At 55.4% G+C, this 55226-nt stretch carries 62 protein-coding genes, 1 tRNA gene and 1 pseudogene (2 of these 64 running past the window's edge); 32 read left to right on the forward strand and 32 right to left on the reverse strand.

Annotated features, from left to right (window positions below):
* Positions 1 to 333, reverse strand: partial view of a pyridoxal phosphate-dependent aminotransferase gene (locus AAC622_RS03200; RefSeq protein ID WP_340260280.1) — the start only. It extends 870 nt beyond the left edge of the window; the window shows 333 of its 1203 coding nt (coding positions 1-333); it begins with the start codon at positions 331 to 333; its stop codon lies off the left edge, out of view.
* A 228-nt stretch (positions 334 to 561) separates the two neighbouring features.
* Here AAC622_RS03200 and AAC622_RS03205 point away from each other — a divergent pair, with 228 nt between their 5' ends.
* Genes AAC622_RS03205 through AAC622_RS03215 form a run of 3 tightly spaced genes read left to right on the forward strand, consistent with a single transcriptional unit; the run spans position 562 to position 2160 of the window.
* On the forward strand, positions 562 to 990 hold the full coding sequence (locus AAC622_RS03205; protein ID WP_340255631.1) for a helix-turn-helix domain-containing protein: 429 nt from the start codon (positions 562 to 564) through the stop codon (positions 988 to 990).
* Positions 991 to 1026: 36 nt separating this feature from the next.
* Entirely contained in the window at positions 1027 to 1320 is a 294-nt protein-coding gene (locus AAC622_RS03210; RefSeq protein ID WP_340260281.1) for an FAD assembly factor SdhE, read from the forward strand.
* Positions 1321 to 1374: 54 nt separating this feature from the next.
* Positions 1375 to 2160: a 2-keto-4-pentenoate hydratase gene (locus AAC622_RS03215; protein ID WP_340260282.1), complete on the forward strand. Its 786-nt coding sequence runs from the start codon at positions 1375 to 1377 to the stop codon at positions 2158 to 2160.
* An 86-nt stretch (positions 2161 to 2246) separates the two neighbouring features.
* Here the strand turns inward: AAC622_RS03215 and AAC622_RS03220 are convergent, their stop codons facing one another.
* The 6 genes from AAC622_RS03220 to ccmA form a co-directional block, all read right to left on the reverse strand.
* Positions 2247 to 3413, reverse strand: coding sequence for an alpha-hydroxy acid oxidase (locus AAC622_RS03220; RefSeq protein WP_340260284.1), 1167 nt, complete (start codon positions 3411 to 3413; stop codon positions 2247 to 2249).
* A gap of 94 nt (positions 3414 to 3507) precedes the next feature.
* A complete protein-coding gene (locus AAC622_RS03225) occupies positions 3508 to 4083 on the reverse strand; it encodes a DsbE family thiol:disulfide interchange protein (protein ID WP_340260285.1) in 576 nt (191 codons plus the stop codon).
* Positions 4083 to 4274: a heme exporter protein CcmD gene (gene ccmD / locus AAC622_RS03230; protein ID WP_340260286.1), complete on the reverse strand. Its 192-nt coding sequence runs from the start codon at positions 4272 to 4274 to the stop codon at positions 4083 to 4085. The genes AAC622_RS03225 and ccmD overlap by 1 nt, the downstream gene beginning before the upstream one ends.
* A complete protein-coding gene (locus AAC622_RS03235) occupies positions 4271 to 4999 on the reverse strand; it encodes a heme ABC transporter permease (protein WP_340260287.1) in 729 nt (242 codons plus the stop codon). The genes ccmD and AAC622_RS03235 overlap by 4 nt, the downstream gene beginning before the upstream one ends.
* Positions 5000 to 5056: 57 nt before the next feature.
* Positions 5057 to 5713, reverse strand: coding sequence for a heme exporter protein CcmB (gene ccmB, locus AAC622_RS03240; protein ID WP_340260288.1), 657 nt, complete (start codon positions 5711 to 5713; stop codon positions 5057 to 5059).
* Positions 5710 to 6333, reverse strand: coding sequence for a heme ABC exporter ATP-binding protein CcmA (gene ccmA, locus AAC622_RS03245; protein WP_340260290.1), 624 nt, complete (start codon positions 6331 to 6333; stop codon positions 5710 to 5712). Before ccmA ends, ccmB begins: the two co-directional genes overlap by 4 nt.
* Before the next feature lie 179 nt (positions 6334 to 6512).
* Here ccmA and acnA point away from each other — a divergent pair, with 179 nt between their 5' ends.
* Positions 6513 to 9200: an aconitate hydratase AcnA gene (gene acnA, locus AAC622_RS03250; protein WP_340260291.1), complete on the forward strand. Its 2688-nt coding sequence runs from the start codon at positions 6513 to 6515 to the stop codon at positions 9198 to 9200.
* Between the two features lie 48 nt (positions 9201 to 9248).
* On the opposite strand, the gene AAC622_RS03255 is transcribed toward acnA, so the two are convergent.
* Positions 9249 to 10103: a glycosyltransferase family 25 protein gene (locus AAC622_RS03255; RefSeq protein WP_340260293.1), complete on the reverse strand. Its 855-nt coding sequence runs from the start codon at positions 10101 to 10103 to the stop codon at positions 9249 to 9251.
* On the opposite strand from AAC622_RS03255, the gene AAC622_RS03260 reads away from it, so the two are divergent.
* The 6 genes from AAC622_RS03260 to AAC622_RS03285 all read left to right on the forward strand — a co-directional run bounded on the left by AAC622_RS03260 (position 10102) and on the right by AAC622_RS03285 (position 14315).
* Complete coding sequence (locus AAC622_RS03260; RefSeq protein WP_340260294.1) at positions 10102 to 10962, forward strand: glycosyltransferase family 25 protein; 861 nt, start codon at positions 10102 to 10104, stop codon at positions 10960 to 10962. The genes AAC622_RS03255 and AAC622_RS03260 overlap by 2 nt on opposite strands.
* Positions 10963 to 10966: 4 nt before the next feature.
* Positions 10967 to 11116, forward strand: coding sequence for a hypothetical protein (locus AAC622_RS03265; protein ID WP_340260296.1), 150 nt, complete (start codon positions 10967 to 10969; stop codon positions 11114 to 11116).
* The gene (locus AAC622_RS03270; RefSeq protein ID WP_340260298.1) at positions 11113 to 12165 is read left to right on the forward strand and encodes a glycosyltransferase; all 1053 of its coding nucleotides are present in this window, start codon (positions 11113 to 11115) and stop codon (positions 12163 to 12165) included. The genes AAC622_RS03265 and AAC622_RS03270 overlap by 4 nt, the downstream gene beginning before the upstream one ends.
* Positions 12162 to 12944, forward strand: a complete 783-nt coding sequence (locus AAC622_RS03275; protein WP_340260299.1) for a glycosyltransferase family 25 protein — start codon at positions 12162 to 12164, stop codon at positions 12942 to 12944. The genes AAC622_RS03270 and AAC622_RS03275 overlap by 4 nt, the downstream gene beginning before the upstream one ends.
* Positions 12941 to 13399, forward strand: a complete 459-nt coding sequence (locus tag AAC622_RS03280) for a methyltransferase family protein (RefSeq protein WP_340260300.1) — start codon at positions 12941 to 12943, stop codon at positions 13397 to 13399. Before AAC622_RS03275 ends, AAC622_RS03280 begins: the two co-directional genes overlap by 4 nt.
* 82 nt (positions 13400 to 13481) lie before the next feature.
* Entirely contained in the window at positions 13482 to 14315 is an 834-nt protein-coding gene (locus tag AAC622_RS03285) for a DUF1223 domain-containing protein (protein WP_340260301.1), read from the forward strand.
* 8 nt (positions 14316 to 14323) lie between these two features.
* On the opposite strand, the gene AAC622_RS03290 is transcribed toward AAC622_RS03285, so the two are convergent.
* Both AAC622_RS03290 and AAC622_RS03295 read right to left on the reverse strand, forming a co-directional pair.
* Entirely contained in the window at positions 14324 to 15265 is a 942-nt protein-coding gene (locus AAC622_RS03290) for a lysophospholipid acyltransferase family protein (RefSeq protein WP_340260303.1), read from the reverse strand.
* An 18-nt stretch (positions 15266 to 15283) separates the two neighbouring features.
* Positions 15284 to 15721, reverse strand: a complete 438-nt coding sequence (locus tag AAC622_RS03295; RefSeq protein ID WP_340260304.1) for a TIGR01244 family sulfur transferase — start codon at positions 15719 to 15721, stop codon at positions 15284 to 15286.
* A 155-nt stretch (positions 15722 to 15876) separates the two neighbouring features.
* Between AAC622_RS03295 and AAC622_RS03300 the strand changes: the two genes are divergently transcribed.
* Positions 15877 to 16224: a TraR/DksA family transcriptional regulator gene (locus AAC622_RS03300; RefSeq protein WP_317655123.1), complete on the forward strand. Its 348-nt coding sequence runs from the start codon at positions 15877 to 15879 to the stop codon at positions 16222 to 16224.
* A 10-nt stretch (positions 16225 to 16234) separates the two neighbouring features.
* Here AAC622_RS03300 and AAC622_RS03305 read toward each other — a convergent pair whose 3' ends face one another.
* Complete coding sequence (locus tag AAC622_RS03305) at positions 16235 to 16450, reverse strand: hypothetical protein (RefSeq protein ID WP_317655122.1); 216 nt, start codon at positions 16448 to 16450, stop codon at positions 16235 to 16237.
* Between the two features lie 160 nt (positions 16451 to 16610).
* On the opposite strand from AAC622_RS03305, the gene AAC622_RS03310 reads away from it, so the two are divergent.
* Together AAC622_RS03310 and AAC622_RS03315 are read left to right on the forward strand one after the other, a co-directional pair.
* Positions 16611 to 16898, forward strand: coding sequence for a DUF2312 domain-containing protein (locus AAC622_RS03310; protein ID WP_340260305.1), 288 nt, complete (start codon positions 16611 to 16613; stop codon positions 16896 to 16898).
* A gap of 137 nt (positions 16899 to 17035) precedes the next feature.
* Positions 17036 to 17111 (forward strand) — tRNA-Thr (locus AAC622_RS03315).
* Positions 17112 to 17523: 412 nt separating this feature from the next.
* Here AAC622_RS03315 and betA read toward each other — a convergent pair.
* From betA to betI, 4 genes are read right to left on the reverse strand one after another with little or no spacing between them, the layout of a single operon-like run.
* A complete protein-coding gene (gene betA / locus AAC622_RS03320; RefSeq protein WP_340261404.1) occupies positions 17524 to 19197 on the reverse strand; it encodes a choline dehydrogenase in 1674 nt (557 codons plus the stop codon).
* An 11-nt stretch (positions 19198 to 19208) separates the two neighbouring features.
* Complete coding sequence (gene betB, locus AAC622_RS03325) at positions 19209 to 20663, reverse strand: betaine-aldehyde dehydrogenase (protein ID WP_340260306.1); 1455 nt, start codon at positions 20661 to 20663, stop codon at positions 19209 to 19211.
* Between the two features lie 26 nt (positions 20664 to 20689).
* Positions 20690 to 22198 (reverse strand): choline-sulfatase, encoded by a 1509-nt coding sequence (gene betC / locus AAC622_RS03330; RefSeq protein ID WP_340260307.1) that lies wholly within the window; start codon positions 22196 to 22198, stop codon positions 20690 to 20692.
* Positions 22195 to 22776 carry a choline-binding transcriptional repressor BetI gene (gene betI / locus AAC622_RS03335; protein ID WP_340260308.1) on the reverse strand — a complete coding sequence of 194 codons (582 nt, stop codon included), beginning with the start codon at positions 22774 to 22776 and terminating at the stop codon, positions 22195 to 22197. The genes betC and betI overlap by 4 nt, the downstream gene beginning before the upstream one ends.
* Before the next feature lie 65 nt (positions 22777 to 22841).
* On the opposite strand from betI, the pseudogene AAC622_RS03340 reads away from it, so the two are divergent.
* From AAC622_RS03340 to AAC622_RS03355, 4 genes and pseudogenes are all read left to right on the forward strand, one after another.
* A pseudogene (locus tag AAC622_RS03340) lies at positions 22842 to 23573 on the forward strand (thiamine pyrophosphate-dependent enzyme); the annotation flags it as partial.
* Positions 23574 to 23592: 19 nt separating this feature from the next.
* On the forward strand, positions 23593 to 24399 hold the full coding sequence (gene iolB / locus AAC622_RS03345) for a 5-deoxy-glucuronate isomerase (RefSeq protein ID WP_340260309.1): 807 nt from the start codon (positions 23593 to 23595) through the stop codon (positions 24397 to 24399).
* 498 nt (positions 24400 to 24897) lie between these two features.
* Complete coding sequence (locus AAC622_RS03350) at positions 24898 to 25272, forward strand: hypothetical protein (protein ID WP_340260311.1); 375 nt, start codon at positions 24898 to 24900, stop codon at positions 25270 to 25272.
* Entirely contained in the window at positions 25259 to 25465 is a 207-nt protein-coding gene (locus tag AAC622_RS03355; protein WP_340260312.1) for a hypothetical protein, read from the forward strand. Before AAC622_RS03350 ends, AAC622_RS03355 begins: the two co-directional genes overlap by 14 nt.
* Positions 25466 to 25515: 50 nt before the next feature.
* Here the strand turns inward: AAC622_RS03355 and AAC622_RS03360 are convergent, their stop codons facing one another.
* On the reverse strand, positions 25516 to 25842 hold the full coding sequence (locus AAC622_RS03360; RefSeq protein WP_340255765.1) for a GYD domain-containing protein: 327 nt from the start codon (positions 25840 to 25842) through the stop codon (positions 25516 to 25518).
* Positions 25843 to 26160: 318 nt separating this feature from the next.
* Here AAC622_RS03360 and AAC622_RS03365 point away from each other — a divergent pair, with 318 nt between their 5' ends.
* Positions 26161 to 27072: a dihydrodipicolinate synthase family protein gene (locus AAC622_RS03365; protein WP_340260313.1), complete on the forward strand. Its 912-nt coding sequence runs from the start codon at positions 26161 to 26163 to the stop codon at positions 27070 to 27072.
* A 78-nt stretch (positions 27073 to 27150) separates the two neighbouring features.
* Here the strand turns inward: AAC622_RS03365 and AAC622_RS03370 are convergent, their stop codons facing one another.
* The 9 genes from AAC622_RS03370 to AAC622_RS03410 all read right to left on the reverse strand — a co-directional run bounded on the left by AAC622_RS03370 (position 27151) and on the right by AAC622_RS03410 (position 34691).
* Positions 27151 to 27798: an RraA family protein gene (locus AAC622_RS03370; protein ID WP_340260314.1), complete on the reverse strand. Its 648-nt coding sequence runs from the start codon at positions 27796 to 27798 to the stop codon at positions 27151 to 27153.
* A gap of 231 nt (positions 27799 to 28029) precedes the next feature.
* On the reverse strand, positions 28030 to 29025 hold the full coding sequence (iolG, locus tag AAC622_RS03375) for an inositol 2-dehydrogenase (protein ID WP_340260315.1): 996 nt from the start codon (positions 29023 to 29025) through the stop codon (positions 28030 to 28032).
* A 150-nt stretch (positions 29026 to 29175) separates the two neighbouring features.
* Positions 29176 to 30312 (reverse strand): N-acetylglucosamine-6-phosphate deacetylase, encoded by a 1137-nt coding sequence (gene nagA / locus AAC622_RS03380; RefSeq protein WP_340260316.1) that lies wholly within the window; start codon positions 30310 to 30312, stop codon positions 29176 to 29178.
* On the reverse strand, positions 30309 to 31220 hold the full coding sequence (locus tag AAC622_RS03385; protein WP_340260317.1) for a BadF/BadG/BcrA/BcrD ATPase family protein: 912 nt from the start codon (positions 31218 to 31220) through the stop codon (positions 30309 to 30311). The genes nagA and AAC622_RS03385 overlap by 4 nt, the downstream gene beginning before the upstream one ends.
* 36 nt (positions 31221 to 31256) lie before the next feature.
* Positions 31257 to 31817, reverse strand: a complete 561-nt coding sequence (locus AAC622_RS03390) for a LysE/ArgO family amino acid transporter (RefSeq protein ID WP_340260318.1) — start codon at positions 31815 to 31817, stop codon at positions 31257 to 31259.
* Positions 31818 to 31865: 48 nt separating this feature from the next.
* Complete coding sequence (locus tag AAC622_RS03395; RefSeq protein ID WP_340260319.1) at positions 31866 to 32786, reverse strand: MBL fold metallo-hydrolase; 921 nt, start codon at positions 32784 to 32786, stop codon at positions 31866 to 31868.
* Positions 32787 to 32850: 64 nt separating this feature from the next.
* A complete protein-coding gene (locus AAC622_RS03400) occupies positions 32851 to 33900 on the reverse strand; it encodes a YeeE/YedE family protein (protein WP_340260320.1) in 1050 nt (349 codons plus the stop codon).
* 45 nt (positions 33901 to 33945) lie between these two features.
* Complete coding sequence (locus AAC622_RS03405; RefSeq protein ID WP_340256499.1) at positions 33946 to 34254, reverse strand: ArsR/SmtB family transcription factor; 309 nt, start codon at positions 34252 to 34254, stop codon at positions 33946 to 33948.
* 101 nt (positions 34255 to 34355) lie between these two features.
* Entirely contained in the window at positions 34356 to 34691 is a 336-nt protein-coding gene (locus tag AAC622_RS03410) for a thioredoxin family protein (protein WP_340260321.1), read from the reverse strand.
* Between the two features lie 79 nt (positions 34692 to 34770).
* Between AAC622_RS03410 and AAC622_RS03415 the strand changes: the two genes are divergently transcribed.
* From AAC622_RS03415 to hemA, 13 genes are all read left to right on the forward strand, one after another.
* A complete protein-coding gene (locus AAC622_RS03415) occupies positions 34771 to 35511 on the forward strand; it encodes a cytochrome c biogenesis CcdA family protein (protein ID WP_340260322.1) in 741 nt (246 codons plus the stop codon).
* A gap of 24 nt (positions 35512 to 35535) precedes the next feature.
* Positions 35536 to 36105, forward strand: a complete 570-nt coding sequence (locus tag AAC622_RS03420; RefSeq protein ID WP_340255801.1) for a SoxW family protein — start codon at positions 35536 to 35538, stop codon at positions 36103 to 36105.
* A gap of 152 nt (positions 36106 to 36257) precedes the next feature.
* Positions 36258 to 36740: a sulfur oxidation c-type cytochrome SoxX gene (gene soxX / locus AAC622_RS03425; protein ID WP_340260323.1), complete on the forward strand. Its 483-nt coding sequence runs from the start codon at positions 36258 to 36260 to the stop codon at positions 36738 to 36740.
* A 26-nt stretch (positions 36741 to 36766) separates the two neighbouring features.
* Positions 36767 to 37189, forward strand: a complete 423-nt coding sequence (gene soxY, locus AAC622_RS03430; RefSeq protein WP_340256502.1) for a thiosulfate oxidation carrier protein SoxY — start codon at positions 36767 to 36769, stop codon at positions 37187 to 37189.
* 15 nt (positions 37190 to 37204) lie between these two features.
* The gene (gene soxZ, locus AAC622_RS03435; RefSeq protein ID WP_340260324.1) at positions 37205 to 37534 is read left to right on the forward strand and encodes a thiosulfate oxidation carrier complex protein SoxZ; all 330 of its coding nucleotides are present in this window, start codon (positions 37205 to 37207) and stop codon (positions 37532 to 37534) included.
* Positions 37535 to 37564: 30 nt separating this feature from the next.
* Positions 37565 to 38422 (forward strand): sulfur oxidation c-type cytochrome SoxA, encoded by an 858-nt coding sequence (gene soxA / locus AAC622_RS03440; RefSeq protein ID WP_445322593.1) that lies wholly within the window; start codon positions 37565 to 37567, stop codon positions 38420 to 38422.
* Positions 38423 to 38506: 84 nt separating this feature from the next.
* Complete coding sequence (gene soxB / locus AAC622_RS03445; protein ID WP_340260325.1) at positions 38507 to 40201, forward strand: thiosulfohydrolase SoxB; 1695 nt, start codon at positions 38507 to 38509, stop codon at positions 40199 to 40201.
* A 33-nt stretch (positions 40202 to 40234) separates the two neighbouring features.
* Positions 40235 to 41503 carry a sulfite dehydrogenase gene (soxC, locus tag AAC622_RS03450; protein WP_340260326.1) on the forward strand — a complete coding sequence of 423 codons (1269 nt, stop codon included), beginning with the start codon at positions 40235 to 40237 and terminating at the stop codon, positions 41501 to 41503.
* Between the two features lies 1 nt (position 41504).
* Positions 41505 to 42557, forward strand: a complete 1053-nt coding sequence (locus tag AAC622_RS03455) for a c-type cytochrome (RefSeq protein WP_340260327.1) — start codon at positions 41505 to 41507, stop codon at positions 42555 to 42557.
* A 3-nt stretch (positions 42558 to 42560) separates the two neighbouring features.
* Entirely contained in the window at positions 42561 to 43253 is a 693-nt protein-coding gene (locus AAC622_RS03460; protein ID WP_340260328.1) for a c-type cytochrome, read from the forward strand.
* 42 nt (positions 43254 to 43295) lie between these two features.
* The gene (locus AAC622_RS03465) at positions 43296 to 44567 is read left to right on the forward strand and encodes an NAD(P)/FAD-dependent oxidoreductase (protein ID WP_340260329.1); all 1272 of its coding nucleotides are present in this window, start codon (positions 43296 to 43298) and stop codon (positions 44565 to 44567) included.
* A gap of 68 nt (positions 44568 to 44635) precedes the next feature.
* Entirely contained in the window at positions 44636 to 45094 is a 459-nt protein-coding gene (locus tag AAC622_RS03470; protein WP_340255828.1) for a DUF302 domain-containing protein, read from the forward strand.
* A complete protein-coding gene (hemA, locus tag AAC622_RS03475; RefSeq protein ID WP_340260330.1) occupies positions 45091 to 46323 on the forward strand; it encodes a 5-aminolevulinate synthase in 1233 nt (410 codons plus the stop codon). Before AAC622_RS03470 ends, hemA begins: the two co-directional genes overlap by 4 nt.
* 54 nt (positions 46324 to 46377) lie before the next feature.
* Here the strand turns inward: hemA and AAC622_RS03480 are convergent, their stop codons facing one another.
* The 7 genes from AAC622_RS03480 to AAC622_RS03510 all read right to left on the reverse strand — a co-directional run bounded on the left by AAC622_RS03480 (position 46378) and on the right by AAC622_RS03510 (position 54613).
* A complete protein-coding gene (locus tag AAC622_RS03480) occupies positions 46378 to 47427 on the reverse strand; it encodes a quaternary amine ABC transporter ATP-binding protein (protein WP_340260331.1) in 1050 nt (349 codons plus the stop codon).
* A 25-nt stretch (positions 47428 to 47452) separates the two neighbouring features.
* On the reverse strand, positions 47453 to 48460 hold the full coding sequence (locus AAC622_RS03485; protein WP_340260332.1) for an ABC transporter permease: 1008 nt from the start codon (positions 48458 to 48460) through the stop codon (positions 47453 to 47455).
* A gap of 69 nt (positions 48461 to 48529) precedes the next feature.
* Positions 48530 to 49495 (reverse strand): glycine betaine ABC transporter substrate-binding protein, encoded by a 966-nt coding sequence (locus AAC622_RS03490; RefSeq protein ID WP_340260334.1) that lies wholly within the window; start codon positions 49493 to 49495, stop codon positions 48530 to 48532.
* Between the two features lie 283 nt (positions 49496 to 49778).
* On the reverse strand, positions 49779 to 50441 hold the full coding sequence (locus AAC622_RS03495) for a DUF3726 domain-containing protein (RefSeq protein ID WP_340260336.1): 663 nt from the start codon (positions 50439 to 50441) through the stop codon (positions 49779 to 49781).
* Entirely contained in the window at positions 50431 to 52131 is a 1701-nt protein-coding gene (locus AAC622_RS03500; protein WP_340260337.1) for a hypothetical protein, read from the reverse strand. The genes AAC622_RS03495 and AAC622_RS03500 overlap by 11 nt, the downstream gene beginning before the upstream one ends.
* On the reverse strand, positions 52128 to 53168 hold the full coding sequence (locus AAC622_RS03505) for a membrane dipeptidase (protein ID WP_340260339.1): 1041 nt from the start codon (positions 53166 to 53168) through the stop codon (positions 52128 to 52130). Before AAC622_RS03505 ends, AAC622_RS03500 begins: the two co-directional genes overlap by 4 nt.
* On the reverse strand, positions 53165 to 54613 hold the full coding sequence (locus AAC622_RS03510; protein ID WP_340260340.1) for an aldehyde dehydrogenase family protein: 1449 nt from the start codon (positions 54611 to 54613) through the stop codon (positions 53165 to 53167). Before AAC622_RS03510 ends, AAC622_RS03505 begins: the two co-directional genes overlap by 4 nt.
* Positions 54614 to 54708: 95 nt before the next feature.
* Here AAC622_RS03510 and AAC622_RS03515 point away from each other — a divergent pair, with 95 nt between their 5' ends.
* Positions 54709 to 55226, forward strand: the 5' portion of a protein-coding gene (locus tag AAC622_RS03515; RefSeq protein ID WP_340255853.1) for a LysR family transcriptional regulator. 370 nt of this gene lie beyond the right edge of the window; the window shows 518 of its 888 coding nt (coding positions 1-518); it begins with the start codon at positions 54709 to 54711; the stop codon falls past the right edge of the window.

The raw sequence follows: 55226 nt of genomic DNA on the forward strand, positions 1-55226 counted from the left end.
GGTGGCCATGAGCGCATTGTAAAGAATTTGCTTGCCGCCCGTGCCAACCGATACTTGGGAGGGTTTATAAGCCAGGCCATTTTCCCGCTCAAATTTTTTGCAAATCGCTTGCTTGAGTTCCGCAATGCCATCAACCGCGGTGTATTTCGTCCGACCCGCATCAAGCGCAGCTTTGGCCGCGTCTTTGATATTTTGTGGGGTATCAAAATCAGGCTCACCCGCACCAAGCCCGATCACATCCTTGCCTTGCGCCTTGAGGTCAGCGGCGAGGTTGGAGACGGCGATTGTGGGGGAGGGTTTGACCCGTGAAAGCGTGTCGGACAAAAAGGCCATTGGATTTCTCCAGTTTTGCGGCGCACGCATCAAAGGCGGGGGCCTGCGGTTTACTTCACTGCGGCACAGCTTTAGGGTTTGGCGCAAGGCTGTTCAAGCGCGGAATTGTTGGGCGAAGTGCCGCATATATGCATTTCCTGCGCTTTTGTTCCTTTTAGGTTGAACAGTGGGAGCTGCGCGCTGTGCAGCATGAAAACAAGTTGGCCGATTTGAAAAGGAGCCTCCGCGATGAGCGATGATGTAATCACCCATGAACAGCAGACAGATGCAAGCTGGTATGACGAAGATACAGCCACATTTGGAGATCGTATGGCGGGCGCGCGTGAGGCTGCTAATATAGGCCAAGCTGAACTTGCACGGCGCATGGGTGTCAAAGCCAAGACCATCCGCTCATGGGAAAATGATCAGGCCGAACCGCGCGCCAACAAGTTACAAATGTTGGCTGGAGTTTTAGGCGTGTCGATTATGTGGTTGTTGACAGGTCGCGGTGATGGAATTGATGGCCCATTTGTGGCATCTGCGATAAGCGAAGACACAAGTGCAATCCTGAAAGACCTAAGGCGCATTCGCGCGGAGCAAGCTCAGCTATCCGATGCTTTGGGCCGGCTCGAAAAAAGATTGCGCCAAACTCTGGTAGAAGAGGCGGGCGGGCAGTAGAGAATAGCAAAATCGCCGCAAGCTGAGAGGCTGTCTATGTCACAATCTGCTCACCAAGAGACACGCGAAATCCGTCTCAAGCGTCTTAGGATGCGGGCATGGCATCGTGGTATCAAAGAAATGGATTTGATTTTGGGCGGATGGGCAGACGCGCATTTGGCCTCCGCTGATGATGCCACGCTCGATCAGTTTGAGGCGGTGCTTGAGGAGGCGGATCAAGACCTCTATCAGTGGATATCTGGTCAAAAATCGGCGCCTGATGAAATAGCAGGTTTCCTTCAAATCATTGGCAAGCAATTTGGCCAAAAGTTTCACAATGACAACCAGTAACTGGCGTTGTTATATTGGTTGAAGTGGTATTCAGCGTTCATGGGTTTGAAGTAAATGGAAACTGACGCAATTAGACGCGCATCTCAATTGCTGGTTTCAACTTGGCAGTCGGGCTCTACGATTTCTGCTCTTCCCCCTCATTATAGGCCATCAACGCGGATGGATGGGTACGCGATCCAAGAGATACTGGAACATGAGTCTCAGGCTGCACTATTCGGATGGAAGATTGCAGCGACGAGCTCAGCAGGACAAAACCACATTGGTGTAAATGGCCCGATGGCGGGCCGTCTTATTGAGTCAATGGTATCCTATGATGGTGATGTTCTTCCGCTTGTTGGCAACAACATGCAAGTTGCAGAACCAGAATTCGCTTTCAAACTGGGACACAGCTTACCTCCAAGGACATCGGCGTACAGTTTGGAAGAAGTTATGAGTTCGGTGTCAGAGCTTTTTTTGGCTCTGGAAATGCCTGCGTCTCGCTTTACAGATTTCGCACGAGCTGGGGAAGAACAGTTGATTGCCGATAATGCGTGTGGTCATCAATTTATCTTGGGCCCCAAAGCGCCCGATCTGTGGCGAGGCTTAGATCTTTCTGAACACCATGTTACTGGCAGAGTTGGAGATCATATAATCAGAGATGGTGTTGGTAAGAATGTTCTTGGAGATCCTCGGCTAGCCCTAACTTGGATCGCAAATGAGCTTTCAAAAATAGGAGTAGGTTTGCAGTCTGGTCAAATTATAACCACTGGCACCTGCATGCTTCCGCTTGAGATATCTCATGGAGATACTGTTTTTGCTGATTTCGGAGTTCTGGGCCAAATCAGCTGTTCTTTTGAATAATGTAACCCCAGCCATATGGGTTAATTTCAAACGGACACTCACCGTGTTCTGGATTATAAGTTTGTGTTTTTCGTATCCGAGGTTGGTCAACTTAGGTTTAAACAAGCTCTTCCCTTTAGTTGATGTAACTCCGTAACACCTAGAAGAGCCATACTGGTATCGAGTTCCTGCCTAAGAATTTCGATAGCTTTTAATATGCCTGTCTGGCCATCTGTTGCTAATCCCCACAAGCATGAGCGGCCGATCATGCAAGCGCTTGCTCCCAAAGACAGAGCAATTGCAATATCGGTGCCTCGAGTCACGCCACTGTCGAGTATAATTTCTGCGTGTCCTGCCACTGCCTCTGCGATTTTGGGTAGGGCTGAGATGCTTGATGGAACTTGATCAAGTTGCCTTCCTCCATGGTTCGACACAACGATTGCATGTGCTCCGGCTTGGATGGCTAATTTAGCATCTTCTGGATCTAGGATCCCTTTAATGACAACGGGTCCGCTCCATTCTTCGATGACTTCGCGAATGGTATCCCAGTCTGCAGAAGCATCACACAACTCCGCAATAAGTTGCGCATTAGTTTTATACTTACTAATTTTGAGATGGCCTTCAAAATTTCCAAATGAAATTTTTTGTTTTCGTATCAATGCATCTTTTAAAAAATTCCAGGTCCAATTTGGGCGCGCCAACACTTCAATAAGCGTTGAAGGATTTAGTTTCAAAGGAATGGTAAACCCATTTCGGATATCTTGGTCACGTTTTCCTTGAATTGGGACATCCAATGTAATGCAGAGTACGCGATATCCATTTTCCTTGGCCCGAGTGAGCATGGAAGACATCAGGCCTTTGTCTTTCAGAAAGTACAATTGAAACCATTTTTCCGAAGATGGAACTGCATCAGAAATGGTTTCCATAGACGCAACAGAATTTGTCGATAGACAAAAAGGTATGCCTGTTTGATGTGCCGCTTTAGCCGTAAGTATTTCACCCTTTGGATAGTACAGGCCTGAGAGACCGGTCGGGGCTAGGATAAGTGGCATACTGCTCGACACGCCCAATATACGCTGGCTTAAGTCTCTTTTGGACACATCAACGCCGACACGAGGAAGTAGCGTATATTTTTCAAAATCTTGTTGATTGGCGCGCCTGGTGTGGCCTGCGCCCGCGCCGTCATCAATAAAGTCAAAAACAGATCTAGGAAGGCGTTTACGTGCTCGCTCTCTAAGGTCAGATATAGATGCAATGCGTTGAAGTTTGGTCATTTAAAAATAAAAATCCTGACGAAATGACTGTGTAGGCTTCCAATCATACATAGAAGAACACTGATTTACACGCACAGTATGTTGGCCAGATTGCCTATTGAGACAACATTAACGTGTGACCTGCGTCATCAAGAGCTGGAAGAATCTGGTTTCTCAATACGCGATCAGTGATCGGTCCACGGAAATGCAAAACCACCAAACCTTCGGAATTGATAAAGAAGGTTTCGGGCATCGCAACCACGCCCCAATCGCGCCCATTTCGCGCTTCTTCATCGCGACCGATGCGGTCATAGGGATTGCCCAATTCAGATAAAAAAGCACGCGCTTGGCCCAATTGATCGCGATAGTTCACGCCAAATAGCGGGTTTCCCGCTTCGGCCAATGCGGTAAGGGTCGGATGCTCGGCGCGGCAGGGTGGGCACCAACTGGCAAAGAAATTCAGAATGATAAGCCCGTTGCCCTCAAGATCGGCACGGGTCAGAAGCGGCGTGTCGTCAAGCACCGCTAGATCAAGATGCGGGGCCACGCGGCCTTCACGCGTGGAGGGAAGGGCGGCCGTGTCAACGCCGATACTGCGCGCGTCCTCCGTGCGGCTCAGTTGCACCGCCGCAAGCCCGAAAAACCCAAGCGTCACGGCCAAAGGCACAATCATCATCGGACGAAATTTCATCACAGGTTTTCCGTAGATTTTTGACGCTTGGTCGTGCGGCGCGCTTCGAATTCTTCAAGCCTGATCCGCGTTTTGCGCCCCTGCCAAACAGAACCTGCCACCAAGATCAACAAAAGCGCCAATGTCCCTGCATAGGCAGATAAGATCTCGACCGCATATGGCCCCAGATCGGGAAAGATGAAAGGTGTCATGCCATCCGCTCCTGCGCGATCAGGGCGCTGAGGCGGCGGGCGCGAATTTCAGTGCGTGTGCGCAACAGCACAAGGCAGATAAACAAAAGGCCGAAGCCGATAATGCAAATCCAAAGCGGATAGGCAAAGACATCGGCGACATTTTCCTCGGCATCCATCGACAGCGATGCGCCTTGATGCAGGCCTTGGTTCCAGAACAAAATCGCATAGCGCGAAATCACCGCAAAGACCGTGCCAACAAGGCAAAGAACGGCGGTCAGGTCTGCGGCCGTATCGGGGTTTTCGACCGCCGCCCACAGCGCCATATAGCCCAGATAGAACAGAAACAGGATCAAAAATGCGGTCAATCTTGGGTCCCATTCCCACCATGTGCCCCACATGGGTTGCCCCCAGACCGCGCCTGTGAACAGGCCGATCAGCGTAAATACCATCCCAACGGGTGCAGCGGCCTTGGCCGCGAGGGCGCTGACATGGTGGCGGCGAATGACCCAAACCAGCGAGGCGGCCAACATCATAAACCACGTGCCCGAACCCATGATCGCGGCGGGCACGTGAATATAGATGATTTTCACAGTCGAGCCTTGGCGAAAATCATTCGGGGTGAAGAAAAACCCCCAGATCAGCCCACCCACCACCATCGCAACGGCAAGGGCCGTCACCCATGGCAGAACCGCGCCCGACAGCGACATAAATTTTCGCGGATTTGCGTATTCCCAGATGCTCATAAGCGCAGAGATTAGTCGCAGCGCCGCAGGGCCACAAGGGGCTGAAATAGCGGCAGCCTAGCGCAGATTGACGCGGAGGGCAGAGGCCGAAGCAAATGGTAAAATCGCCAAACTGCCCAGACTGATGGCCGCCAATAGGGCCAAAGGGGTGCCAACCGCCTCGCCAGAGGCCCCATTTGAGACGACCATCGACCCAAAGAGCAAACTGGGCACATAGAGCGGCAGAACCAATAGCGACAGCAACAATCCGCCCCGCCGCATCCCCACCGTCAAAGCCGCGCCAAATGTGCCAATGGCCGAAAGGGCGGGCGTTCCCACCAAAAGCGAGACGACAAGCCACAGAAACCCGTCTTCGGGCAAATTCAACAACAGACCCAAAAGCGGCGCCACCAAGGCCAAGGGCAGCCCCGTGGTGATCCAATGCGCCGCAGATTTGGTGATTGCGACCATCTCAAGGGGCAGGGGGGAGGTTGCCAGAAGTTCAAGACTGCCATCTTCCCAATCAAGGGCAAAGATCCGATCCAGTGATAAGAGGCAGGCCAAAAGCGCGCCAAGCCACAAAACGCCCCCCGACACCTCGCGCAGCAAGCCCGTTTCTGGCCCGATCCCGAACGGCACCAGAACGGAAACGATCAAGAAAAAAGCAAGCGCAAGGCCAAAGCCGCCCCCCGCTTTCATGGCCAACCGCAAGTCGCGTATCAAAAGACCGATCATGCCGCCCCCCAATCCGAAAACGGGTCAGTCTCGGTCAGCTTTTTGCACATGAACGGTTTGATGTCGAAAATTCGCGCCTCGGCCAGCCCGAGATCAATATGAGTGGCAATCAATGCGGCCCCGCCACGGGCCAAATGCGCCTGCACGGCGGCAGCAAAGCGCGCGACATTTTCTTGGTCCAGCGACACTGTCGGCTCATCAAGGCACCAAATGGGGCGCCCCGTCACCAAGAGCCGCGCAAGGCTGAGGCGGCGTTTTTGACCCGCACTCATTTCGCCTGCAGGGCGGTCACGCAGATCATGCAGATCAAACGCATCAAGCGCAGGCGTGATATCACGTTGTCCAAAAACACCTGCCCAAAAATTCAGGTTTTGCGCCACGGTTAGACTGGTTTTGATCCCGTCTGCGTGACCGCTATAGGCGATGCTATCGCTGGCGCAACTGATCTGCCCCGACAGGGCGGGGGCCAGCCCCGCGATGATCCGCAACAGCGTGGTTTTACCTGCCCCATTCGGCCCGCGCAACACCACGGCTTCGCCCGCAGAGAGGGTGAGGTCAACATTTTGCAACACTTGCATAGCGCCGCGCGCGCAGGCCAGAGAGGTGATTTCCAACATCATAGCTTCACAGCTAAACGGAATTTAAGAATTTGGAAAGCGTGCAAACAGGAATGCTTGCGCCTGCCTGTGAAAAAATGTATGCAACGGCATACAAACGCGGCCAGCCCCCATTGCCACTTCAAAAAGCAAGGGCTAAGGCCGTGACCGTTCAACCCGTTTTTTCGATGAGGGAGGCAAATATGCCCATCACCGTAGGCCACGATAGCGCCGCGACCCGCAAGACCCTGACGGCAGGGGGAAAAACCTATGCCTATTATTCCATCGCCGCCGCTGAGGCCGCGGGGCTTGGCGATTTCTCAAAATTGCCTGCCGCGTTGAAAGTGGTGCTGGAGAATATGCTGCGATTCGAAGATGGTAAGACGGTCAGTGTCGATGACATCAAGGCCTTTGCTGAATGGGCCAAGTTGGGTGGTCAAAACCCGCGCGAGATCGCCTATCGCCCCGCCCGCGTTTTGATGCAGGATTTCACAGGCGTGCCTGCGGTGGTGGATCTGGCCGCGATGCGGGACGGGATCAAGGCGCTTGGCGGCAACCCTGACAAGATCAACCCGCTGAACCCCGTGGATTTGGTCATTGACCACTCCGTGATGATTGACGAATTTGGCAATCCGCGCGCCTTCCAGGTGAATGTGGATCGCGAATATGAGCGCAACATGGAGCGTTACACCTTCCTCAAATGGGGCCAGAACGCATTCAACAATTTCCGCGTTGTGCCTCCTGGCACGGGGATTTGTCACCAAGTGAACCTTGAATATCTGGCCAAAACGGTTTGGTCGGATGTGGATCAGAACGGCGATTTGGTCGCCTATCCTGATACGCTTGTTGGCACAGACAGCCACACCACCATGGTCAATGGCGCGGCTGTATTGGGATGGGGCGTTGGCGGTATCGAGGCAGAGGCCGCAATGCTTGGTCAACCGATCTCGATGCTGATCCCCGAAGTGATTGGCTTTAAATTGACGGGCGCAATGGTGGAAGGCACGACAGGCACTGACCTTGTGCTGAAAGTTGTGGAAATGCTGCGCAAGAAAGGCGTGGTTGGCAAATTCGTTGAATTCTACGGCGAAGGTTTGGATCGCCTGCCTTTGGCGGATCGCGCGACCATCGCCAACATGGCGCCTGAATATGGCGCGACATGTGGCTTCTTCCCAATTGATGATGAAACCCTGCGTTATCTGCGCAACACGGGCCGCGAGGAAGAGGTTATCGCCTTGGTCGAAACCTATGCCAAGGAAAACGGGTTCTGGCGCGATGCGAATTACGCGCCCGTTTATACCGACACGTTGGAATTGGACATGGGCACGATCGTGCCTGCCATTTCTGGCCCAAAACGCCCACAAGATTATGTGGTGCTGTCGAGCGCAAAATCCGCCTTCCGCAAGGAAATGGAAGAGACGTTCAAGCGTCCTTTGGGCAAGCAGGTCGCCGTCAAAGGCGAAGATTACAGTATGGAATCAGGCAAGGTTGTAATTGCCTCGATCACCTCCTGCACCAACACATCGAACCCTTATGTGATGATTGGCGCAGGTCTTGTGGCGCGCAAGGCCGCTGAATTGGGCCTGACCCGTAAACCATGGGTCAAGACATCGCTTGCGCCAGGCAGCCAGGTTGTATCTGCCTATCTTGAGGCCGCAGGCCTGCAAGAAGATCTTGATAAGGTCGGCTTTAACCTTGTGGGGTATGGCTGCACCACCTGTATCGGTAACTCTGGCCCGCTGCAGAAAGAGATTTCTGAGGCAATTGCCGAGGGCGATTTGGTCGCCACCGCGGTGCTGTCAGGGAACCGTAATTTCGAGGGTCGTATCAGCCCCGATGTGCGCGCAAACTATCTCGCCTCGCCGCCGCTGGTCGTGGCTTATGCGATTGCGGGCACGATGGATATTGATCTGGCCAATGACCCGATTGCCCAGACCCCAGATGGTCGTGATGTTTATCTCAAGGATATTTGGCCAACCACGCAAGAAGTGGCAGAAACAGTTGAGCGCACTGTGACGCGCGAAGCGTTCCAAGCCAAATACGCCGATGTGTTCAAAGGCGATGAGAAATGGCAGGGGGTCAAAACCACTGATCAGCAGACCTATGATTGGCCTGCGACCTCGACCTATGTTCAGAACCCGCCTTATTTCCAAGGCATCACGATGGACACCAAAAAGATCGAGAATATCGAAGGGGCCAAGGTTCTGGCGCTTTTGGGCGATATGATCACCACAGACCACATTAGCCCTGCAGGGTCGTTCAAGGACACCACACCTGCGGGTCAATATCTGATCGAGCGTCAGGTGCCTGTGCGCGAGTTCAACTCTTATGGCGCGCGCCGTGGCAACCACGAGATCATGATGCGCGGCACATTCGCCAATATCCGCATCAAGAATGAGATGTTGGATGGCGTTGAAGGCGGCTATACCAAAGGCCAAGATGGCGCGCAGACCTCGATCTTTGACGCGGCAATGGCCTATCAAGAGCAAGGCACGCCCTTGGTGATCTTTGGGGGCGAGCAATATGGCGCGGGCTCAAGCCGTGACTGGGCTGCAAAAGGCACCGCCCTTTTGGGTGTCAAGGCCGTGATCGCGGAAAGCTTTGAGCGTATCCACCGCTCCAACCTCGTTGGTATGGGGGTGATCCCGTTCGAATTCACAGGCGGCGACACCCGCAAGACCTTGGGTCTGACGGGCGATGAAACCGTGGCAATCAAGGGCTTGGATACAATCACAGCCTTGGCCGAAGTGCCCTGTGATATCACCTATGCCGATGGCAGCGTGAAAACGATCACGCTGAAATGTCGGATCGATACGGCGGTTGAGATCGAATATATCGAGAATGGCGGCGTCTTGCATTACGTTCTGCGCAACCTCGCCCGCGCAGCGTAAGCCTCGCCACAGTGAAACCAAAAGCCCCGCGCATCGCGCGGGGCTTTTTTATTTGGGTGGGTTTTCGGCGAAACCTACCTCTACAATCCGCGCTTGCCCCGTGGCCCATTGCCAGATTTGGCGGGGGGCTTGGTTGATTTCGGCGCTGCCGCGTTTGAGTTTGCGCCATGTTTTGGCCCATCCTTTGGGGCGCACTGCTTTGCCAAGGCCTGAGATATCAGAATTATAGGCATAGGCACGCTGTGTCGCCATCGCGGGCACAATGATGCTAGCGGCCAAAGTGCGGCGAATGGGGCTGACCGTGTCATTGAACAGGAAATGGTCAATCGGCACCCGCATCTTGCCGCGCCAAGACAGGGCCAATTCCGCCCCCCGCCGCGACAGGATATAGGCCCCACCCCCCACATGACGCGAACGCATCGGGTGGATTGCGCGGCCTAAGGGGGTTTGACCAATTTGCGCGCCAAGTAAAAGTTTGGATATGCCTTCGTTGAATTTCTCAAGTTTGACCGCCTCGGTGCCGCGCGGGACCCAATCGGAGGTCATCACCGCAGAGGCCAGATCAGCGGCGAGATAGATGTCATCCTCTAAAAAGAGGGCGAACTGCGCGTCTGTTTGCAGAAAGGCGGCCCAAGCCTCGGTATGGCTGACTGTGCAGGCGCGGTCACCCAAACCAAGCCGCCCCAAGGGGCCATATTCCGCAATCACAGCATCTATGCGGGCGGCATCCGCGCTTTGTGCATCACAGGCGGAATGACGAATGAAGGTCACGCCGCGCGCGCGCAGGTGATCCCCGATCCGCTCGAGCCGATCGGGGCGGCGGTCGAGATTAATGACATAGATTGGGATATTTTGCGCCATGCGCGCCTCTGGGGTGGTTTCTGCTTGCGGCGCATTTGTCATGAAAGCGGCTGTTGGGGCAAGCAATGATGCGCGGCGCTTGTGTTCAAACCCGTGGCTGGGCTATGCCATTCTCAAGGATAAAGGAGCGGCGCGCGTGCAAGACTGGCCTGTTTACGTCATCAATATGGACAGCAATGAAACGCGGCTCGCCCGTGTTGGCGCAGAGTTGGACGGTGCGGGTGTCGCATGGACTCGCCTGCCTGCGGTGAATGGTCGGGCGCTGTCCGAAGGCGACTTGGCCCGCGTCTATGATGTGCGCGCCAATCGCCGCTACGCGCGGCATGATTTGGTGCCTCCCGAAATTGGCTGTTACCTCAGCCACATCAAGGCCGCTGAATGGCTGTTGGAAAGCGGGGCTGAGGCCGCGGTGGTTCTAGAGGATGACCTGCGCATCACGGGTGACTTTGCCGCGACCCTATCCGCGTTGCAGGATGATTTGCAAAAGCGCCCCGCGGCATGGGATATGGTAAAGCTCTTTTCGTTCAAGCCTGTGCGCCTTGATCAGGCGCAGACGATTGGGCAGGGCTTTACGCTGGGTCGCCCTGATCGCGTTCCCTCTACCACTTTGGGCTATGTTCTGACGCGGGCGGGGGCCGAAAAAATATTGGCCAAAGTGCCGCCGATTTTCCGCCCTGTCGATGAAGATCATAAGCATTTTTGGGAGTTTGATTTGCGCGTGGCGATGATTGCGCCGCAAACGATTGCCATCGGCGCGCAAGAGACGAGCGATGGCACAGTCGGCGATAGCCGCAAAAAAATGGCGCACAAGGACCCGATTTGGGTCAGGCTGTGGCGCTTTGGGCGGTATCGCGTGAATTACCGCCTGCACTTGGCGCGCGCACGGGCCAAGGGATTATAGGCGCGTGGTCAAACGGATCTTCCATATCATGATGGGGCGCGATGGTGGCACAGAGCGGTTCTTCCTTCGCCTAACCCAAGGGTTTCATGAGGCAGTAATCGCGCAATATGTAACCCTTTTTCAAAATCTGGCCGAAGAAAAGGCGCAGCGATGACCGGACGCCGAGTGATCCATATGCATTTTGGCACCGATGGTGGGGCGGAGCGGTTCTTTGTCAATCTGTGTCAGGCTTTGGCTGAAGCGGGGGTTGAGCAGCGTTTTGTGATCCGCCCCAATCGGGCTTGGGCCGAGGATCTTCGCCCGCTTGGCGCGATTTATGAAACCAATTTTCGGCTTCTCAGCCCTCAATCCCTTTGGCTGCGGTGGCACTTGCGCCAGATGCGCGCGGCGTGGCGGCCAGATGCGACATTCGCATGGATGTCGCGCGCCTCGAAACTCTTGCCCCAATCGGGTGGCGGGGTGCGGATCACGCGCTTGGGGGATTATCCGCGCCATTTGAAAAACTTCGCACGCAATGATGTGATCGTTGCCAATACGCCCGGTATTGCGCAGGCTTGCCGCGGTTTGGGCTGGCAGCGTCCCCTTGGGGTGATTTCCAATTTCGTGCGCGAGGTGACACCGCGTGGTATTGCGCGCACCACCTATGACACGCCTGACGATGCCTTTTTGATTGTCGGGTCGGGGCGGTTTATCCACCGCAAGGGGTTTGACACGCTGATCCGTGCCTTCGCACAGGTGGAGGGCGCGTATTTATGGCTCGCGGGTGAGGGCGAAAAACGCCCTGCGCTTGAGGCGCTTGCCCGTGATCTTGGGGTGATAGATCGCGTTCGCTTTTTGGGTTGGGTCGAGGAGCCGATGCATCTTGTGGCCAGCGCAGATGCCTATGTCATGCCTTCGCGCCATGAACCGCTTGGGAATGTCATTCTCGAGGCATGGCGCAGTGCCACCCCTGTTGTCGCCACGCGCAGCGAGGGGCCGTCATGGTTTTGTGAGGATGGCAAGGATGCGCTGCTTGTTGATATTGACGATGTTGATGCAATGGCACAGGCGCTCTTGCGATTGCGGGCCAAGCCAGACTTGGCCGCGCAATTGGTGACAGCGGGCCAAGCGCAATTATCCGAGAAATTCACCAAATCCCGCGTTGTGGCGCAATATTTGGCGCTGATTGACGGGGATTTGTCTGCAATGGATTTTGGCCGATGAGGGTGTTGATCATCAATATGGCAACGGCCAAGGATCGTATGGCCTTTATGGCCGCGCAGATGGATCATTTCGGTCTGGACTGGGCGCGGATTGAGGCGATTACCCCCGACACGTTAACCCCGCCTGCCGATGATCCTGTATGGCATCGGTGGCAGCGACCCTTGCGGGTGACAGAAATGGCGCTTTGCGCTTCGCATATGGCCGCGTGGCGCGCTGTGATTGCGGCGGATGTCCCGCATTTGATTTTAGAGGATGACGCGACCTTGGCTGCGGATTTGCCCGCCTTTCTCGCGGATGTTGCTGGGTTGACCGATGTCGATCACATCTCGCTTGAGACGCGCGGTCGCAAAAAGGTTTTGGGCCGCGTCTTGCATTCTGCGGCCCCGATGCTGCGCCTGTGGCAGGATCGAACGGGTTCTGCGGCCTATATCGCCTATCCTAAGGGGGCAAAGCTAATGCTTGATCACGCGCTGCGTGTGGGTGGGCCATCGGATGCGATTATTTCCTCCACATATGGGATGCGCAGCTATCAGGCTGTGCCTGCTTTGGCGGTGCAATTGGATATTTGCGCGCAATATGGGGTGCCGCAGGCGCTTGAAACCCGATCTTTGATTGATGCCGTCGAAAAGCCGCGCTTGCCGGTGTCGGGCATGGCGGCGCTTGGGTTTCGGGCGCGGCGGATTTGGGGGCAGATCGTCATGGGGTGGCGTCAGTTGCGGCACCCGGGCACAAGGCTGCATGTTGCGCCTGCGCGCGATTGGCCAAAGATCACGCTATGAGGGCGTTACGGGCCTATATTGATATTCCACCGATATGGCTGTTCCTTGCCGCAGCGGTGGTGTGGATCTTGGCGCGAGAATTGCCCCTGATCATGGCCTTTGGCCCCGTGTTTCGTGTGGGCGGGTGTCTGACCATCGCTGTGGGGGTCGCCGTGATCTTATGGGCGGCTTGGTTTTTCTATCGGGCCAAAACACCGATTGAACCGCGCCATACCCCAAAGGCTTTGATCACATCTGGTCCGTTCAAATATAGCCGCAACCCGATCTATTTAGGCATGGTGTTGATTTTAATCGGGTGGGTATTGGTTTTGGGTGCGCTATCGCCTGTCTTGATCCCCTATCTCTATTTTTGGATGGTGGATCAACGATTTGCTGCCCCTGAGGAGGAGGGGCTACGCCACGCGTTCGGCGTTGAGGGCCTGCGCTATATTCAAACCACGCCGCGTTGGATTTAACGCTTCTTTGGTTCCCTTCGATAACAATCGCGGCCATAGTTGTGGCATGGGTGGAATATTACCGTGGCTCGCAAAGGCTTGATTGGCGCAGTCGCGAAAAGCGGCCTATGTGAAAGGGGACAGTGCAAGAGGGATGATGATGACAGGCTCGCTGCTGCAAATGGTTCTAGGTCGGATGGTCATTGGCCTGCGCCCCATGGTGCAGGCGCTTTGTTTTGCGGTTTTAGCCATCATGGCCCTTTCCCCCAAAATGGCCGAGGCGCAATTATCCGCAACAGGCCCTGTTGTTGTGGAGTTGTTTACCTCGCAAGGCTGTTCCTCTTGCCCGCCAGCGGATGCGTTGCTCAATGAATTGGTCACGCGGGGCGATGTTTTGCCCTTGGGTCTGCATGTGGATTATTGGGATTATATCGGTTGGCCCGACACATTCGCCCAACCTCAATTCTCGCGCCGCCAAGAGGCCTATGTGCGCGCCGCAGGGGGACGGCGGGTTTATACGCCGCATATGGTCGTGGGGGGGCATGATCATCTGGTGGGGGCCCAGCCGATGGAATTGGCCGATTTGATCCGCGCCCATGCCGCGCAGGGATATCCTGTTGCGGTCGAGCTTATTCGCAGTGCAGACGGCTATCGCCTGATGGCGCAAACCACGCAGACTGCGCCAATGGTGGTGCAGGTGATCCGCTATACCCCGCGTGCTGAGGTGGATATCACCCGTGGCGAGAATGCGGGGCGTGATGCTCATTACAGCAATGTGGTGCGGGGTTTGGAAATCTTGGGCGATTGGGATGGCCGCGCCCCGTTTGTGCGCACGATCACGGCAGAGGCAGAGATGGATTTGGCCGTGGTGGTGCAGGCCCGCCTTGGCGCTGGTGCGCTTGGGCCTGTGATGGGGGCTGCACGGGCGCCTCAATAAACGGGGCGCTATAAATCGCGGCGCAGCGCTTCTTCCTCTTCGGCATCTAGATCAAAATAACGCAATTGGCGTTCCGGCTTCCAGCGGCGATGCACCCACAGCCATTGTTCGGGTGTTTCGCGGATGCGCCGCGATATTGCATCTGAAATGGCCTGCGTCATGGCCTCGGCTGTGCCATGTGGGATGGGCGCATCGACCAGAATGTCGAAATCCAAGCCATTTTCACAGCGGCGTGCAAAAATTGGCACAACCAGCGCGTCATGGCGCAACGCCATTTCCGCCCCCGTCAGGGCCGTTGGTGCAGGTTTGCCTAAGAAATCAATGCGCACCCCGTCTGCAAAATATTGATCCAACAAGATGGCGCATTGCCCACCCCCTTTGATATGGCGCAGGAATTGCGCCACGCCCCGCCGCCCGCGGGGAAAGGCGGGGCCGCCGAATGCGCGCATAGTATCTTCGTAATGGGCATTCACATAGCCATTGTTCATTGGGCGATAGAGCCCGCCCATGTGATAGCCGCGTTGGTTCATGGCGCTACGAAAGGCTTGGTAATTGCCGAAATGGCCTGAGACAAACAGGATCGGGCGCCCCGCCTGTCGCGCGGCCTCGGCCGCCTGCCATCCCGTGCCATGAGGCTGCCAGTGCCTTGCACGAGCAATCAGGTCGGGTGCGGAATATTGCTCGATTACCGAACGGCCCAGATTATCTAAACTGGCATTGGCAATATCTGCGCGCCGTTTCTCGGGCAGATCAGGCCAGATATAGGCCAGATGCCCCATTGCGCGGCGGCGAAACCCCGCAAGCGGCCCCAACACGCGCCGCGTCAGCCATCCGATCAAGGCCACACGCTGCGCATAGGGCAGGGCGCGTGCCGCCGACAGAACCGCTTGGAACAGGGCGTTTACGACCCAATCAAAAGGGGTGCGGCGATCTAGGTCATAGGCGGCCATGGCGGCTGTATCTTTCCCTCAGCCATCTGCGCGGGCGGATGCTACATGGTCAATCTGCGGGGCAAGATGTGGCATCGGATAGCCCGCAGTGGCAATCGCGTCCAAAATTTCATCCCGCGCCATGGTGCCTGCAAGGGCAAAGGCCGACAAAACCGCCGAACGCGTGCCAGAGGCACAATAGGCCAAGATCTTGCCGCTGCTGCCCTCAATCGCATCTGCCTGTTCGTCAATCATGTCCATGCTTAACCCCGCAGCCCCCATTGGGTTATATACAAATTCCAAGCCCGCCGCTTCGGCTGCGGTCTCAAATGCCGCTGCTTGGAGGGGTTCGGGGTTCTCGGCATCGGGGCGGTTGCAGATCAAGGCTGTGAACCCTTCTGCTTTGAGGGCGGCCAAATCCTTGGGCGCGACTTGCGGCGAGACAAAGATTTTATCGGTGATTTGGCGCAGTTCCATTTCGGGGCATCCTTTGGTTGGGCGGCTGTCTCGCCCAATCTAGGCAGGGTTGGGGCCAAGGGCAATTGCAGAAGTTGACACAAATCAAAGCGGGGCTGCCTGCCTCGCGGCACTGTTCGGGGGTGAACAGGCAAGATTTAGGAAAGGATAGGGTTATGAGTGGCCATCTGAGTAAAACTGCGATTGCCGCAAAGCGTGATCAATTACAGACACGTTTGGCGCAATTGGATCAGCGCATCCACACTGTGGAGGATGCGCTTGACGCCCCCCATTCGCGCGATTGGCCCGAAGCCGCCAAAGAGCGCGAAGATGACGAGGCCCTGGAGGCGCTTGGCCTTGAAGCACAGCATGAGATTGCGATGATAAACGCGGCAATCGCGCGCATAGATGCGGGGCAATATGGGATATGCACCTCTTGCGATTTACCAATAGCCGAAGACAGGCTAGAGGTTCTGCCCTTTACGCCGTTTTGCCGTGATTGTGCCGCACAGGCTGCCCATTGAGCCGCGCGTTTCACGCGAGGAAAATTCCAACCACCACGGACATCAGCCCGAGCGCTGAGAGCAAAAGCGCGCCCATATTGATCACCACGATCCGTTGCAATTTTGCGCGCAACTCAGCCTCGGGCAGGCCCGCGCGTTTGGCGGCCATGGCCGCGAAAATGCAATAGGCCAAAAAGCCAAGACCGATCAGTGTCAGCCCCGTCCCGATCCAAACAAGCCATTCCATCGCGCATATTCCCTTGGGCTTAGAATTCACCGCCTGCGGGCTAACGCGATTGCGGCCTTCGCGCAATCCTTTTGCGCCAAACGCGCTTGCGAAAGCCAATGACGGGCGCTAGGTCATGGGCCGTAGAATTTTGCTGATCCGCCCGAAGGAGACATGTTTCATGGATGACCAAATTGCCCAAAGCCCCGCTGGCCCCTCTTCCTCGGATGCGACTTATCGGGTCACCGCAGATGAGCTGCGTGCCTTTATCGAGCGGTTTGAGCGTCTCGAGGCTGAGAAAAAGGACATTGCCGATCAACAAAAAGAGGTAATGGCCGAGGCCAAAGGACGCGGTTATGACACCAAAGTCATCCGTAAGCTGATCACATTGCGCAAGCGCGAACCTGACGACATCGCCGAGGAAGAAGCCGTGCTTGAAATGTATAAAGAGGCGCTGGGTATGCGTTGAAGCGCAATGATACGTGTCCCGCTGATTTGCGTAATTCAAGCATCCTAAAGTCGCTAGAGAATGCGCGCGTTTCATCGAAAATTTTTCAATCCAGCCTCTTGCGTCTGCCGCCTTAAAGTCCTATCTGGCCAAGCAGTGCCCCTATAGCTCAGCTGGTAGAGCATCTGATTTGTAATCAGAGGGTCCGCGGTTCGAGTCCGTGTGGGGGCACCATATCCTTACATAAAATCGTTATAAATTAACGTATTAAGTGATTTTGTTCTGAAATAATCCACCCTTTTATCCACCTTTTTTGTTGTGCGCCCCACACGCGCGCGTGGCTGCATGTTTGCTCCCGCGCGCGTGCGCGTTGCTCCCGACCGATGAGCTATCCTACTCTCCTGCTTGATCGACCTATGGGCAAGGGTCCAAGGATGATCTGGACCATCGCTGGTGCGACGTCGCAGCTTTTTCAATAGCGTTGTCCAGCGTGACTTCTTCCGTAAACCCATAGCCCATCAAGGTTAGTTTTAGACTGCCACAGCGTTCATCAACAACGCCAACCAGATAACACTCAAGATCGCTCCAGATCATGTAGCGATGAAAATCCCCGGGTTTTCCCACAGGCGACACGCATGTGTCGCGCCTATTCCGCCGCTTTTGTCTGTGCCATGGCCTCGCGCTGGGCGTTCTGCCAATCGGGCGCAATCCAAGGATCGAGGTTCTCGGACGCCAGAGGCGCGCGGCCAAGGATGTGATCGGCCGCCTTTTCGCCCACCATGATCGAAGGCGCGTTGAGGTTGCCATTGGTGATCTGGGGAAATACCGAACTGTCGGCCAGGCGCAGCCCATCGACGCCGATCACCCGCGCCTCCGGGTCGACGACCGCCAAAGGGTCGTCGGCACGCCCCATGCGACAGGTGCCGCAAGGGTGATAGGCGCTTTCGGCATGGTCGCGGATGACGGCATCGAGGGCTTCATCGCTTTGCGCCTCCGCCCCCGGCTGGATCTCGTGATCGACGAAACCCGCCATCGGTTCGGTCGCGAAAATCTCGCGCGTCAGCCGTATGGCGGTGCGGAACTCATCCCAATCCTCGGGGTGGGACATGTAGTTGAACAAGATGCGCGGGGCTTCGCGCGGATCGGCCGAGCGCAAGCTGACCGCGCCCCGGCTTTTCGAGCGCATGGGCCCGACATGGGCCTGAAACCCGTGGCCTTGGGCCGCCGTCTTGCCGTCATAGCGCACGGCGATGGGCAGGAAGTGATACTGGATATCGGGGTAGGAAATGCCCGCGCGCGACCGGATGAAGCCGCAAGCCTCGAAATTGTTCGACGCGCCCAAGCCCTTGCGGAAGAACAGCCATTGCGCACCGACCAGCGCCTTGCCCCAGAGCGACCAATATGGCGCAAGGCTGACGGGTTTTGTCGCGGCGAACTGGATGTAAAGCTCCAGATGGTCTTGCAGGTTTTGGCCCACGCCCGCGCGGTCGGCGATCACGGGGATGCCGTGGTCTGCCAGATGCTGGGCAGGGCCGATCCCGCTTTGCATCAGGATCTTGGGGGAGTTGATCGCACCTGCCGACAAGATCACCTCGGCACGCGCGCCGATCACCTGACCGCCGACAAGCCGCACGCCGGTGGCGCGGCCATCTGCGATTTCGATCCGGTCCACTAGCCCGCGCGCAACGCTGCATTTTCCCGTCTTGAGCGCAGGCCGCAGATAGGCCTTGGCGGCTGACCAGCGTTCGCCCTGCCAGACCGTCATCTCGAAGGCGCCGAAGCCTTCTTGCCGCGCGCCGTTATAGTCGTCGGTCGCGCCATAGCCCGCATTGGCGCCCGCTTGGATGAAGGCATCGAACAGCGGGTTCTTGCGCGGCCCCCGCGTGATGTGAAGCGGGCCGTCATGGCCGCGATAGGCCGCATCGCCCGCATCGCCATGCCAGGTTTCCGCGCGTTTGAAATAGGGCAGCACATCGGCGTAAGACCAGCCGTCCGCTCCCATTTCCGCCCATGTGTCATAGTCATGGGCATGGCCGCGCACATAGATCATGCCATTGATCGAGGAGGACCCGCCCAGCACCTTGCCGCGCGGGCAGGCCATGACGCGGCCGCCCATATGCGGCTCTGGCTCGGTCACATAGCCCCAATCGTAGCGGGAAATGCCCATCGGGTAGGACAGGGCCGCGGGCATATTGATGAAGGGGCCCCAATCGCTGCCGCCATGTTCGACGACGATCACGGATTTGCCCGCTTCGGCCAGCCTGTAGGCGATGGCGCAGCCCGCGCTGCCCGCGCCGATGACGACGTAATCGGCTTGCATCGTTTCCGCCATCAATAGGCCGCCTCCACCGGGGTCATGCCGACATAGACGGTCTTGAGCTGGGAATAGGCCTCGATCGCGGCACGGCTGTTTTCGCGCCCCACGCCCGAGCCCTTGACGCCGCCGAAGGGCACTTCGACCGGCGTCAGGTTGTATTGGTTGATCCAGACCGATCCCGCCTCGATCGCGTGAACGACGCGGTGGCCGCGCGCGAGGTCACGGGTAAAGACCGCGCCTGACAGGCCCAGATCGGTGGCATTGGCGCGCGTGATGACCTTTTCCTCGGTTTCGAAGTCGAGGACGGACATGACAGGGCCGAAAATCTCTTCGCGCGCGATGGTCATCTCGTCGGTGACATCGGCGAAAACCGTGGGCGCAACGAAGGCACCGGGCCGGTCGAGCCGCGCGCCGCCCGTAATCAGCCGCGCGCCCTCGGCCTTGCCGATCTCGATGTAGCGCAGGACGATGACAAGCTGTTCCTCGCTGACCATGGGGCCGAAAGTCGTGGCCTCCTCGCGCGGGTCGCCGATGATGGCGCGGGCCAGACGGGCGGTCAGACGCGCTAGGAATGCGTCCTTGATCCCCCTGTGCACGAAGACGCGCGTGCCGTTGGAGCAGACTTGGCCGGTGGCGAAGAAATTGGCGTTGATCGCGGCCGACACGGCACTTTCCAGATCGGCATCGTCGAAGATGATCAGGGGCGACTTGCCGCCCAGTTCCATCGTGACATGCTTCATCTGCGCCGCCGCCCCGGCATAGACCTTTTTGCCTGTCTCGGCCGATCCGGTGAGTGAAACCTTGGCGACGCGGGCATCCTCGACCAGCGCGCGGCCCACGATTCCCGCCCCTTGGATCACGTTGAAGACACCGGGCGGTGCGCCCGCCTCGATCAGGATCTCGGCCAGTTTCAAGGCAGATAGCGGGGTTTGTTCGCTGGGCTTGAAAACCATCGTGTTGCCGCAGACAAGTGCTGGCGCCGCTTTCCATGCCGCGACTTGGGTGGGGTAATTCCACGCGCCCAGCCCCACGCAGACGCCCAAGGGGATGCGCATCGTATAGGCCCAATCGGCCCCGAGCGGCACATGCTCGCCCGTCAGCGTGCCCGCCAGACCGCCGAAATATTCCAGCGCATCGGCGGCCGATGTGGCATCGGCCACAAGCGTTTCCGAGATCGGCTTGCCGGTGTCGAGTGTCTCAAGCTCCGACAATGCGCGGTTGCGGTCGCGGATGATGTCGGCCGCGCGGCGCAGGATGCGGCCACGTTCCACGGGCATCAGCGCCGCCCATGGCCCTTGGGCCGCTTTGGCGGCGGCAAGGGCCGCTTCGATCACCGCCGGTGTCGCCTCGTGCAGCTTTGCGATGGTGTCGCCCGTGCCGGGAAAGATCACGGGTAGGGCGGTGCCCTCGGTATCCTCGAGATAGGCGCCGTTCACGAAATGGCTGGCTTTGGGTTGGGCTTGCATCATTCCCTCCCTTTCTTTTGGTTCGGGGGCTATTCGCCCCGGGGGTAGCGTTGATTTTCTTCAAGGACATTCAGGTCCATATGGTTGCGCATGAAGCGTTCGGAGGCGGCGCGCAGCGGCTGGAAATCCCAAGGATAATAGGCGCCGTTGCGCAAGCTTTCGTAAACGACCCAGCGGCGCGCCTGGCTTTCGCGGACGGCGGCGTCGAAGGCTTCGAGATCCCAGCGGCCGGCGGCCATGACGCGAAACCGTTCCAGCGTAGCGGCATGGGCGGGGTCATCGGCAAGGTTCACGCGTTCCTGCGGGTCGGCCCCAAGGTCAAACAGCTGCTCGGGGTCGGCGGCGCAGTTGGTGTATTTCCAGCGGTCTTGGCGCAGCCCCACCAGCGGCGTGATGCTGGCCTCGGCGGCGTATTCCATCGCGACGGGGCTGGTCCGGCGGCGGCCTTGGGTCAGCGGCAACAGGCTTTCGCCATCCGTCCAGGGCATGACATCGGCCATCGACACGCCCGCCAGATCACACAGCGTTGGGCACAGGTCGATGGTCGAAACCGGGTCATCGACGCGGCGCGGGTCAAGACCGGGGGCCGCGATCATCAAGGGCACGCGGGCCGAACCCTCGTAGAAGTTCATCTTGAACCACAGGCCGCGTTCCCCAAGCATATCCCCATGGTCAGAGACAAAGACCACGATCGCCTCTTGCCGGGTCCGTTCCAGCACGTCCAGCAAGCCGCCGATCTTGTCGTCGAGATAGGAGATATTGGCGAAATAGGCGCGGCGGGACCGGGCGATGTCATCCTCGGCGATCTCGAAATTTCGCCAATCATTCGCATCGAAAATGCGCTGGGCGTGGGGGTCGTGATCCTCATAGGGCAGGGCGGGCACATCTGGCATCAGATGCGCGCAATCTTCGTATAGATCCCAGTATTTGCGCCGGGCGACGTAGGGGTCATGCGGATGGGTGAAGCTGACGGTCAGGCACCAGGGCCGGTCGTCACGCCCCCGCGCAATGTCATAGAGCTTTTGCTCGGCGGCAAAGGCGACCTCGTCGTCATATTCCATCTGGTTGGTGATCTCGGCCACGCCTGCGCCGGTCACGCTGCCCATGTTGTGATACCACCAGTCGATCCGCTCGCCCGGTTTGCGGTAATCGGGTGTCCAGCCGAAATCGGCGGGGTAGATGTCGGTGGTCAGGCGCTCTTCGAACCCGTGCAGCTGATCGGGGCCGACGAAATGCATCTTGCCCGACAGGCAGGTCTGATAGCCCGCCCGGCGCAGGTGATGCGCATAGGTGGGGATGGAGGAGGCGAATTCCGCCGCATTATCATAGACCCCCGTGCGCGACGGAAGCTGGCCGGACATAAAGCTGGCGCGGGCGGGCGCGCAAAGGGGGCTTGCGGTGTAGCTGTTGGCGAAGCGTAGCGAGCGGGCGGCCAAGGCCTTGAGGTGCGGGGCGTGCAGCCAATCGGCCGGGCCGTCGGGAAAGAGCGTCCCGTTCAGCTGGTCGACCATCACGATCAGGATATTGGGGCGGCTCATGGGCGCTGTCCCGTGGCAAGGTCGAGATAGGTCTCGAGCGTGGCGATGGCCGCACCCGCGTCGGGTGGTCCGGCATCGGCCAAGGCGTGGCGGATATAAAGCCCGTCGATCAGCGCCGCTGCCGTGCGCGCCAAGCCGACCGGATCATCGCAAAGCGGGCGCGCGGCATGGATCAAATTGGCGACAAGGCGCTGTTGATAAATGCGCAAAAGCCGCGCGGCCTGTGGTTGGGTTTGGGCCAGTACGTAGAAATTCAACCATGCCGCCACCACCTCGGGCTGGAAATTGCGTCCGCCGAAGCTTGCCTGCACCAGCGCCGAAAGCCGCGCGCGGGGGGTGTGGGCGGCGGCAAGGGCGCGCCGCGCCTCCAGCCCGAATTCGGAAAGAATCGCCCGCATCGCGGCAAGGAACAGATCATCCTTGGAGCCGAAATAATGATGCGCCAGAGCCGAAGAGACCCCAGCCGCCCGCGCGATCTGGCCCATGGTCACATCCAGCGACCCTTTTCGCCCGATCTCGCCAATCGTCGCCTTGACAAGCGCGTCTTTCCGAAGTGCCATCATACCCGTTCGCGGCATGGGGTTTCCTTATTGATTGCATCGCCGCAAGAAACATGATTTTAATTGACTGGTCAATCAACAAAAAGACCAAGTGGTTTGCTAAGGTTGATCCGATCACTGAGGCTCCCGGCGACGGCAATTCGCTACCAACCGACATGCAAGTGATCGGTGCGGTCCAACGTGCCGCGGGTGACAACACGGTCGCTATGTGTGCGGCTGGCACTATGCCGGGCGAGTTGCACAAGCTATGGAAGGCAGGGCGGCCGGGATCGTACCACATGGAATATGGATTCAGCTGTATGGGGTATGAGATTGCAGGCGCCATGGGCATCAAGATGGCCGATCCTGAGCGCGACGTGATCTGCTTCACTGGCGACGGCACCTACATGATGGCGAATTCTGAGATGGCGACTGCGGCAATGCTCGGGATTTCTTTCACAGTAGTAGTGACTGATAACCGCGGTTACGGCTGTATTAACCGGCTGCAGATGGGCACCGGCGGTGCCGAGTTCAACAATCTCCTGGACCATGCAATCGGGGGTGAAAATTCAAATATAGATTTTGCTAAACACGCCGAAGCAATGGGCGCGACTTCGATTAAGGTTGCATCTATTTCCGAACTGGAAGTGGCGCTTTCTAAGCGGAGCAGTATTAAGGGTCCTTTTGTAGTCGTCATCGACACCGATCCTTATCCGTCCACAGAGCCTGGCGGGACGTGGTGGGATGTTGGAGTTCCAGAAGTATCAGAACGGGCCCAAGTGAAAGCCGCCTACGCGAGTTATGTTGAGAACAAGAAGTCTCAACGAATGGACTAGGTCGAAAAGGAACAACACCATGACTAACCTTCTGAAAAAACCCTTCGGCAACCGTGGAAAAGTTCACCAGATTACGCCGGAAAGTGCGGGTTGGCGTTACGTTGGCTTCTCACTTTACCGGCTCAACGCAGGAGATACTGCTGCCGAGGCAACCGATGATCGAGAGGTAATTCTTGTAATGGTTGAAGGTAAAGCCAGGATCCATGGTATGGGACAGGATTGGGGTGTACTGGGGGAGCGGATGAACGTTTTTGAGAAAACCCCGCCGCATTGTCTCTATTTACCGAATGGCACTGATTGGGAGGCCAAAGCCGAGACTGACTGTGTAATCGCGGTCTGTACCGCGCCTGGGCATGGTGGTCATAAGGCGCGCCGCATTGGCCCGGACGGCATAACTTTGACTGAACGCGGCAAGGGCACCAACACTCGCTATATCAACAATATCGCAATGGAGAATGAAGACTTCTGTGATAGCTTGTTGGTGACGGAGGTGTTTACGCCTGCAGGGCATTGGTCATCCTATCCCAGCCACCGCCACGATGAAGATGATTTTCCGCGCATCACGTATCTAGAAGAGACGTACTATCACCGACTTAACCCGGCCTCAGGTTTTGGGATCCAGCGCGTTTACACAGATGACGGATGCCTGGATGAAACGATGGCGGTAAACGATGGCGATGTTGTCCTTGTCCCGCGCGGCCACCACCCCTGCGGCGCGCCCTATGGCTTCGAGTTGTACTACCTCAATGTTATGGCTGGACCATTGCGGAAATGGCGCTTTGTTCCCGCACCAGAGGTCGAGTGGATCATGGATCGGGACGCATAAGAGCACCTAGCGCCCCAGGCGCGCACGACTTCATATTAGTTGCCGTGCATATCTCCTGATTATTGGGGTCGAGTGCTTCTATGCCTTGACACATTTTAGTTAGGATGATTGCTTTTCTCGAATGCAACACTTCTTGGCAACCGTACTGATCGCCGCAGCGCTCGCTTCCCCTTTAGGGGCAGAGGTCGCCTCGATAGAATGTAAATGGCCTGATGGGGAACTGGCCACGTTTCAGTTGGATTTAGAGAATGAAATAGTCTCTGACACCAGCTCTGAAGGTGATTGGAGCACAACTATTTTAATTTGGAATAATCGGTTCATAGGATGGGCTGATGTTCAAGGCCCAAGGTATGGGAGCAATACCATTAAAAGTTTTCTTTTAGACCGTCAGTTTTTGTCTTTGCAAACAAGGGTCATTAGCACTGGCTTTCGTGACATTTCTTCGCTTGATACAACGCTTCAATGCATAAGGTCATAATAAAATACGGTGTAATAAGCGTGTTAGCAGCCACAGCACTGACTTCACCGGTGAGGGCGGAAGCGGTTGTACCGTTAACTGTACAGCAGTTTTTTGAAGTCTGTCAGCCCACTCGATTAACGGACTTTGTTGATGACAATGATTATATACAGTTTGGTCTTTGCATGGGTGTGATTGTAGGTTTGTCCAGTTTGATGGATTTAAACTGTCAGCTGGATCGCAACGATACTCCCAATCATTTAAAGGCAAACCTATCAGGCGGAAACACTTCACTTACCGCCTACAGACAAACAATGTGGAATTACGCTAACGAAAATCCAAGTCTTCGTAGCCTTCCCGTCGGCATGCTAGCCGCGTCGCTTGCTGAGGAGTGGCCGTGTATTGAACCGCTATGAACCCACCATCAAAATCCTGTTAACAAGCGTGCGCTATGTAATCATTTGGCTCTTAACTTTTGTATTTTCGACCGCTTTTGTGCTGGACGATGTGAAAATATCTGATGCAAACGCATGGCAAGTGGCAGCGTTAATCATTTTGCCGACAGCAGCCTGCTTGTTTAGCTGGTTTTTTTACAGTGCAAAAAAATAGCTAGCACCTAAAACTAGAATTTTCTAGCGAGCACACAGTGTTGGCGTAGGCTACTCCTTTCCTGGAGTTTTATAACTTGATTTTACTGCTTTAATTGCGGCCAGACCTTTATCTAGGTCAAATTCAGGCAACATTACCATATCTTCCCAAGCCCCGGAGTCGGTCACTGCTTTTAATAATCCACTGGCCGCTTCAAGGCTCGGTAATTCCATAAGAGCTGCCATATCGTAATCGCCTTGCAGATACATCAAATCAAGGAGCTCTCCTCCCGCTGCTTTTGCGATTGATGCCGCGGCTTCTTTGCGGTTTGCGAAGTTGCTGTTCTCTAAACCTTCGAGCCCCTCTTCGCTGTACATTCCAATATACAAAACTCTCATTTTCCTATCTCCTATGTCGCAATTTCAGAATTACATAAAAATTTTAAAATAACAAAAAATAAGTAAGACGAGGATGTTTTCCTTGGCTTACACCAGGTCGGCTTGTACTCACTAATTGAAGTATTGTTTGGGTCTGAAACTGGAAATTTCCCCCGACAATCATGGTTTTTTGACTTTAGTGCCGTGATATATTCAACTGGTTGCGTTGCCACTGGTACGTTGAAAATCGTTATTTTAGCTTGACGTGAACCTGACCCAGTGCGCTGATTGTCGTTATATCAATGACGTTATGCGTGGATTTTTTTTTGAGGTAAAAAATTGAGTATTTACTCCGGCATTTGGCCTGTTGCTCCCACACCTTTCAACGAAGATGGGAGCTTAGATCGTCATGGTATGAAGCGTGTTTTAGACTGTTTGATTGATCAAGGCGCCGATGGCATTTGTATTCTTGCCAATTTTTCAGAGCAATTTCTGATCTCTGACGCAGAGCGCGAGGAGTTAGCTCGACTTAGTGTCGAGCACGTCGCTGGACGGGTGCCCGTGATAGTGACGATTAGTCATTATGCAACTCAGATAGCTGTCCAGAGAGCTCAGTTTGCGAAGGACCTGGGAGCAGATGTGGTCATGATGATGCCGCCATATCACGGGGCACTGTTAAAAGGCACTCCTGAGCAAAGCTTTGAGCAATTTGCGGCTGTGGGCAAAGTGGGTATCGATATTATGGTGCAAGATGCGCCTTTGTCTGGCGTTGAACTCTCTGTTCCGCTCTTGGTTAAAATGGCAAAAGAAATAGAAGCAGTTAAGCTTTTCAAAATTGAATGCTCAAGAGCAGCAAACAAAATTCGAAGTTTGATTGAGCATGGTGGCGACGCAATAGAGGCCCCCTTCGACGGAGAAGAGGGTATTACGTTGTTAGCTGACCTTGATGCTGGTGCGACTGGTTCTATGACGAGTGGTATGATCGTTGACCAAATCAAGCCCGTAATTGTTAAGCATCTAGCCGGAGAAATTAAATCAGCTACAGACTGTTATGAACGCATTGCAATGGCAATAAATCATGAAAATCGCCAATGTGGCTGGCAAGCATGTAAAGTTGCGATGGTAGAAGGTGGTGTCATCAAATCGGATTTTTGTCGTCATCCAATCCCTCAACTTCACCCTAAGATTAAATCTCGATTGATAGATCTATTAAAGCCGTTAGATCCAGTAGTATTGCGATGGGGACGTTGAATATATCCAAGTAGTTTGCCGAGCTGCGAAGACTTTATGCTTTTAAAATAGAGATGGGCATTACCGTCAGTGCGTGACCTAAAAAACGCCGTATTTTTTATAAGCGTCGACAGGGTCCATCCCGCTCATTAGAGCGGCCCGCATTTCTGTTTCTGTACTTGCTTTCTCTTCTGTTGCTTTGACGACATCTTCAGCAATCATGCGGGGGATAATAACTACTCCGTCAAGATCAGCGATTACGTAATCTCCCGAATTTATTGAGACACCACCGATCTCAATGGGTTCGCCCATAGTTTTTGCCACCCACCTTCCGACGATGTCCTTTGGCGTGTTGAAGCGACAAAAAGTCGGAAACTTATTTTCGAGTATAAATGACACGTCTCTTGTGGCCCCATCTACGATGTATCCCTTAACACCTTTGTTCTTAAGCACCTCAGAAGACAGCTCTCCCATTAATGCAACTTCGTAAGTGTTAGGTTGGCAGATTAGGACCTTCCCAGACGGTGCTTTTGATAGAACAGTCGACCAACTCAGCAGTGTTGAATGAGGATCCTGACCTACTTCGTAATGCCCATCGATTGTGAAAATTTCGCCGGCTAGTTTCTGCCCAGGTATCAGGGCGCTGATACCATGGGGCAAAACACAATTGTCGTGCCCTAGCGCACGCAAAGCATCGTAAACTGCGCTTGAGTACAGTCGCTCCAAACGTGTTGTTAAGTCATGCATGCGTCGTTTCCTTTATCACGATATTCCGTTCCCAACACACGCGATAAACCTCAATCATGTCAATACAGCTAACAGGGTAAAAGAGATTGCGCGGTTTGGCGCCCCTAGATTGGGCGATGTACGTTATGTTGCAGCTTTGATCGGCAAGGGGGGAGAAATGGATATCATACTACGACCCTGAATGTTGCATTGCTCACGAAGACCGTAACTGCTCATATGCGTTTCCGTGGCTTAGATATCGGCAAGGAGAACGGGTTGACCCGTTTTCGCGGACTTTGTTGCCGCCTCGGCCATTGCGAGGGCCAGAACCCCGTCTGACAAGGTGACGGGCAGGGCGGCTCCTTCGGTGATCGCTGCGACAAAGGCAGACCATTCAGCCTTGTAGGCCTGCATGTAGCGCTCAAGGAAGAAATAGGTGGGCTTAGCCCCCGTTACGCCATGTATTCCGGATTTAACAACAGTATTTTCGAGCATATTTTGCGCTTGCAAAAGGCCTTTTGATCCAAGGAGTTCCACACGCTGATCATAGCCATAAACCGCACGGCGCGAGTTTTTGATGACGGCCAATTCGCCACCTGCATAGTGCAAAGTAACAATCGCCGTATCAAAATCACCTGCCGCACCAATCTCTGGATCTACGATTGAGGAAGCCGTTGCAGTGATCGAAACAGGAGCAGAGCCCATAACAAAATTTGCCATATCAAAATCATGGATCATCATATCGCGGAAAATCCCGCCAGAAACTTTGATATATGCGACAGGCGGTGGAGCGGGGTCAAAGGAGGTGATCGACAGCAATTCCGCCTTGCCAATCTCGCCTGCCGTGAGCGCTTGTTTGAGCGCGCCAAAATTGGTGTCAAAGCGGCGGTTGAACCCGATCATCACAGGGCGGCCCGTGGCATCGACGACATTTTGGCAGGCGCGCGCGCGCTCAAGGCTCAGGTCAACGGGCTTTTCGCACAGTACGGCCTTGCCGGCGCGGGTGGCGGCCTCCATCAAATCGGAATGGGTATCGGTCGAGGTTGCAATCAATACCGCTTCAATCTCGGGATCTGCGATGATCTCATCCGTGCTGCGCGCCACGGCGCCATATTGCGCCGCCAATTTTTCAGCTGCCTCAGGATAGAAATCCGATACAGCGGTCAATTCGCTTTGGGGGTGTGAGGTGATGGCCGTGGCATGAACGCCCGCGATGCGGCCTGCGCCGAGAAGTCCAACTTTCAACATGCTCTATACCTTTTCTTCGGGCCAAAACCCGTGGTGATGTGTCTCTCAACTGTTAGCGCCAAATGTGAGAATGCTTGCGCCCGCGTCAAGCGCCGAAGTGACGGGTCATCTCATCGGTGTCTGCAATGATGGAATTGATGGAGAAGCGTTTCATGTCAGGTCATTTTCCAAAGGGGTGAGCGTCCATGTGTCAGTCGAGAGGCGCATCATACGTTGCAAGGGCACCTGTCTATAGCTGAGGCCGATCAGCGCGGCAGGTGTCGACGTTGCGGCGCACAAGGCATCGACAAGGGAGATGCCGACATCTTCAGCCATCACCTTCACCGCTCGGGTTAAGTCTAAATCCGCGCCTGCAAGCGTGCCATCGGCCAAGGTCAAAATCCCGTCTTTTCGGGTGATTTGCCGCCCGCATAAGTCAAATTCAGTAATGTCGCTGCCTGCCACCGCCATTGCATCGGTGACAAGGAATAGCCCACATGGCCCCTTTTTTGCGTCCCATGCCGCGCGTAAGGATTGTGGATGCACATGCAACCCATCCGCGATCACGCCTGCGCTGACGCTTCCCGTGCCCAAGGTCGCCCCGACCAAGCCAGGCGCACGGCTGTTGAGCTGGCTCATGGCATTGAACAAATGCGTTGTGGCCCGAACCCCCGCCTTAAAATAGCGCAGGCAGGTATCGTAATCTGCATCCGTGTGGCCCAAGGATAAAATGACGCCTGCGCGCGCCAATCGGGCCACTTGGTCTTCTGTGACGTTTTCAGGGGCTATCGTCAGTTTCAAACAGGGCAGGGATGCCGCCGCGGCAAGATAGACTGCCAGATCCTGCTCGGTCATAGGGCGTATCAGGCCGCCCGCATGCGCCCCTTTGCGCGCCAGTGACAGATGCGGCCCCTCAAGGTGCAAGCCCGCAATCCCATCGACCTGTGCCGCGACCGCATCTTGGGTGGCGGCGATGGCCGCACGGGTGACTTCGGGGGTATCGGTGATGAGGGTCGGCAAGAAGGCAGTGGTGCCCAAGCGGCGATGCGCCTTGGCCATGCGCCGCAAGCCGTCACAGTGAGGGGCAGAATTAAACAAGATCCCATCCCCGCCATTGACCTGCAAATCGACATAGCCCGCAAATAAAATATCGCCGCCCAGATCAATCTCTGCGGCCCCTTGCAGGTGGTAATCCGTGCCAAACGCCCCTGCAAAATCATCGCCGTCAAACTGCGCTGTGGCGGGGCTCGTCAGGGTGGCGCCATCAAAATAGCGGGCGTTGCGGATCAGGTGGTGTCGCGCGCTCATGCAACCCCCTCGCGCGCAAAATCCGAGGCAAGGGCGAGGGCACCTATAATGGGTGCGGCCGCAGGCGCGGTGATGCGGGCCTGTAAGGCAGGTGGCAAATAGGGGCGATACTGGCCGCCAAGCCCCCCTGTGAGGCAAAGATCTAGCCCCTCATGCCATCCCAAGTCCGTTAGGCTTTGCGTGATTTCTTGCGCCCCTGCCTGCATCAGGGCGAGGGCGAGAGGGTCATCTTGGGCGGCGGCGCTGCACACCAAGGGCGCAAGCGCCGCGACCTCATCAGGGCGGGCATGGGTGGCAAAGCGCACAATCCCTGCCGCCCCATCATATTGGGCGAGCAGGGATTGCGAAAAATCAGTGGTGCGCCGCCGCCTGTCCACGGTTTCTAGTGTGGCGCTGAGGGCCGCGCGCCCCAACCAATGGCCCGAGGCCTCATCCCCCAAAACATAGCCCCAACCGCCTGCGAATTTTTGCGTGCCGCCCAGTTGAACCCCCCAAAATGATCCTGTGCCACAATGGGCAATCGCGCCATCTTTTGCCCCAAGAGCGCCGCGCAGGGCAGGGGGGCGGTCATCGGTCACTTGGACATGAGAAAAGGGCAGCGCCTTTCGCAGGCGCGCGGCCATCTGTGGCCCACTCACCCCTGCAACCCCGATATAACAGGGGCAATCGATAAGATCCGCAACGGGCATTTGCAATTTGGCACAAAGCGCCTCAACCCCGCCAAGGATCGTGTTCAATGCGCCCTCAAAATCACTCGACACATTGGCCGCGCCCATATCTACCAAGCTGTGATTTTCACAGCTGCCATAGGCGATGCGGCAATGCGTGCCGCCACCATCAATGGCCAGAACATTCGCGTCAGGGTCATTTTTCATAACGTCTGCGATAGCATAGGATTTGCAACTCAAGAAAGCTTATTCCTGCTTCTGAGTCAGTTTGGTCGACTATGCTGAAATAAGTAGCCCTGTCGCTATGGCCCACATGATGCCGCCAATGACTGCCTCCAGGATACGCCAAGCTTTGGCTGACTGAAAAATGGGCCGCGCTAGCCGTGCGCCGTAGCCAAGACTGAAGAAAAAGAAAAAAGAGGCCAGAATGGCTCCTGCTGCAAAAATGGGTTTCTCCTCAGTGAATTGGGCGGAAACAGCACCCAAAAGAACCATTGTGTCGAGATAAACATGCGGGTTGAGCCATGTGATGGCCAAACAGGCGGTCAGACTTGCCCAAAGACGTGTCGGCGGGGTTACCTCGCTGAGGTTGATTGCATCCGCGCCTGCAAATGCGGCTCGAAATCGCAGCGCGCCATAGCTGAAGAGAAAGAGCGCGCCGCCATAGGTTAGCGCAGGCGCAATCCAAGGCAGCGCTGCGGTCGCCCGCTCAAACCCGGCCACCCCAAGACTTATCAAAATCGCGTCGGACAGCGCACAGCTCAGGCAGACCCAAAACACATGTCGCGCCAATAGCCCCGTGCGCAGTACAAAAGCATTTTGTGCACCAATGGCCAAAATCAGCGAAAGGCTTGTAAAAAATCCAGTTATGAAGGCTGTGATGATCTAAATCCCTTCAAACCTATATCCTTCATTTGCGCGGGTGATGCGGCCAATCCCCCCATTGGGCAAGTGATAGCCGACTATCGTTATGTCGTCAGTAGCGCATTGATCCATGAGACTGGCGCGGGTCACAGCCCCGAGTACCTCGTCTTGATCTGATCCAGAAGCCCACCCAGGCTTCACGAAGCCGACATGATCATTGGTAACAACATCGCCAATGATCATGAGCTGTTGCGATTCTGAGGCAATTTCAAAGGCCATGTGGCCAGGGCTATGGCCTGGCGTTAGTTTGGCGCGAAGGCCAGAAACAATTTCGACCCCATCACTGATCCGCGTGATCTGTTCGCCTAACATGCCAAGACGGCGCGAAGCCCCTGCGGCAAAGGCAGCACGGGCTTCGCCAATAGAATTAACTGTGCTGGGATCCATCCAATAGTCATATTCAATCTCGCCCATCAAATGCTCGGCATTGAAGAATGTCGCCTCGTCAAAATCATCTAGCACACCCCAAAGATGGTCAGGGTGGCCATGGGTAAAGAGAACATGGGTGATGTCATCTGCCGCAATGCCCGCCGCGTTGAGTGCATCAAGCAATTGCCCCGCGCTGTCTTGAAAAGCAAAACCTGCGCCCGTGTCGATCAGGATTGTTGCATCGCCCTTTCGCAGAAGCGTGACATTGCAGGGCTGCGTCAGCGGCGCGTTTCGATCTACGCCCGCCTCGGCCAAAATGGGTGCAAGGGCCGCGTCATCCATTGGGCCAAAGATGAAATCTGCGGGCAAGGTGAGGCTGCCATCTGAGAGGGTCATCACCTCAAAATCACCCATATTTAGCGTGGTCTGCGCCCATAGTTTGCGCGGCAGGGCAAGGCCTGACAGGGTGGCTGCAGCACTTGATAAGATCAAATTGCGTCTGGTGATTTGCATGGTCATTCCTCCCAAATTTCGGGAGAAGGATAGCCAAGCAAAACATATTCGAAAAGTCTAATATTTACGACTCGGCCTCGAAGCCAAGGATCAATTGGCGCAGGCCGACCCATGCCCCAAGCCAGATTGCTGCCGTGACAAGGGGGGCGGTGATAGAGAGGCTGGACATGGCTGATAGCCCCTGACCGATGCTGCATCCCGCGGCCAATACGGCGCCAAAGCCCATTAAAACTGCCCCAAACAATTGGCGCTTCAATTCACGCGGGTCTTCGCAGGCCTCCCACCGAAAGCCCCCTTTGATCAAGCTGCCTAAAAAACCGCCCGAGATCACGCCGATGACGGAGCCAATTCCAAATTTCGCGGCGATCCCTGAGGAGAACATCGCGTAATGGATGGTCTCACCGATAGATGCAGCAAAGGTTTGTGAGACAACAGGCCAAGCCTGCCAGCCGTTTTGCCCCACCCAATAGGTGCCGAAAAAGCCCCATGTCACCGCGACCCCAACCGCCATACCCCAGAATGTGTTGCGCAAGAGCCGCGCCTTTGGTGTTTTGACAATAGCGATTAAAAACACAGTTAATCCAAGGGCCATTCCTAAAACCGAAGGGGCCACCAAATCACCTGCAAGAAAGGCAAGGCTTGTTGGGGTGCCATGCGCAGGGGTAGAGTCAAAGAATAAGATCCGCAGCGGGGCCAGAATGCCCGATAGGGCGATCAGGGCTGCAACGCCCATGACCAAAGCAATGACCATCGCGCGCAAATCGCCACCACCAAAGCGGGCCAAGGCCGTAAAGCCGCAATTGCCCGCCTGCGCCATGCCATAGCCAAAAATCAGTCCGCCGATAATGGCGCCCGCTATTGTATAGCTGTTTTGCAGGTAAACCACGCGGCCCAAATCAAGATAGCCCAAATGATGCAACGCGTGGTTGAGGAAAATGGCGATGCCAAGTGCCGCAAGCCACAGGCAAACGCGGCCTGTGTTCTCACCATAATGGACATCTTCGATCATGCCTAAGGTGCAAAATCCCGCCAAACGCGCGGCAAGGCCCAAGATCACACCACCTGTAAGGCCGATCAGCACAATGGCCAATGGCTCACCCAATACTTCGAGCACGTCCCCTCCCTTCCGCCGGAACAGGGGTGACCGATTTGCCCGATCTTACCCTTTGGCGCAGAACAACTCGTAAACCAGTTCGATGATCCGCGCTGCGCGGTCATCTGTCAAACGATAATATATTTGCTTTCCATCGCGCCGTGCGGTCACCAACCCCTCAAGACGCAGGCGCGCAAGCTGTTGAGACACAGCCGCCTGACGTTGCGATAAGAGCGTTTCAATCTCGGTCACAGATTTTTCACCGCGCGTTAATGCGCACAAGATCATCAAGCGGCCCTCATGACTGATTGCCTTGAGGAAATCGCTTGCAGCCTGTGCCTCGCAGCGCAGTTTTTCCCAATGAACTTTGTCCATCGGGACAGTGATGTCAGGCAATATTGTTGGCCTGTCTTCGTTAAGCATGGTCCATCCTGCCGAGATCGGGTGGGGCATCTCATTTTGAGCCAGGGTTTAGCTTAACCTGCAGCATCAATCAACTGGCTGAGCAAAAACCAAAAGAATTCTTCGCCTGGATAGCCTTCTATGCGACCTGTTTCCGCACCATCTTTGAGCAGAACAAACGTGGGTGTGTAAACCGCTCGCTGCGCAAGTGTTACGCTATCTGGCAGGGCATCAATATCCGCTTGACGCAAAGGGGCTGTTTGCCCCTCTGGGGTAATCGGAAATTCCGGGCCGATCTCGGCATGCCAGAGAGCGCAATACACACATCCCTCATCTTCAATCATCAGCAATTCCAAATTTTGTGCCGAGGCCACTGTGGTTGCGCACAACCCAAGCGCAAAAAACAGCATTGTTGTACGTGCAAAGATTGACTTGCCCAAATTTGTAAACGCAATATGAATATTTGAATATGAAACGATAGGAGGCGTCATGTTCGATGTAACTCTGGGCGGTGCCTTTGTTGCGGGACTGTTGTCGTTTCTATCGCCATGCATTTTGCCGATGGTGCCATTCTACCTTAGTTACCTTGCTGGTGTAAGCCTAAATCAGGTTGCCGAGGGCGGTGGCATCACGCGTGAAATCCGTCTGCGTGCGGTTCTTGCGGCGATGTTCTTTGCCGCGGGCATCGTGACGGTCTTTGTTGGGCTGGGGGCTTCGGCCTCGGTGTTTGGACAATTGCTGCGCGATTGGTTTGATATTCTGCGTTGGATTGCAGCCGCGCTGATTATTGCAATGGGTCTACATTTCCTAGGCGTGATCCGAATTGGCATCTTGTATCGCCAGTTTCGTGCAGAGGCGGGATCGGTCAGCAATATGTCATATGGCGGGGCTTATGTGATCGGTCTTGCCTTTGCCTTTGGGTGGACGCCTTGTGTGGGCCCTGTTTTGGCTGCGATTTTGTTCACCGCTGCTGGCACTGACACGGCCAGTCAAGGGGCCACATTGCTGTTGGCCTATGGTCTAGGCATGACCTTGCCCTTTGTTTTGGCGGCAGGATTTGTGGGGCCGTTTATGCGCATGATGGGGCGGTTCCGCCGTCATTTGGGGCTGGTCGAAAAAATCATGGGCGCGCTTTTGATCATCTTTGGTGTGCTGATTGCGACCAATGCCCTCAATTACATTGGCCAATGGCTGATCGAGAATTTCGAGATTTTCCGCCAATTGGGTTAAGGCGGCAAAAGGGGAGGATGCGATATGAACCTAAGAACCATGATCGTTGCCGCAGGTCTTGCGCTGCTACCACTGTCGGCTGTGGCGGTGGAATTGGATGGCGATGGGCTGCACCGCGCCGATTGGATTATGGATACGTTCCGTGATCTGCGCGAGGATTTGGACGAGGCCAATGCGATGGGCAAGCGTCTGGTCGTGATGATCGAACAGCGCGGCTGCATCTACTGCACGCAGATGCACGAAGAGGTCTATGTGATCCCCGAAATTGAACAGATGCTCACCGATGATTTCTTTGTGGTGCGTGTCAATATGTATGGCAGCACCGAGATGGTTGATTTTGACGGCACCACGTTGTGGGAGGGCGATATGGTGCGGCGGTGGCGGGTGATGTTTACGCCCACAATCTTGTTTTTCCCCGAGGATGTGCCAGAAGGTGCCACTGCGCCTGATGCCGCGGTTGCGATGATCCCGGGCGCTTTTGGCCGGTGGACGACCTTCAATATGCTCAATTGGGTATTGGAAAAGGGCTATGAGAGCGAGGAGGGCTTTCAGGCTTATCATGCCCGCATGCTGCGTGATCAGCTGCCGCAATAGGAAATCTTTGGTTTTGCAGCAGTATTAAGTGCAAGTAATTTCAGTGACTTGCATTACAACCTATTCAAAAAAGTAAATATGTTCTTGCAATCTAAGGGTGCACTTGTTTACCGTTGTATACAGAGGCGCATGAATCGCCCTAGGGAGGAAAAATGTTTACACGCCATATAATTTTGGCGGCTCTCTTAGGAGTGTCCGCAGGTGCAACACAAGCTGAGGTTGTGTCACCATCGGCCGTTGTGGCCAATGAATACGGAGAAATTGCCCAGTCATTGACCGGAATTGCGGGGGACCCTGCTCGCGGCCAAGAGGTTATGACCACTCGTGGACTTGGGAACTGTATTGCATGCCATCAGGTAACTGCGTTGCAAGAATATCCATTCCACGGTGAAGTTGGCCCATCTCTGGATGGTGTTGGCGCACGCTGGGATGAGGCCGGGTTGCGAGGGATCATAGTCAACGCCAAGGCGATGTTTCCTGAGTCAGTGATGCCAAGCTTCTATAAAATTGATGGCTACATACGGCCAGGAGATGCTTACACAGGAAAGGCTGCGGAAGGGGCTCTTGATCCTCTATTGGCAGCGCAAGATATCGAAGATGTGGTGGCCTATCTTTTGACCCTCACTGAATACTAAATTGAGCGTTTATGGGAGATAAATTCATGTCACTTACGCGCAGAAAGTTTGTTGGTACAACTGTTACCTCCGCTGCCGCTTTGACAGTGTTGCCTAATTTGTCATTAGCAGAAGGAGCTGGTGAAGCTATTTCCGCTTACACTGGCGGTGCAGCTACATCAGATACTGGCCTCACGCTTATAGCGCCTGAGATCGCAGAGAACGGTAATACGGTTCAAATCGAAGTGAGCGCACCTGGCGCTGAGGAGATCGTAATATTTGCCGATGGAAATCCAAACCCGAACGTAGCGACTTTTAAGTTTGGCCCGGCCGCAGGCTCGCAAGCTGCCACAACCCGTATTCGTCTTGCGGGTGAGCAAGACGTCATAGCCATCGCTAAGATGTCTGATGGGACCTTCGCGAAGGCTGTGTCTAACGTAAAGGTTACAATCGGCGGCTGCGGCGGCTGAGAAACGGAGATTAAAATGGCAGAGAATGTAACAGCACGTGTTCGTGCGCCTCGTGAGGCCTCGGTAGGCGAGGTTGTATCCGTACGCACGCTTATTAGCCATCCGATGGAAAGCGGTATGCGTCGAAATGGAGATGGTGAAGTAATACCACGCTCAATTATCAACCGATTTGTATGCACCCTAAACAATGAAGTGGTTGTCGATATTACTTTGGAACCATCGATATCTACAAATCCTTACCTCCAATTCGAAGCAAAGGTTACTGAGTCTGGAACCTTTAACTTCACTTGGTATGACGACGATGGATCGGTTTATGAAGAGAGTTCTGAGATTTCAGTAAGCTGATTATTGTCAGCACGAGGGAGGAAGCAACGAATGAACACTAAGTCCAAAATCGCGACTATCGCCGTTGCATTAGGGATGGCAGCATCATCGAGCATTTTGCATGCTGACGAAGATGCAGATCTCGTGGTGAATGGTGAAATCGAAATGGTGGTGCGAACCGCAGCGCCTGCTCATTTGGAGGGAGCAGTTTCCACCATTTACTCCGGCTGGGTATTCCGTGCTGATGAAACCCAAGCTATGCAAGCGGATGATTTTGACAACCCTGGGATGTTGTTTGTTGAAAACGGCGAACAGCTTTTCAACACGGCTATGGGTGCTGATGGGCAGAGCTGCGCTTCATGTCATCAATCTTCCGATTTGACGAATGTTCGTGCCACATATCCTAAATGGGATGCAGAGCACGGTGCAGTCCAAACAGTGGAAATTCAAGTCCGGGAATGCCAAACTGAACAAATGGGTATGGAAGAGCCTTGGGGCATTAATTCTGGTGATATGCTTGATATTACTGCGTTCATTGCATCCGTTGGACGCGGTCAAATAGTCGACGTGGCAATCGACGGCCCTGCCCATGAAACTTGGGAGTTAGGACGTGAAATATACTATACACGGTTTGGGCAGCTGGAATTAAGTTGTGCTAATTGCCATGAAGAAAATTATGGAAATCGTATTCGTGCCGATCACCTAAGTCAGGGCCAGATTAATGGTTTTCCGACGTATCGTTTGAAGAATGCGAGACTTAATGGTGTCCAAAACCGTTTCCGTGGGTGTGTACGTGATACACGCGCAGAAACCTATGCGATCGGCAGTGATGAATTTGTTGCGCTGGAACTTTACGTTGCATCGCGTGGCAATGGTCTGACGGTCGAGGGGCCGTCGGTTCGAAACTGATTTACTGTTTGCCCGCCTCAGGAATCCTGAGGCGGGCATTTTGTATCTAAATATATGCAATTTTTAGAATGTGAGTGACAGAACATGATCGCACGCCGTCATTTCCTTCAAGCTGCTTTGGCCACGACTGCGCTTTATGGCGCATCGGGCTTTGGCAATTGGGCCAAACTTGCCGCGCAACAAGCTCTGACACAGGAAGATCTGATTGGCACAGGCGGGGCAGGGAATGTCACCTTGGTGCATATCACTGACATTCATGCGCAAACCCAACCGATTTATTTCCGCGAGCCCGAGTTCAACTTGGGCGTAGGCTCTGCCTTGGGGCAGGTTCCGCATTTGACGGGCGTGGATTTTCGCGCGGCCTATGGCATCTCTCAGGGCAGTCATCTGGATTATGCGCTGACCTATAGTGACTTCGCCGCCCTTGCCCAAGGTTATGGCCGCATGGGCGGGCTTGACCGCATCGCGACTGTGGTCAACGCCATTCGCGCCGAACGGCCTGATGCGATTGTCTTGGACGGGGGCGATACATGGCAGGGGTCTTTGCCCGCTTTGCGCACCAATGGCCAAGATATGGTGGATCTTTTCAACGCGCTTGGCGTGGATGCCATGACCTCGCATTGGGAATTCACGCTGGGCTCTGACCGCGTGCATGAGATTGTCGAAAATTCGCTGCAACCTGCCTTCTTGGGCGCGAATATTTTTGACGCTGAGTGGGATGAACCCGTTTTTGACGATTACAAATTGTTCGAGCGCGGCGGCACCATGGTTGCGGTGATTGGGCAAGCCTTCCCTTATATGCCAATCGCCAATCCAGGTTGGATGTTCCCTGAATATAGTTTCGGGCTGCGCCGTGAACGCATCGCCGAAGTGGTCGAGGAGGTGCGCGGCCTTGGTGCTGAGGTGGTCGTTCTACTGTCGCACAATGGCTTTGACACAGACCGCCAATTCGCCCGCGATATACCTGGAATTGATGTGATCCTGACAGGTCACACCCATGATGCGCTGCCTGACGCGGTTCAGGTGGGCAATACATTCCTCATCGCCTCGGGCAGTCATGGCAAATTCGTCAGCCGTGTTGATTTGGACGTGCGCGATGGCGCGCTGCAAGGCCTGACACATCGGTTGATCCCGATTTTCTCAGATGTGATTGCGCCTGATCCTGACATGGCGGCCTTGATTGCGCAGACCCGCGCGCCCTTTGAGGCCGAGATGGGTGAGGTGATCGGCACCGCGGGGTCGCTATTGTATCGCCGCGGTAACTTTAACGGCACATGGGATGATGTGATCTGTAACGCCCTGATCAGTCAACGGGACGCACAGATCGCCCTATCCCCCGGTTTCCGTTGGGGGCCAAGCGTGCTGCCGGGTCAAGAGATCAAGCGCGAAGATATCTATAACGCGACCGCCATGAGCTATCCGCAGGCCTATCGCACTGAGATGACCGGCGAATTCCTAAAAGTCGTGATGGAAGATGTGGCCGATAACATTTTTAACCCCGACCCCTATTACCAACAGGGCGGCGATATGGTTCGCGTGGGCGGTATGGGATATCGGATTGATGTCAACGCGCCAGCGGGCAGCCGTATTTCCGAGATGACCCTGCTCGAAACAGGCGAACGCATCGACCCTGCTGCCTCCTATGTCGTGGCGGGTTGGGCCAGCGTGAATGAAGGAACCGAAGGGCCTGCGATTTGGGATGTGGTCGAAGACCATATCCGTGCGCAAGGCACCGTCACAGTTAACCCCAACACCAGCGTGGATGTTGTTGCGGGCTAAGCCTCGCCCGCATTGATTATTGAAGGAGCTGACATGGCTAAAGACGATGGTTTCACCCCTTCGCGGCGGCAATTCCTGAAAGGGGCCGCAGTTACAGGTGGCGCTCTTGCTGCAGGCAAGGTTTACGCGCAGGCGGCCCCCGATCCATTGATCACGGAAATGCAGCCTTGGACACAGTATCTCGGGCCCGGCGTGGATGCCGCGCCCTATGGTATGCCATCCCCGCATGAGGCCCATGTGATGCGCCGCAATGTGCCATGGCTGACCGCCGATAGCGTGTCATCGGTCAATTTCACGCCGCTGCATGAGCTTGATGGGATCATCACCCCCAATGGCCTGTGCTTTGAGCGCCATCACGGCGGGGTGGCCGAAATCGCCCCCGAAGATCATCGCCTGATGATCAACGGTTTGGTCGATAATCCGCTTGTCTTTACCATGCAGGACATCATGCGCTTCCCGCGTGAGAACCGCGTTTATTTCCTCGAATGCGCGGCCAATTCAGGGATGGAATGGCGTGGCGCGCAGTTGAACGGGTGCCAATTCACCCATGGGATGATCCATAACGTGGTCTATACAGGCGTGCCCTTGCGCCTGCTGCTTGAAGAGGCAGGGGTGAAAACAAATGGCACATGGATCCTGCCAGAAGGGGCGGATGCCTCGGGCATGACCCGTTCCATCCCTATGGAAAAGGCGCTTGATGATTGTCTTGTCGCCTTCAAGATGAACGGCGAGGCACTGCGCCCTGAACAGGGCTATCCGCTGCGTCTTGTCGTGCCGGGTTGGGAAGGGAATATGTGGGTGAAATGGTTGCGCCGCATCGAAGTGGGCGATCAACCATGGCATCACCGCGAGGAAACCTCGAAATATACTGACCTTCTCGAAAATGGTCAGGCGCGGCGCTTTACATGGGAGATGGATGCAAAATCTGTCATCACCAACCCAAGCCCCCAGGCCCCCATCACCCATGGGACTGGCCCAACTGTTTTGACGGGGGTAGCTTGGTCGGGTCGCGGCACAATTCCGCGTGTTGATGTGACGCTGGACGGTGGCATTAATTGGCACCAAGCGCGCATGTCAGGGCCATCCTTAGACAAGTCCATGCATCGCTTCTATTTCGAATTTGATTGGGATGGGCGGCCCTTGCTGTTGCAAAGCCGGGCCCATGACAGCACGGGCTATGTGCAGCCCACCAAGGAAATGCTGCGCCATGTGCGCGGCGAGAACTCCATCTACCACAATAACGGGATCCAGACTTGGGCGGTGGATGAAAACGGCAATGCGGAAAATGTGGAGGTTGGATAAGATGAATAAGGTAATCAGTCTTTCCGCAGCCCTGTTGATGGGGGGCGCAACCTTTGCGCTTGCTGAGAATGCGGCCCCCTCTCGGGATGGCGGCTATGGTTTGGGTCGCACCGCTTTGCCCGAAGAAATCGCGGCATGGGATATTGATGTGCGCCCCGATGGTCTGGGCCTGCCCGTTGGGTCGGGTGATGTGTTCACGGGCGAAGAATTATGGATTGATAATTGCTCGGCTTGCCATGGTGACTTTGGCGAGGCCCGTGGCCGTTGGCCCGTGATTGCAGGTGGTTTTGGCACTTTGCAAGGCGAAGACCCCAACAAGACAGTCGGGTCATATTGGCCTTATCTGTCCACTGTGTGGGATTATGTCCACCGCGCGATGCCCTATGGTAATGCTCAGAGCCTCAGCAATGATGAGGTCTACGCGATTGTGGCCTATATCATGTATTCCAACGATCTCGTGGATGACGATTTCGAATTGTCGAATGACAATTTCCTCGAGGTGCGTTTGCCCAATGAAGAGAATTTCTTCATGGATGACCGCGCCGAGGTGGAATTGCCCATGTTCAGCGAAGCGGTCTGTATGGAAAACTGCGCCGAGAGTGTCGAGATCACGGCACGCGCGGCGGTTTTGGATGTAACCCCAGAAACCGAGAGCGATGCCGCCGCCGCTGAGGTGGTTGAGGTTGCCGCCGCCGCCGAAGAGGCCGCGCCCGCAGATACAGGCCCAAGCCCAGAATTGATTGCCGCAGGTGAGGAAGCCTTCCGCGCCTGTCGCTCTTGCCACCAAGTGGGCGAGGGCGCGCGCAATGGTGCGGGGCCGCAGCTTAACGGCATCTATATGGCAACCGCGGCCCATGCCGAAGGGTTCCGCTATTCCCCTGCCTTTGAACAGGCCCGCGCCGATGGTCTGGTGTGGGATGATGAGGCACTGACTGCCTATCTGATGGATCCGCGCGGATATCTTCCAAATAACCGCATGGCCTTCCGTGGATTGCGGGATGCGGCAGATGCCGAGGCCATTATCGCCTATCTGCGCACCGAAGGTGGGGAGTAGGCGATGGGGAAACAAGGGCTCTTTGCCTTTGCTTTGATGTCTTGGGCAATGCAATCCTCCCCCGCAATGCCCGAGGGTGACCCGGCTGCGGGGCAGGCGGCGTTTCGCCCCTGCGCCGCATGTCACATGATTGGGGATGGTGCAATCAATCGCGTGGGCCCGCATCTGGATGGTTTGATGGGTCGCCCCGTTGGGGGGCTTTCGGATTACCGCTATTCTGATACGCTGACCGAGGCGGGCAATGAGGGCGAGCTTTGGACAGAAGACCGCCTCAACCGCTTTCTTGAAGATCCTCAAGGGTACTATCGTGGCACTCGTATGGTGTTTCGCGGGATCAGCGACCCCGACAGCCGTGCAAATTTGGTAGCCTATATCGTAGCGGAGGCGGGTAATTATGACAGTACGGCCACTCCAACAAGCACAGAGGATGTGCCCCCAGAAATCGCAGCGATTTTGGCGATTGAGGGCGATTATGCCTATGGTGAGTATCTGTCATCAGAATGCACCGCCTGTCATGCGGCGCAATCGGGCGGCGATATTCCGTCAATTGTTGGCCTTGCGCCCTCAACATTCGTACATTCGCTAATGAGCTACAAAATTGGTCAGCGTGAGCATCAAGTAATGACCATGATTGCCAATAGGTTGGGAGATGAAGAGATCGCTGCTCTGGCAGCATACTTTACGACCGTTGAATAGTAATGTTCAACTAAACCGGTGACCAAAAGGGAGGAATTTGGAATGCCACTTGATAGAAGACAGTTTTTAGGTAGCGCAGCTGCGGTTTCTGCTACCTTGGCTGCGCCGATGCTCGCTCGAGCGCAAGCTGCACCCAACGTTGTTGTGATTGGTGGTGGTGCAGGTGGTGCCACAGCTGCTCGCTACATTGCGAATGGCAGCCAGGGCGCTATTAACGTGACATTGGTTGAGCCAACTCGCAGTTACTACACCTGCTTTTTCTCGAATTTGTACTTAGGTGGGTTCAGAGAAATTGATAGCCTAGGCCACAGTTACGGCACTTTGGCTGCCGATTATGGAATCAATGTCGTACATGATTGGGCAGTAGATGTAGATCGACAGGCGAAAACGGTAACACTTGCCGGTGGTGCATCGCTGAGTTACGACCGTTTGGTTTTGAGCCCTGGCATCGATTTCATTGAAGACAGTGTCCCAGGTTGGTCCTTAGCGTCTCAAAACGCTATGCCTCATGCCTACAAAGCGGGCAGCCAAACCGAGCTATTGAAGGCTCAACTGGCCAACATGCGCGAAGGCGGCGTATTTGCAATGGTAGCGCCGCCCAACCCATACCGCTGCCCTCCAGGGCCATACGAGCGAGTGTCAATGGTCGCTCATATGCTGAAGGAAACAAATCCAACAGCTAAGATCTTGATCGTCGACCCAAAAGACAAGTTTTCAAAACAGGGTTTGTTCGAAGACGGTTGGCAACGCCATTATAATGGAATGATCGAAAGGATTGGCCCTGATTTTGGGGGAGCAAACGTGTCCGTCGATCCAAGCGCGATGACTGTTTCAATTGATGGCCAAGTGGAACAAGTTGACGTTTGCAACGTGATACCTGCGATGCGTGCGGGCCGGATCGCGGAAATAGCGGGTGTTACTGATGGTAACTGGGCGCCTGTCTCAGCATATAATCTAGCATCTAGAATTGATGAAAATGTTCATGTTCTGGGCGATGCCGCTGCACAAGGTGATATGCCGAAGTCAGGTTTTTCTGCAAACAGCCAGGCAAAAGTTTGTGCCAATTCTATTGTTGCTGATCTTGCAGGCGGCCGAGCGTTCCCCGCACGTTTTGCGAATACCTGCTGGTCTCTGATTGATACAAATGATGGTATCAAAGTTGGTGCAACCTACGAAGCGACCGATGAAAAAATCGCAAAAATTGACGGGTTCGTTAGCCAAGTGGATGAGGACGCTGCCACCCGCGAGGCTACCTATCGGGAAAGCCTTGGTTGGTATGACGCGATTACTGAAGATATGTTTGGCACTGCCTGACATAACACCATCAGAAGGGCAGGGGCGTAGAGCGCCCCTGCCTGCCATTTGTTAAAGGACTACGGCTTATGTCGTGCTGCACTGCCCCCCGTCTCTTTGTTGGTCTTATGACTGGCCTTGTTGCAGCTCTGGCTGCACAAGAGGCCTGCGCGCAAGAGGCGGTGTTTTTCGATTATTACGGCAATTTCGAAGATGCTACCTTTGCGGTGGAGAACACCATTATAGGGCGCGGCTTGGTCATTGATTATCGCTCATATACGGGCGATATGCTGAACCGTACCGCCGCTGATATCGGCAGCGATGTGGTGATTTTTGATAAGGCAGATATTTTCTTATTTTGCTCCGCAGCTGTGTCGCGCCGCGTGATGGAGGCGGATCCTGCGAATATCGCGCATTGCCCTTATAATATCTTTGTCACTTCAAAGGATGGTGTCGTGCAAATTGGTCACCGCACCTATCCCGATGGGCCAATGCAAGAGGTCGAGGCATTGTTGGACGCGATCATCCTAGAGGCGCGCGACCAATGAGCGCCTATGATTACGATAAATTTTTTGCGACCAAAATCGACAGGCTGCGCAGCGAAGGCAATTACCGCTATTTCGCGGATATTGAACGCAAGCGGGGCGCTTTTCCCCATGCCCAAAACCACCACAAGGGCGGCACGCGAGACATCACGGTGTGGTGTTCAAATGATTACTTAGGTATGGGTCAACACCCCGATGTGATTGCCGCGATGCAAGACGCGCTTGAGCGTACGGGCGCGGGTGCGGGCGGCACGCGCAATATCTCGGGCACAACCCACGCCCATGTTGCGCTTGAGGCGGAATTAGCCGATCTGCACGGCAAACAGGCCGCGCTGTTGTTCACCTCAGGCTATGTGTCAAATTGGGCGGCCCTTGGGACATTGGCAGCGCAGATACCTGATTGTGTTGTTCTGTCAGATGCAGGCAATCATGCCTCAATGATTGAAGGCATCCGTCATTCGCGCGCGCAAAAGATCATATGGGCGCATAATGATTTGGCAGATCTTGAGGCGAAATTGGCGGCCCTGCCGCTGGAGCAGCCTAAATTAATCGCCTTTGAATCAGTTTATTCGATGGATGGTGATGTTGCCCCCATTGCCGCGATTTGTGATTTGGCAGATCGCTATGGCGCGATGACCTATCTCGACGAGGTGCATGCCGTGGGTCTTTACGGGCCAAGAGGCGGCGGGATTGCTGAAGCGCTGGGGTTGATGGATCGTCTGACCGTGATTGAGGGCACGCTTGGCAAGGCCTATGGCGTGATGGGGGGCTATATTGCCGCCAGCGCCGCACTAGTCGATTTTATACGCAGTTTTGCCAGTGGCTTTATCTTTACCACCGCTTTGCCGCCCGCGGTTGCGGCTGGGGCCTGCGCCGCTGTACGCCACCTTAAAACAAGCCAGACGGAACGCGCGGCTCATCAGGAGCGGGTATCAGACTTGCGCGTGCGCCTGGATGCAGCGGGCATTCCCCATCTTGCCAATGACAGTCATATCATTCCCGTCATGGTTGGTGATCCTGTGAAATGCCGCTATATCTCAGACAGGCTCTTGGATGAGCATGGCATCTATATCCAGCCGATCAACTATCCTACAGTCCCCAAAGGCACAGAGCGCCTGCGCATCACCCCAAGCCCTGTTCACGACGCAGATGCGATGAATCATTTGGTCAAGGCCCTGTCTGATCTTTGGGCGGAGTGTAAATTAGCGCAAACCGCGCGCGCCGCGCAATAGATTGACATAGATCATCGAGGCAGGGCAAAACTGCCCCGCTATGAATTAATTTACTTAATCATGTTGCATCTGTGGGCGCACCAAAGCCCGATAGATATCTTCCATCTTCACCTTGCCGATGATCTTGGTGGAATCGTTTGGGTCAGAGACGGCAAAGGTGCCATCAATGCGGCCCTTATGGGCGTTGATGACCGCCTCTAGCGTATCATCACCCTGCACGACATCACCGCAGCCGCGCTTTGTCTTGGCGGGGCTCATGATGGATTTCACCTTCAAAACGCGGGCGCGGTTGATGTCTTGGATGAATTCCTCAATGTAGCGTGCAGCGGGGCGCAGTAATATCTCCTGCGGGTCGCCCTGCTGTACGATATAGCCGTCTTTCAAAACTACCAAGTGATCGGCCAGTTTCAACGCCTCGTCCAAATCATGGGTGATGAAGATGATGGTCTTGTGCAGGTCACGTTGCAATTCCAACAGCAAATCTTGCATCGAGGTGCGGATCAGCGGGTCAAGCGCGGAAAATGCCTCGTCCATCAGCATCACATCGGCGTTTGAGGTTAAAGCGCGGGCCAGACCGACGCGCTGCTGCATACCGCCTGAAAGCTGGCTTGGATAGCTGTCTTCCATCCCTTCAAGACCCACACGGGCCAACCATTTGCGCGCCTCATCCTCGGCTTGTTTGATATTCTCGCCGCGCGCCTCGGGCGCAAGGATTGTATTGGCCAATACGGTGCGGTGGGGCAAAAGCGCGAATTTCTGGAACACCATCGACATAGACCGCCGCCGCAAATTGCGCAGCGCCTCCTCATCCATGGCCAAAACATCTGTGCCATCGAGAAAGATCTGCCCTGAGGTCGGTTCGATCAATCGGTTGAGATGGCGGATCAGCGTGGATTTGCCAGAGCCAGACAGGCCCATCACCACGGTAATTTTCCCCTCGCGCATGTCCACGTTGATATTATTCAACGCCAGAACATGCCCCGTTTCCTGCATGAAGGCGGATTTGTCGATGCCATCATACACCTTGTCCTGCACGGCGCGCGGATTGTGGCCGTAGATTTTGAATAGGTTTTGCACCGAGATTTTTACGTCACCCAAAGCCATGGTTTCTTAGTCCCTTCTGCGGTGCTTATGATTTGTTCGACTTGTCGATACGTGCCAAGGCGGCCTTGGAGACGCGATCAAGCATAATCGCGATCAACACGATGCCAAAACCCGCCAAAAATCCAACACCAAGGCGTAGGTTGTTGATGCCATCGAGAACCAATGTTCCCAGACCCGGGGCTGACACGAGCGAGGCAATCACCACCATCGCAAGGCTCATCATGATCGTTTGGTTCACACCCGCCATGATGTTGGGCAGGGCAAGCGGGATTTGTACGCGATAGAGTTTCTGGCGATCCGTTAAACCAAAGGCTGTGACCGCCTCCATTACATCGCGATCCACAAGGCGAATGCCCAAATTGGTCAGGCGAACCACAGGCACAATCGCATAGAGGATAATCGCAAGACCATAGAGCTTGGGTTCGGTGATATTGAACAAGAAAATGAGGGGGATCAGATATACAAAGGTCGGCAAGGTTTGCAGCATATCCAAAATCGGGATTATTGCGTTTTGGAACCTGTCTGAGCGCGACATGGCAATTCCAAGCGGCACCCCGAAGGCTACGCACAACACCGTACAAACAAATATGATCGACAGGGTTTGGATGGCGAATTCATAGTAATCGACGAAGAGCAAAAACAAGAAAGACGTCGCCACGATGCTCGCGACCTTGTAGGAATTCGACAAAAGCTTGGCCACCAAGATTAAAAGCGGCACCAAAATCCACCACGGCATTTCCACAAACAGCGTTAAAGCGCCATCTAGCGCCCATGACAGGGGCTGGGTCAGCGGATCAAGAATAGTGCGCAGGGCGGGGCGTATGTAGAGGAAACCATCTTCTAATGCGGCGGTGAAGTCCCGTGTTTTTGGAAAGGCGGCACAGGCCTCGTTAAGTGTATCAAGCGAAGGAAAGGGTAAATCCCATGGGTTTGGCGCTTCGTTGCGCAAAGATGACAACGATAAAAGTGGCCCGCTATCGGTTTTGCAGGCGTCTGTCATGCCAAGCGCGCTGAATATCCAATCATACGCCATAAGTTACCCTCCTTGCGAAATGAGAGAGGCCAGCGCCCTGCGGCGCTGACCTTTGTCATTGGTTTTGGATTATTGCAGAAGTGCCGAAACGCGCGTAGCTGCATCCTCTGACATCCAGCCCAGGATCATGTCGCTGTGGTTGGTCAAAACCCAGGCTGCAGCTTCATCAGCAGACGCGCCATTTTCTTCTGCCCATGCTAGCATCGAGCTGACAATGTTGTTGGGCATTTCCATATTACGCATAAAATTGGCAACGTCTGGCTCACGTTCGGCCAAATCTGCAGTGACAGCGTTAACAACGGTTGCAGCAGGGAAATCTGATGGCCCCCAAGTGGCAGGGTCTGCGTCTGCGTTTTGATTGATTGCATGCTGTGCCCCGTCAATTGGACCTAGGTCCACCTTGGTCAGATCATATTTCCCCAAAATTGCAGTCGGGCCCCAGTAATAGCCGAACCACGGTTCGCCAGCTTCGTCTGCTGCTGCGATTGATGCAGCGAGGTTTGCGCCAGAGCCGTGATCAAATACTTCGATCCCGTTTCCTTCAAGATCAAATACAACTTTCAACGCATCGTTCACGATGCGGCAGCCCCAACCGACGGGGCAATTGTTAAAGCGCCCACCGACCAATTCGGCATTGGCCAAGACACCTTCGATCGTGGCAAGTTCCGGATTAGCTTCAACAGCCGCGGTGGAAACCCACCAACCCTCTTCTCCACCGTTTGAGAATGTGTTCGAGGCTGTGATGACTTTACCCTCAGCTTCAAGACCAGCATACACAGTGGCTGAGTTTACCCAAACCTCGGGAACAATGTCCGGCTGACCATTTTCGGCCAAAGATGTCACCGCAGGCACGGTGTCTGTTGGCACGATGGTTACCTCGCAGCCATAGCCTTGTTCGAGGACAAAGCCCGTCAGCGCCGCCAAGGCCTCGCCCGAGGCCCAACCCATTGCGCCAACGCTGACCTGACCACAGGCAAATGCGCCGCTTGTGGACAGCATGAGGGCCGCCACGGATGTATAAGCAAACTTCTTCATCTTTAATTACCTCCCAGATGGTGTTTCAAGTTCACAACGAACTTGTAGGTTTTCAGGTTCTTCAACCGACACTTCGCATGCGATAGCGACATTGGCGGTTTTAGTTTTCGACTTCGGTACAAAATCTGCGCCTAAGTCGAGTTCTGGCATGAAATTGCATGCCGGTCTCGGCACGAAGGTCAACGATGTGAGGCTGAACCTTGCGTGCAAACTGTATTTTTTGCCGAGAGCCCAAAGGTCGCGCCATACTGTTTTAGCGGAGGGCTCTTCGGGTTCGTTATGTTTAGTCATTATCGCTCAGGCCTGCGCCTGCCCCCGTCTCGCGTGATTGCGTAGTTGCGGGCACCGTTGTCTCCAGCGCAAAGCGATCCAAATCTGCGTAGGTCTCGGGAGTTATCGTTTGGAGATATGGCGCGCGCGGTACAGATGCGCCATAACGGCTTGGCTTGGCACAGAGGGTTAGGGTCGCGTCGCGCGCGTGATCTGCAAATTGGGTGATTTCGTTGGTGTCCAATGGGAAAAGGCCTCCAAAAACAAGTGCCGCTTTTGGTGTCGAAATTTGCACTGCGCGGCCTTCGCGGGCCGCTAGCCCGTCCAAAAATGGCAGCAGCATCAGCGGCTCGGCCACAGCGGCAAGCGTCAAGGGGTGTGGCCCAAAAAGGCCTTGGGGGCTATGTCCCAGGTCACAAATCAGTGCGCCTGTTGCAACAGGGCAAAGCGGTGCGCCAGCTTGCCCCCAAACGCCTCCGTTAATCTCGGTCATCTGTGGCAGACCCAAAACCGCCTGCGCGGCACATAACGCAAGGGCAGGGCCTGCGCCGTTGATGCCCCATTGCTCTAAAGTCGCCAAACTTGCGCCGAATTCCTCGGCCAAGCCCCAAGAATAGCCCGCGCCGCGCGCGGCCTTAATGCCCAAGCTGGCCCATTCCCCCGCGCTAAGCTGCATCTGCTCCCCCATGCGCGGGTGCGCAGATATGTTCAGGGAAAAATTGCCCCGCAAAGAGGCTGATGCGCAGCCATTTATCCGAGCGCGGATCAAAGTGATTAGCCCCAAAAAAGGCCAGCTTATAGCGCATCATGTCAATGGGCAGGATGTCAGCGCCGATGAGGTTTTCGCGAATCTCGCCATAATCGCGCCCCGCCAACCATTGTAGGCGGCGCAGAATTTGGCGGTGTTCGGGATGGGCCAAAAGAAACGCATAGGCGGGCGTGGCATCAGGGTAGGCGGCCATCGCGTCATAGGCCTGACGGATCAAATAGGCGATGCCAAGCGGGGCTTCACGGGTTGCGCCCTCTTCCTCGAAGCGCGCGCCGAGGCGGGGTTCAAGCTTTTCTTCCGAGACATACCAGAACCGCGCTCGTGCTTCTTGGGTTGAGAAGTCATAGGACAAGGCCCAGTCGTAACGGCCCTCAATCGCGCGGCGCAGATCGCCAAGCCGCGCTTGCCCCTCAATCGGGGGGGCGGGTGGCTCGTCTGCGCGCAGCGACATTTCCAAATCGTCAATCACCGCGCCGCAGGGTTCAAGCAGGATCGACAAGAGCATTTCTTGCCCCTCAAGGCTAAGATGCGCTTCCCCCCAATGCCATATCGCATTCCATGGCAGGTCTTTCACACAATGTCCGCGGCCTGTGGTTAGATGATGATGGAGCTTTTCTAAATCCCCCCGCAGATCTGCCAATTTGGCCAGTTGCACAGGGTGATTTGAACGCCATGTCGCGCCCGTGTCGCGCGCGGCCTCGCAGCCCGCGATCAGCGAGCGCAAATCGGCCTCTGACATCCGTCTTTGGCCGCGCACCCGTGCAAGCGCCGTTTCGCGCACCCGCACCCAAGCGTCCAAAAGGGCAGGGTGACGCACCAAGAACGGGGCCATGCCAAGACCTGTAGAATTTCCCACCCCAAGACTGCGGGCCAATGCAGGCGCAAGCGTTGTGGCCTCTGCCCCGCCTTTGGCGCGGGCCAGATGATTTACAAGGTCGATGGTAAAGCTGCGGGTCAGCCAAACCGACATCATCTCGGCTTGGAACGGCGCGCATAATTCTGGCCGCGTGGCAATATCGGCATTTTCCGCCGCCCCGAATTTGGACGAGCCATAAACGGCGGTTGTGCGCATTAAATAGCCCACCTCATCAAGCGCATCGCGTTCTGGCTGTTGGCCCGTGGCCAAGCGGGCCACTACATGATCAAACAACCTGACCGACCGATTGGCGCGGCTGAGGGATAATTCCCGCGGGCTGATGCGCCCTGCCTCTTGCAGGGGCACATTGGCGCTTAGCCGCGTGATATCATCTGCGGTGGGGATACCATCAAAGAGGGTAAAGGTGGCATCCCACGCAGTCGCAATCACCCGATCCGAGCGTTGATCTGCGGGCAGATCATGGGCAAAGGCCACAAGGCTATAACTGCGTTTAGGCCCGTGAAGGCAATAGACGGCATACCCAACACCGTTTTCGTCAAGATCAAAGATACGCCGCTCGAACCGCCACCCTTCGGTTTCAATGCGGCGCAGCAATATGCGCAGAAATGACAGCCGCGTGGGGTGGGCTGATCCCATCCGCGCGAGGCGCATGACCGTATCAGGCGCCCGCAGCGCAATCGGCGCAAGGCCCATGATATGGGGCGCCGCCCGATCCATCATTGCGCGGCCTTTGTATTGGGGACAGCCTGCACAGCGGGTGTGAAACTTTCGCCGAAAAAGCGCTGCCAATTTCCACCCATGATTGCTGCGACATTGCCCGCGTCAAACCCCACTGCGCGCAGGCCTGCGGCCAAACGGCCAAAATCGCGATTGTCGGCAAAGAAATCAGGCATTGGCGGGAACCCCGCCTGCGCGGCACTGCCTTCGCCATAGTCGATATTTTTCGTCCAACGCCCGACCCGCATCCATTCGACCACGCTGTCGGGTTGATCTTGGCATAGATCCGTTCCAATGCCGATCTGTGAGACGCCCATCAAATCGGCGGCCCGCGCAACCATGTCGCAGAAACTTTGCAAGCTACAGGCAGACCCGCCCTTCAGGTGATGGGGATAGATCGAAAAACCAAGCATCCCTCCCGACTGGCCAAGCGCGCGCAAGAGATCATCGGATTTATTGCGCAAGGCAGGGTGCCAACTGGCCAGATTTGCATGGGTGATTGCAATCGGGCGAGTGGAGTGTTCCATCGCCTCAAAAGTCGAGCGCTCGCCCGAATGGCTCATGTCGATGACCAGACCCACGCGGTTCATCTCGGCCACCACCTCGCGCCCCATGCGAGTGAGGCCTGTATCCTCGGCCTCATAGCAGCCCGTGGCAAGCAGGGATTGGTTGTTATAGGTCAATTGCATGAACCGCAGACCTAAGCGATGCAGCACCTCGACTAACCCAATGTCATCTTCGATGCAGGAGGGATTTTGCGAGCCAAAGAAAATTGCCGTGCGTCTTGAGGCCCGCGCGCGGGCAATATCGCTTGCATCAAAGCCTTGAAAAATCAGGTCTGGATAGGTTTCGAACCAGCGGTTCCATTTTTCGATATTGAGAACCGTTTCACGGAAATTCTCGTGATAGGTGATGGTGACATGCACCGCATCCACCCCGCCTTCGCGCATCTGGCGAAAGACTTTTTCCGACCAATTGGCATATTGCAGCCCGTCAATCAGTGGGTTTTGCACGGGATGCATCGCACCTGTTTCACTCATTCCAAATCCCCCGTGACCCCAAGGTACGAGGTTTTGACTGTCGTGTAAAACTCTGCGGCATAGCGGCCTTGTTCGCGTGGCCCGTAAGAGGATGCCCCCCGTCCCCCGAAAGGCACATGGTAATCTGTGCCTGCGGTGGGAAGGTTCACCATCACGCAGCCCGCCCGCATGTGCGCGCGGAAATGGGCGGCGCGGGCAAGGCTTTTGGTCATGATCCCTGCGGTGAGACCAAATTCGCTGTCATTGGCAACGTCTAGCCCTTCGGCATAGCTGCCCACCTTAATCGCCGATGTGATGGGGGCAAACATTTCTTCGCGGTTGATCCGCATATCATTGCGGGTCTTGGCAAAGACCGCAGGGCGCATGAAATAGCCTGTGGTTTCCGCATCAGCGCGGGTTCCGCCACATAAAAGCTCGGCCCCTTCGGATTGGCCTAGGGCGATATAATCAAGATTGCTGTTAAGCTGGGCTTCGCTCACCACAGGGCCGATTTGCGTAGCGCTGTCTAGGGCGGGGCCAACCACGAGCTTATTTGTGGCCGCGACCAATTTTTCGACAAAAGCATCGTGGATTTTCTCGTGCACAATCAAACGCGAGGCGGCGGTGCATTTTTGACCCGTGCCCCCGAAAGCCGCATTCACACTATGGGCCACAGCCAGATCAAGGTCGCAATCCTCCATCACGAGCATAGGGTTCTTTGATCCCATTTCCATTTGCAGCTTGGTCATATTGGGAATGGCTGATGCGGCAATGGCACGGCCCACGGGAACCGAGCCTGTAAAGCTTATGGCATCCAACGCGGTACTTTCCACCAAAGCCTGTCCAATCGTGCCCCCTGCGCCCATAACCAAGTTGAACAGGCCTTTGGGAATGTTTTGGCGGGCGATGATCTCGGTCAGCATCACGGCGCTTGCAGGGGTCAGGTTGGCAGGCTTCCAGATCACGGCATTGCCAAAGGCCAATGCAGGTGCGATTTTCCACGCGGGCGTTGCAATTGGAAAGTTCCAGGGGCTGATGATCGCCACAACGCCTACAGGTTCGCGGCGCACATCCACCTCAATGCCGCCGCGCACACTTTCGGCATGGTCGCCTTGATTGCGCAGCGCCTCTGCTGCGAAATAGGTAAAGAATTGGCCTGCGCGATAGGCCTCACCGCGACCTTCAGCGCGCGGTTTTCCCTCCTCGCGGGAAATTATCTCGCCCAGTTCATCGGCCCGTGCCATCATCTCTGTGCCGATTGCCATCAACACATTGTGCCGTGCCTCAATGCCCATGGCCCACCATTCGGCCTGTGCACGCCGCGCCGCGGCCATGCTTTCGGTCAAATCTTCATGACTGGCTTGGGCGAAATGGCCAATCACATCGCTGGTGTCAGATGGGTTGATATTCGCAATCTGCGCTACGCCATCGCGCCACATGCCATCGATGAAATTCTGACCCTGCATAAACCTGTCCCTTGTTACCGCGCGTTCAGCCTAGACAGGGGGATATACTTCAGGCAATCTCAAATTATTGAAATAAATTTCAAGAATTCTGAACTATGATCAAGTTAGAGATGTTGCGCGTGTTTTTGGCCGTGGCCGAAGAGGGGGCCTTGGCGCTTGCGGCCCAGAAATTGGGGCGCACGCCATCGGCCCTGTCGATGGCTCTGTCACAGCTTGAGGCCCAAGTGGGCGCGCCCCTCTTTGAAACGGATCGCAAAAATCGCCTCACCCCTTTGGGACGTTTGGTGTTGGAGGAGGCGCGGCGCGCCGCCAATTCCTATACCCGCAGTCTCGATGCCATAGCGCGCCATGCGCGATCTTTGGCGGGAACTGTGCGGGTCATGGCGGTGCCTTCTGCGACCATCACGCTTTTGCCGCGCGCGGTTTTGGCCTTTTCGCAGGCCCGTCCTGATGTACGCCTTGATATTCGCGACAGCGACACCGCCAGTGTGATTGCACAAGTGGCAATGGGCGAGGTGGATATTGGGATAATCTCGCAATCCCCGCGTGCCAATGCCGCGCCATCCGTTGAGGCGGAGCTCCTTTTGAGCGACCCTTTGGGGATTGTCGCGCG

Source organism: Roseobacter sp. HKCCA0882, assembly GCF_037805225.1.
Classification (GTDB): Bacteria; Pseudomonadota; Alphaproteobacteria; order Rhodobacterales; family Rhodobacteraceae; genus M30B80.

Coding starts and splice junctions, on each gene's coding strand:
- AAC622_RS03205 (WP_340255631.1), top strand. CDS start 562: ATGAGCGATGATGTAATCACCCATGAACAGCAGACAGATGCAAGCTGG.
- AAC622_RS03210 (WP_340260281.1), top strand. CDS start 1,027: ATGTCACAATCTGCTCACCAAGAGACACGCGAAATCCGTCTCAAGCGT.
- AAC622_RS03215 (WP_340260282.1), top strand. CDS start 1,375: ATGGAAACTGACGCAATTAGACGCGCATCTCAATTGCTGGTTTCAACT.
- AAC622_RS03220 (WP_340260284.1), bottom strand. CDS start 3,413: ATGACCAAACTTCAACGCATTGCATCTATATCTGACCTTAGAGAGCGA.
- AAC622_RS03225 (WP_340260285.1), bottom strand. CDS start 4,083: ATGAAATTTCGTCCGATGATGATTGTGCCTTTGGCCGTGACGCTTGGG.
- ccmD (WP_340260286.1), bottom strand. CDS start 4,274: ATGACACCTTTCATCTTTCCCGATCTGGGGCCATATGCGGTCGAGATC.
- AAC622_RS03235 (WP_340260287.1), bottom strand. CDS start 4,999: ATGAGCATCTGGGAATACGCAAATCCGCGAAAATTTATGTCGCTGTCG.
- ccmB (WP_340260288.1), bottom strand. CDS start 5,713: ATGATCGGTCTTTTGATACGCGACTTGCGGTTGGCCATGAAAGCGGGG.
- ccmA (WP_340260290.1), bottom strand. CDS start 6,333: ATGATGTTGGAAATCACCTCTCTGGCCTGCGCGCGCGGCGCTATGCAA.
- acnA (WP_340260291.1), top strand. CDS start 6,513: ATGCCCATCACCGTAGGCCACGATAGCGCCGCGACCCGCAAGACCCTG.
- AAC622_RS03260 (WP_340260294.1), top strand. CDS start 10,102: ATGAAAGCGGCTGTTGGGGCAAGCAATGATGCGCGGCGCTTGTGTTCA.
- AAC622_RS03255 (WP_340260293.1), bottom strand. CDS start 10,103: ATGACAAATGCGCCGCAAGCAGAAACCACCCCAGAGGCGCGCATGGCG.
- AAC622_RS03270 (WP_340260298.1), top strand. CDS start 11,113: ATGACCGGACGCCGAGTGATCCATATGCATTTTGGCACCGATGGTGGG.
- AAC622_RS03275 (WP_340260299.1), top strand. CDS start 12,162: ATGAGGGTGTTGATCATCAATATGGCAACGGCCAAGGATCGTATGGCC.
- AAC622_RS03280 (WP_340260300.1), top strand. CDS start 12,941: ATGAGGGCGTTACGGGCCTATATTGATATTCCACCGATATGGCTGTTC.
- AAC622_RS03290 (WP_340260303.1), bottom strand. CDS start 15,265: ATGGCCGCCTATGACCTAGATCGCCGCACCCCTTTTGATTGGGTCGTA.
- AAC622_RS03295 (WP_340260304.1), bottom strand. CDS start 15,721: ATGGAACTGCGCCAAATCACCGATAAAATCTTTGTCTCGCCGCAAGTC.
- AAC622_RS03300 (WP_317655123.1), top strand. CDS start 15,877: ATGAGTGGCCATCTGAGTAAAACTGCGATTGCCGCAAAGCGTGATCAA.
- AAC622_RS03305 (WP_317655122.1), bottom strand. CDS start 16,450: ATGGAATGGCTTGTTTGGATCGGGACGGGGCTGACACTGATCGGTCTT.
- AAC622_RS03310 (WP_340260305.1), top strand. CDS start 16,611: ATGGATGACCAAATTGCCCAAAGCCCCGCTGGCCCCTCTTCCTCGGAT.
- betA (WP_340261404.1), bottom strand. CDS start 19,197: ATGCAAGCCGATTACGTCGTCATCGGCGCGGGCAGCGCGGGCTGCGCC.
- betB (WP_340260306.1), bottom strand. CDS start 20,663: ATGATGCAAGCCCAACCCAAAGCCAGCCATTTCGTGAACGGCGCCTAT.
- betC (WP_340260307.1), bottom strand. CDS start 22,198: ATGAGCCGCCCCAATATCCTGATCGTGATGGTCGACCAGCTGAACGGG.
- betI (WP_340260308.1), bottom strand. CDS start 22,776: ATGCCGCGAACGGGTATGATGGCACTTCGGAAAGACGCGCTTGTCAAG.
- iolB (WP_340260309.1), top strand. CDS start 23,593: ATGACTAACCTTCTGAAAAAACCCTTCGGCAACCGTGGAAAAGTTCAC.
- AAC622_RS03360 (WP_340255765.1), bottom strand. CDS start 25,842: ATGAGAGTTTTGTATATTGGAATGTACAGCGAAGAGGGGCTCGAAGGT.
- AAC622_RS03370 (WP_340260314.1), bottom strand. CDS start 27,798: ATGCATGACTTAACAACACGTTTGGAGCGACTGTACTCAAGCGCAGTT.
- iolG (WP_340260315.1), bottom strand. CDS start 29,025: ATGTTGAAAGTTGGACTTCTCGGCGCAGGCCGCATCGCGGGCGTTCAT.
- nagA (WP_340260316.1), bottom strand. CDS start 30,312: ATGAGCGCGCGACACCACCTGATCCGCAACGCCCGCTATTTTGATGGC.
- AAC622_RS03395 (WP_340260319.1), bottom strand. CDS start 32,786: ATGCAAATCACCAGACGCAATTTGATCTTATCAAGTGCTGCAGCCACC.
- AAC622_RS03405 (WP_340256499.1), bottom strand. CDS start 34,254: ATGGACAAAGTTCATTGGGAAAAACTGCGCTGCGAGGCACAGGCTGCA.
- AAC622_RS03410 (WP_340260321.1), bottom strand. CDS start 34,691: ATGCTGTTTTTTGCGCTTGGGTTGTGCGCAACCACAGTGGCCTCGGCA.
- AAC622_RS03415 (WP_340260322.1), top strand. CDS start 34,771: ATGTTCGATGTAACTCTGGGCGGTGCCTTTGTTGCGGGACTGTTGTCG.
- AAC622_RS03420 (WP_340255801.1), top strand. CDS start 35,536: ATGAACCTAAGAACCATGATCGTTGCCGCAGGTCTTGCGCTGCTACCA.
- soxX (WP_340260323.1), top strand. CDS start 36,258: ATGTTTACACGCCATATAATTTTGGCGGCTCTCTTAGGAGTGTCCGCA.
- soxY (WP_340256502.1), top strand. CDS start 36,767: ATGTCACTTACGCGCAGAAAGTTTGTTGGTACAACTGTTACCTCCGCT.
- soxZ (WP_340260324.1), top strand. CDS start 37,205: ATGGCAGAGAATGTAACAGCACGTGTTCGTGCGCCTCGTGAGGCCTCG.
- soxA (WP_445322593.1), top strand. CDS start 37,565: ATGAACACTAAGTCCAAAATCGCGACTATCGCCGTTGCATTAGGGATG.
- soxB (WP_340260325.1), top strand. CDS start 38,507: ATGATCGCACGCCGTCATTTCCTTCAAGCTGCTTTGGCCACGACTGCG.
- soxC (WP_340260326.1), top strand. CDS start 40,235: ATGGCTAAAGACGATGGTTTCACCCCTTCGCGGCGGCAATTCCTGAAA.
- AAC622_RS03455 (WP_340260327.1), top strand. CDS start 41,505: ATGAATAAGGTAATCAGTCTTTCCGCAGCCCTGTTGATGGGGGGCGCA.
- AAC622_RS03460 (WP_340260328.1), top strand. CDS start 42,561: ATGGGGAAACAAGGGCTCTTTGCCTTTGCTTTGATGTCTTGGGCAATG.
- AAC622_RS03465 (WP_340260329.1), top strand. CDS start 43,296: ATGCCACTTGATAGAAGACAGTTTTTAGGTAGCGCAGCTGCGGTTTCT.
- AAC622_RS03470 (WP_340255828.1), top strand. CDS start 44,636: ATGTCGTGCTGCACTGCCCCCCGTCTCTTTGTTGGTCTTATGACTGGC.
- hemA (WP_340260330.1), top strand. CDS start 45,091: ATGAGCGCCTATGATTACGATAAATTTTTTGCGACCAAAATCGACAGG.
- AAC622_RS03480 (WP_340260331.1), bottom strand. CDS start 47,427: ATGGCTTTGGGTGACGTAAAAATCTCGGTGCAAAACCTATTCAAAATC.
- AAC622_RS03485 (WP_340260332.1), bottom strand. CDS start 48,460: ATGGCGTATGATTGGATATTCAGCGCGCTTGGCATGACAGACGCCTGC.
- AAC622_RS03490 (WP_340260334.1), bottom strand. CDS start 49,495: ATGAAGAAGTTTGCTTATACATCCGTGGCGGCCCTCATGCTGTCCACA.
- AAC622_RS03495 (WP_340260336.1), bottom strand. CDS start 50,441: ATGCAGCTTAGCGCGGGGGAATGGGCCAGCTTGGGCATTAAGGCCGCG.
- AAC622_RS03500 (WP_340260337.1), bottom strand. CDS start 52,131: ATGATGGATCGGGCGGCGCCCCATATCATGGGCCTTGCGCCGATTGCG.
- AAC622_RS03505 (WP_340260339.1), bottom strand. CDS start 53,168: ATGAGTGAAACAGGTGCGATGCATCCCGTGCAAAACCCACTGATTGAC.
- AAC622_RS03510 (WP_340260340.1), bottom strand. CDS start 54,613: ATGCAGGGTCAGAATTTCATCGATGGCATGTGGCGCGATGGCGTAGCG.